The 56,096-nt window shown below is 69.3% G+C and carries 55 protein-coding genes (1 of these 55 running past the window's edge); 28 read left to right on the plus strand and 27 right to left on the minus strand.

Going from position 1 to position 56,096, the window contains the following annotated elements:
- From AB0L65_RS37015 to AB0L65_RS37030, 4 genes are all read left to right on the plus strand, one after another.
- Window positions 1–450, plus strand: a 450-nt coding sequence (locus tag AB0L65_RS37015; protein WP_364255288.1) for a hypothetical protein, incomplete at its 5' end; no start/stop codon positions are given.
- A gap of 449 nt (window positions 451–899) precedes the next feature.
- Window positions 900–2,624, plus strand: a complete 1,725-nt coding sequence (locus AB0L65_RS37020; protein WP_364255291.1) for a discoidin domain-containing protein — start codon at window positions 900–902, stop codon at window positions 2,622–2,624.
- Window positions 2,621–3,469 (plus strand): DUF1996 domain-containing protein, encoded by an 849-nt coding sequence (locus AB0L65_RS37025; protein ID WP_364255294.1) that lies wholly within the window; start codon window positions 2,621–2,623, stop codon window positions 3,467–3,469. Before AB0L65_RS37020 ends, AB0L65_RS37025 begins: the two co-directional genes overlap by 4 nt.
- A gap of 63 nt (window positions 3,470–3,532) precedes the next feature.
- On the plus strand, window positions 3,533–4,087 hold the full coding sequence (locus tag AB0L65_RS37030; RefSeq protein ID WP_364255297.1) for a DUF305 domain-containing protein: 555 nt from the start codon (window positions 3,533–3,535) through the stop codon (window positions 4,085–4,087).
- A 2-nt stretch (window positions 4,088–4,089) separates the two neighbouring features.
- Here the strand turns inward: AB0L65_RS37030 and AB0L65_RS37035 are convergent, their stop codons facing one another.
- From AB0L65_RS37035 to AB0L65_RS37065, 7 genes are all read right to left on the minus strand, one after another.
- A complete protein-coding gene (locus AB0L65_RS37035; RefSeq protein WP_364255300.1) occupies window positions 4,090–7,107 on the minus strand; it encodes an RICIN domain-containing protein in 3,018 nt (1,005 codons plus the stop codon).
- A 408-nt stretch (window positions 7,108–7,515) separates the two neighbouring features.
- Window positions 7,516–8,160, minus strand: coding sequence for a transaldolase family protein (locus tag AB0L65_RS37040; RefSeq protein WP_364255303.1), 645 nt, complete (start codon window positions 8,158–8,160; stop codon window positions 7,516–7,518).
- A 60-nt stretch (window positions 8,161–8,220) separates the two neighbouring features.
- On the minus strand, window positions 8,221–9,687 hold the full coding sequence (gene xylB / locus AB0L65_RS37045; protein ID WP_364255306.1) for a xylulokinase: 1,467 nt from the start codon (window positions 9,685–9,687) through the stop codon (window positions 8,221–8,223).
- Between the two features lie 2 nt (window positions 9,688–9,689).
- Window positions 9,690–10,373, minus strand: a complete 684-nt coding sequence (locus tag AB0L65_RS37050) for an SIS domain-containing protein (RefSeq protein WP_364255309.1) — start codon at window positions 10,371–10,373, stop codon at window positions 9,690–9,692.
- Between the two features lie 31 nt (window positions 10,374–10,404).
- Entirely contained in the window at window positions 10,405–12,018 is a 1,614-nt protein-coding gene (locus tag AB0L65_RS37055; RefSeq protein WP_364255312.1) for a sugar ABC transporter ATP-binding protein, read from the minus strand.
- Window positions 12,018–13,022: a substrate-binding domain-containing protein gene (locus AB0L65_RS37060; protein ID WP_364255315.1), complete on the minus strand. Its 1,005-nt coding sequence runs from the start codon at window positions 13,020–13,022 to the stop codon at window positions 12,018–12,020. The genes AB0L65_RS37055 and AB0L65_RS37060 overlap by 1 nt, the downstream gene beginning before the upstream one ends.
- A 6-nt stretch (window positions 13,023–13,028) precedes the next feature.
- Complete coding sequence (locus tag AB0L65_RS37065; RefSeq protein WP_364255318.1) at window positions 13,029–14,078, minus strand: ABC transporter permease; 1,050 nt, start codon at window positions 14,076–14,078, stop codon at window positions 13,029–13,031.
- A 110-nt stretch (window positions 14,079–14,188) separates the two neighbouring features.
- On the opposite strand from AB0L65_RS37065, the gene AB0L65_RS37070 reads away from it, so the two are divergent.
- Together AB0L65_RS37070 and AB0L65_RS37075 are read left to right on the plus strand one after the other, a co-directional pair.
- On the plus strand, window positions 14,189–15,178 hold the full coding sequence (locus AB0L65_RS37070; protein WP_364255320.1) for a sugar-binding domain-containing protein: 990 nt from the start codon (window positions 14,189–14,191) through the stop codon (window positions 15,176–15,178).
- Entirely contained in the window at window positions 15,171–15,821 is a 651-nt protein-coding gene (locus tag AB0L65_RS37075) for a hypothetical protein (RefSeq protein ID WP_364255323.1), read from the plus strand. Before AB0L65_RS37070 ends, AB0L65_RS37075 begins: the two co-directional genes overlap by 8 nt.
- A gap of 119 nt (window positions 15,822–15,940) precedes the next feature.
- Here AB0L65_RS37075 and AB0L65_RS37080 read toward each other — a convergent pair whose 3' ends face one another.
- Together AB0L65_RS37080 and AB0L65_RS37085 are read right to left on the minus strand one after the other, a co-directional pair.
- Complete coding sequence (locus AB0L65_RS37080; RefSeq protein ID WP_364255326.1) at window positions 15,941–16,471, minus strand: helix-turn-helix domain-containing protein; 531 nt, start codon at window positions 16,469–16,471, stop codon at window positions 15,941–15,943.
- A 117-nt stretch (window positions 16,472–16,588) separates the two neighbouring features.
- Entirely contained in the window at window positions 16,589–16,999 is a 411-nt protein-coding gene (locus AB0L65_RS37085) for a MarR family transcriptional regulator (protein WP_364255329.1), read from the minus strand.
- A 38-nt stretch (window positions 17,000–17,037) separates the two neighbouring features.
- Between AB0L65_RS37085 and AB0L65_RS37090 the strand changes: the two genes are divergently transcribed.
- The gene (locus tag AB0L65_RS37090; protein WP_364255332.1) at window positions 17,038–17,691 is read left to right on the plus strand and encodes a hypothetical protein; all 654 of its coding nucleotides are present in this window, start codon (window positions 17,038–17,040) and stop codon (window positions 17,689–17,691) included.
- Between the two features lie 230 nt (window positions 17,692–17,921).
- On the opposite strand, the gene AB0L65_RS37095 is transcribed toward AB0L65_RS37090, so the two are convergent.
- The 10 genes from AB0L65_RS37095 to AB0L65_RS37140 form a co-directional block, all read right to left on the minus strand.
- Window positions 17,922–18,809, minus strand: a complete 888-nt coding sequence (locus AB0L65_RS37095; protein WP_364255335.1) for a carbohydrate ABC transporter permease — start codon at window positions 18,807–18,809, stop codon at window positions 17,922–17,924.
- Entirely contained in the window at window positions 18,806–19,720 is a 915-nt protein-coding gene (locus AB0L65_RS37100; protein ID WP_364255338.1) for a sugar ABC transporter permease, read from the minus strand. The genes AB0L65_RS37095 and AB0L65_RS37100 overlap by 4 nt, the downstream gene beginning before the upstream one ends.
- 82 nt (window positions 19,721–19,802) lie before the next feature.
- Entirely contained in the window at window positions 19,803–21,116 is a 1,314-nt protein-coding gene (locus tag AB0L65_RS37105) for a sugar ABC transporter substrate-binding protein (protein ID WP_364255341.1), read from the minus strand.
- A gap of 201 nt (window positions 21,117–21,317) precedes the next feature.
- Complete coding sequence (locus AB0L65_RS37110) at window positions 21,318–22,307, minus strand: hydroxyacid dehydrogenase (protein WP_364255344.1); 990 nt, start codon at window positions 22,305–22,307, stop codon at window positions 21,318–21,320.
- A 26-nt stretch (window positions 22,308–22,333) separates the two neighbouring features.
- Window positions 22,334–22,999 (minus strand): ThuA domain-containing protein, encoded by a 666-nt coding sequence (locus AB0L65_RS37115; RefSeq protein WP_364255347.1) that lies wholly within the window; start codon window positions 22,997–22,999, stop codon window positions 22,334–22,336.
- The gene (locus AB0L65_RS37120) at window positions 22,996–24,429 is read right to left on the minus strand and encodes an aldehyde dehydrogenase family protein (RefSeq protein WP_364255350.1); all 1,434 of its coding nucleotides are present in this window, start codon (window positions 24,427–24,429) and stop codon (window positions 22,996–22,998) included. The genes AB0L65_RS37115 and AB0L65_RS37120 overlap by 4 nt, the downstream gene beginning before the upstream one ends.
- An 89-nt stretch (window positions 24,430–24,518) precedes the next feature.
- The gene (locus AB0L65_RS37125; RefSeq protein WP_364255353.1) at window positions 24,519–25,748 is read right to left on the minus strand and encodes an ROK family transcriptional regulator; all 1,230 of its coding nucleotides are present in this window, start codon (window positions 25,746–25,748) and stop codon (window positions 24,519–24,521) included.
- A 133-nt stretch (window positions 25,749–25,881) separates the two neighbouring features.
- Entirely contained in the window at window positions 25,882–26,187 is a 306-nt protein-coding gene (locus AB0L65_RS37130; protein ID WP_364255356.1) for a hypothetical protein, read from the minus strand.
- Window positions 26,187–26,453, minus strand: a complete 267-nt coding sequence (locus AB0L65_RS37135) for a hypothetical protein (RefSeq protein ID WP_364255359.1) — start codon at window positions 26,451–26,453, stop codon at window positions 26,187–26,189. The genes AB0L65_RS37130 and AB0L65_RS37135 overlap by 1 nt, the downstream gene beginning before the upstream one ends.
- A 230-nt stretch (window positions 26,454–26,683) precedes the next feature.
- Window positions 26,684–26,992, minus strand: a complete 309-nt coding sequence (locus tag AB0L65_RS37140) for a hypothetical protein (RefSeq protein WP_364255362.1) — start codon at window positions 26,990–26,992, stop codon at window positions 26,684–26,686.
- Window positions 26,993–27,212: 220 nt separating this feature from the next.
- Here AB0L65_RS37140 and AB0L65_RS37145 point away from each other — a divergent pair, with 220 nt between their 5' ends.
- From AB0L65_RS37145 to AB0L65_RS37160, 4 genes are all read left to right on the plus strand, one after another.
- Complete coding sequence (locus AB0L65_RS37145) at window positions 27,213–27,602, plus strand: hypothetical protein (RefSeq protein ID WP_364255365.1); 390 nt, start codon at window positions 27,213–27,215, stop codon at window positions 27,600–27,602.
- A gap of 304 nt (window positions 27,603–27,906) precedes the next feature.
- Complete coding sequence (locus AB0L65_RS37150) at window positions 27,907–28,155, plus strand: helix-turn-helix domain-containing protein (protein ID WP_364255368.1); 249 nt, start codon at window positions 27,907–27,909, stop codon at window positions 28,153–28,155.
- Window positions 28,156–28,160: 5 nt separating this feature from the next.
- Window positions 28,161–28,586 carry a hypothetical protein gene (locus AB0L65_RS37155; RefSeq protein WP_364255371.1) on the plus strand — a complete coding sequence of 142 codons (426 nt, stop codon included), beginning with the start codon at window positions 28,161–28,163 and terminating at the stop codon, window positions 28,584–28,586.
- Window positions 28,553–29,872 (plus strand): tyrosine-type recombinase/integrase, encoded by a 1,320-nt coding sequence (locus AB0L65_RS37160; RefSeq protein ID WP_364255374.1) that lies wholly within the window; start codon window positions 28,553–28,555, stop codon window positions 29,870–29,872. Before AB0L65_RS37155 ends, AB0L65_RS37160 begins: the two co-directional genes overlap by 34 nt.
- 487 nt (window positions 29,873–30,359) lie before the next feature.
- On the opposite strand, the gene AB0L65_RS37165 is transcribed toward AB0L65_RS37160, so the two are convergent.
- The 3 genes from AB0L65_RS37165 to AB0L65_RS37175 all read right to left on the minus strand — a co-directional run bounded on the left by AB0L65_RS37165 (window position 30,360) and on the right by AB0L65_RS37175 (window position 31,773).
- On the minus strand, window positions 30,360–30,665 hold the full coding sequence (locus AB0L65_RS37165; protein WP_364255377.1) for a hypothetical protein: 306 nt from the start codon (window positions 30,663–30,665) through the stop codon (window positions 30,360–30,362).
- Window positions 30,666–30,714: 49 nt separating this feature from the next.
- A complete protein-coding gene (locus AB0L65_RS37170) occupies window positions 30,715–30,951 on the minus strand; it encodes a hypothetical protein (protein ID WP_364255380.1) in 237 nt (78 codons plus the stop codon).
- Between the two features lie 333 nt (window positions 30,952–31,284).
- Window positions 31,285–31,773 carry an ATP-binding protein gene (locus AB0L65_RS37175; protein WP_364255383.1) on the minus strand — a complete coding sequence of 163 codons (489 nt, stop codon included), beginning with the start codon at window positions 31,771–31,773 and terminating at the stop codon, window positions 31,285–31,287.
- Between the two features lie 639 nt (window positions 31,774–32,412).
- Here AB0L65_RS37175 and AB0L65_RS37180 point away from each other — a divergent pair.
- Both AB0L65_RS37180 and AB0L65_RS37185 read left to right on the plus strand, forming a co-directional pair.
- Window positions 32,413–33,231, plus strand: coding sequence for a helix-turn-helix transcriptional regulator (locus AB0L65_RS37180; protein ID WP_364255386.1), 819 nt, complete (start codon window positions 32,413–32,415; stop codon window positions 33,229–33,231).
- A complete protein-coding gene (locus tag AB0L65_RS37185; RefSeq protein ID WP_185067896.1) occupies window positions 33,222–33,434 on the plus strand; it encodes a DUF397 domain-containing protein in 213 nt (70 codons plus the stop codon). The genes AB0L65_RS37180 and AB0L65_RS37185 overlap by 10 nt, the downstream gene beginning before the upstream one ends.
- Window positions 33,435–33,514: 80 nt before the next feature.
- On the opposite strand, the gene AB0L65_RS37190 is transcribed toward AB0L65_RS37185, so the two are convergent.
- The 4 genes from AB0L65_RS37190 to AB0L65_RS37205 form a co-directional block, all read right to left on the minus strand.
- On the minus strand, window positions 33,515–33,820 hold the full coding sequence (locus AB0L65_RS37190) for a hypothetical protein (RefSeq protein ID WP_364255389.1): 306 nt from the start codon (window positions 33,818–33,820) through the stop codon (window positions 33,515–33,517).
- 699 nt (window positions 33,821–34,519) lie between these two features.
- Window positions 34,520–35,569, minus strand: a complete 1,050-nt coding sequence (locus AB0L65_RS37195; protein ID WP_364255392.1) for a hypothetical protein — start codon at window positions 35,567–35,569, stop codon at window positions 34,520–34,522.
- A gap of 39 nt (window positions 35,570–35,608) precedes the next feature.
- Complete coding sequence (locus AB0L65_RS37200; RefSeq protein WP_364255395.1) at window positions 35,609–36,223, minus strand: DUF1345 domain-containing protein; 615 nt, start codon at window positions 36,221–36,223, stop codon at window positions 35,609–35,611.
- 117 nt (window positions 36,224–36,340) lie between these two features.
- Window positions 36,341–36,769, minus strand: a complete 429-nt coding sequence (locus AB0L65_RS37205) for a DUF2267 domain-containing protein (RefSeq protein ID WP_364255851.1) — start codon at window positions 36,767–36,769, stop codon at window positions 36,341–36,343.
- A gap of 170 nt (window positions 36,770–36,939) precedes the next feature.
- On the opposite strand from AB0L65_RS37205, the gene AB0L65_RS37210 reads away from it, so the two are divergent.
- The 15 genes from AB0L65_RS37210 to AB0L65_RS37280 all read left to right on the plus strand — a co-directional run bounded on the left by AB0L65_RS37210 (window position 36,940) and on the right by AB0L65_RS37280 (window position 55,398).
- Entirely contained in the window at window positions 36,940–39,591 is a 2,652-nt protein-coding gene (locus AB0L65_RS37210) for an AAA family ATPase (RefSeq protein WP_364255398.1), read from the plus strand.
- A gap of 47 nt (window positions 39,592–39,638) precedes the next feature.
- Window positions 39,639–40,100: an Hsp20/alpha crystallin family protein gene (locus tag AB0L65_RS37215; RefSeq protein WP_364255401.1), complete on the plus strand. Its 462-nt coding sequence runs from the start codon at window positions 39,639–39,641 to the stop codon at window positions 40,098–40,100.
- A gap of 19 nt (window positions 40,101–40,119) precedes the next feature.
- Entirely contained in the window at window positions 40,120–40,593 is a 474-nt protein-coding gene (locus tag AB0L65_RS37220) for a general stress protein (protein ID WP_364255404.1), read from the plus strand.
- Between the two features lie 19 nt (window positions 40,594–40,612).
- Window positions 40,613–42,505, plus strand: coding sequence for a molecular chaperone DnaK (dnaK, locus tag AB0L65_RS37225; RefSeq protein WP_364255407.1), 1,893 nt, complete (start codon window positions 40,613–40,615; stop codon window positions 42,503–42,505).
- Window position 42,506: 1 nt separating this feature from the next.
- Window positions 42,507–43,010, plus strand: coding sequence for a nucleotide exchange factor GrpE (locus AB0L65_RS37230; RefSeq protein ID WP_364255410.1), 504 nt, complete (start codon window positions 42,507–42,509; stop codon window positions 43,008–43,010).
- Complete coding sequence (locus AB0L65_RS37235; protein ID WP_364255413.1) at window positions 43,010–43,948, plus strand: DnaJ C-terminal domain-containing protein; 939 nt, start codon at window positions 43,010–43,012, stop codon at window positions 43,946–43,948. Before AB0L65_RS37230 ends, AB0L65_RS37235 begins: the two co-directional genes overlap by 1 nt.
- Window positions 43,945–44,235 (plus strand): chaperone modulator CbpM, encoded by a 291-nt coding sequence (locus AB0L65_RS37240; protein ID WP_344985676.1) that lies wholly within the window; start codon window positions 43,945–43,947, stop codon window positions 44,233–44,235. The genes AB0L65_RS37235 and AB0L65_RS37240 overlap by 4 nt, the downstream gene beginning before the upstream one ends.
- A gap of 9 nt (window positions 44,236–44,244) precedes the next feature.
- The gene (clpB, locus tag AB0L65_RS37245) at window positions 44,245–46,863 is read left to right on the plus strand and encodes an ATP-dependent chaperone ClpB (protein WP_357753727.1); all 2,619 of its coding nucleotides are present in this window, start codon (window positions 44,245–44,247) and stop codon (window positions 46,861–46,863) included.
- A 1-nt stretch (window position 46,864) separates the two neighbouring features.
- Entirely contained in the window at window positions 46,865–47,296 is a 432-nt protein-coding gene (trxA, locus tag AB0L65_RS37250; RefSeq protein ID WP_364255417.1) for a thioredoxin, read from the plus strand.
- Window positions 47,293–48,957, plus strand: coding sequence for an FAD-dependent oxidoreductase (locus AB0L65_RS37255; RefSeq protein WP_364255420.1), 1,665 nt, complete (start codon window positions 47,293–47,295; stop codon window positions 48,955–48,957). The genes trxA and AB0L65_RS37255 overlap by 4 nt, the downstream gene beginning before the upstream one ends.
- A 5-nt stretch (window positions 48,958–48,962) precedes the next feature.
- Window positions 48,963–49,412 carry a DUF1931 family protein gene (locus AB0L65_RS37260; RefSeq protein ID WP_364255423.1) on the plus strand — a complete coding sequence of 150 codons (450 nt, stop codon included), beginning with the start codon at window positions 48,963–48,965 and terminating at the stop codon, window positions 49,410–49,412.
- A 141-nt stretch (window positions 49,413–49,553) separates the two neighbouring features.
- On the plus strand, window positions 49,554–50,405 hold the full coding sequence (gene htpX, locus AB0L65_RS37265) for a zinc metalloprotease HtpX (RefSeq protein WP_364255426.1): 852 nt from the start codon (window positions 49,554–49,556) through the stop codon (window positions 50,403–50,405).
- A 274-nt stretch (window positions 50,406–50,679) separates the two neighbouring features.
- The gene (locus AB0L65_RS37270) at window positions 50,680–51,777 is read left to right on the plus strand and encodes a hypothetical protein (protein ID WP_364255429.1); all 1,098 of its coding nucleotides are present in this window, start codon (window positions 50,680–50,682) and stop codon (window positions 51,775–51,777) included.
- Between the two features lie 386 nt (window positions 51,778–52,163).
- Window positions 52,164–52,376 carry a DUF397 domain-containing protein gene (locus tag AB0L65_RS37275; RefSeq protein ID WP_364255432.1) on the plus strand — a complete coding sequence of 71 codons (213 nt, stop codon included), beginning with the start codon at window positions 52,164–52,166 and terminating at the stop codon, window positions 52,374–52,376.
- 1,648 nt (window positions 52,377–54,024) lie between these two features.
- On the plus strand, window positions 54,025–55,398 hold the full coding sequence (locus tag AB0L65_RS37280; RefSeq protein ID WP_364255435.1) for a tyrosine-type recombinase/integrase: 1,374 nt from the start codon (window positions 54,025–54,027) through the stop codon (window positions 55,396–55,398).
- Window positions 55,399–55,652: 254 nt separating this feature from the next.
- On the opposite strand, the gene AB0L65_RS37285 is transcribed toward AB0L65_RS37280, so the two are convergent.
- Window positions 55,653–56,096, minus strand: partial view of a GNAT family N-acetyltransferase gene (locus tag AB0L65_RS37285; protein ID WP_364255438.1) — the 3' portion only. Its footprint extends 102 nt past the window's final position; the window shows 444 of its 546 coding nt (coding positions 103–546); the start codon falls outside the window, past its right edge; it ends in the stop codon at window positions 55,653–55,655.

Below are 56,096 nucleotides of genomic sequence, written 5' to 3' on the forward strand. Positions count from 1 at the left end.
AACCAGAGCAACGTCATCCTCGCCCAGACCACCGACACCACGAAGATCGCGAACTTCAACGGCATGTACACCTACGACGCGATCGCCGGCGCCACCGCGCCCGGCTGGCAGCAGGCCGCCGACTACGCACGCCAGCGCGGGCTCGTGTGGGCCCCGTCCGTCGGCCCCGGCTACCTCGACGCGGTGCCCGGCAACACCACCCCCACCCTCCCCCGGGACAACGGAGCCACCTACGACAAGGAGTGGTCCAACGCCCTGCAGACCAACCCCACCTGGGTGTCCATCACGTCCTTCAACGAGTGGCACGAGGGCAGCGTGATCGAGCCCGCGGTCGCGCGGACGGGCTACCAGAGCTACGAGGGAGCCTACGGACGCACCGGCGCCTCGGCCCAGACCGCCTATCTGGACCGCACCGCGTACTGGGTCGGCCAGTTCGTGGCATCCGGCTGACCCCGGACGCCGTCCGGTCCTGACCTGGCATGAACGAGGGCCCGCCCGGATCCGGGCGGGCCCTGACCGTGCGTGGCCCCCGGGCGCCGGCACACTACGTCTCATCCGGCGGCGGCATCGATCCCCGCACCGCCCGGCAGACTCCTGGTCGCTGCGAGAGAGCGCTCCCTCGTGGGGATGCGGCCCGGCGGCGACGGCTGTCAGGAAGGCCGTGATTCGCCGGTTTTCTCGGGTTCGGGCGAGCCGAGTGGCATCATTCCGTGGGCGAACGCATCGTCCCAGCTCAGATGCGATACGCCCGTCCCGATCCCGCGTAGAGAGCGCTCTCTCACGTGACAATCACGTTTCGCGGGTATTAACCAAGACCTTGACAGTGGTGGGAGAGGCGAGCACTCTCCATCTCAGAGAGCGCTCCCCGAACCAAGACCCCCCACCTTGACGGAGACGCCGTGAGTCCACCCCTCAGTCCGAGTCTGCGACGCGTCGGGACACTCGTCGCCCTCATGATCACGCTGTCGCTGACGGCGGTCCTGCCCGCGGCCGCCGTCGCGGACCCGCTCCTGTCCCAGGGCAAGACCGCCACCGCCTCCTCCACCGAGAACGTGGCCTTCCCCGCCTCGGCGGCCGTCGACGGCGACCCCGGCACCCGCTGGTCCAGCGCCTTCTCCGACCCCCAGTGGATCCAGGTCGACCTCGGCGCCACCGCGTCCATCAGCCAGGTGCAGCTGAGCTGGGAGGCCGCGTACGCCACCGCCTTCCAGGTGCAGGTGTCGGCCGACGCGAACACCTGGACCACCGTCCACTCCACGACCACCGGCACCGGCGGCGACCAGACGCTGAACGTGTCCGGCAACGGCAGGTACGTCCGCGTCCACGGCACCCAGCGCGCCACCCAGTACGGCTACAGCCTCTGGGAGTTCAAGGTCTACGGGACCGCGGGCGGCTCGGGCGGCGGCGAGAGGCTGCTGTCGTACAACAAGCCCGGCGTGGCCTCCAGCTCCCAGAACGACGGGAACTGCTGGGAGTGCACCCCGGCCAGGGCGTTCGACCTCGATCCCGCCAGCAGGTGGGCCACCAGCGCCACCACCGGCTGGGTCGACCCCGGCTGGATCTACGTGGATCTGGGCGCGACCGCGCAGATCAGCAGGGTCGTCCTGCAGTGGGACCCGGCCTACGCCACGTCGTACCAGATCCAGGTGTCGCCCGACGCGAACACCTGGACGACCGTCTACAGCACCACCACCGCCACCGGCTTCAAGCAGACGCTGAACGTCAGCGGCTCGGGCCGGTACGTCCGGATGTACGGCACGAAGCGGGCCGGCCCCTACGGCTACAGCCTGTGGGAGTTCCAGGTGTACGGCACCGGCGGCAACCCCGTCGATCCGCCCGCCCCGCCGAAGGACCCGGCCAACCCGCAGGCCCTGGTGTGGAGCGACGAGTTCAACGGCTCGGCCGGCAGCAAGCCCGACGCCGCCAAGTGGCGCGCCGACCCGGGCACCGGGCCGAACAACGAGCTGGAGTACTACACCAACCACGACAACGCCTCCATGGACGGCCAGGGACACCTGGTCATGGAAGCGCGCAAGCAGGCCACGCCGGGCACGACCTGCCCGACGGACCCGCTGACCGGCAGCGGCACCTGCCAGTACACCTCGGCCAGGATGAACACCGGCACGAAGTTCCACTTCACGTACGGCCGGGTCGAGGCCAGGATCAAGGTGCCCAAGGGCAACGGGTTCTGGCCGGCGTTCTGGATGATGGGGGCCGACTTCCTGACCGGGCGGCCGTGGCCGTACAACGGCGAGGTCGACATCATGGAGGTCCTCGGCAAGGACGTGAAGACGTCCTACTCGACCGTGCACGCGCCCGCGTACAACGGCGGCGGGGGCATCGGCTCGCCGTACACCCTGCCGAACGGCGCGGACTTCTCCGACGACTTCCACGTCTGGGCCGCGAACTGGGACAGCAAGGGCATCGTGTACACGCTCGACGGCAGGACCGTGTTCACGCTGAGCAAGGACCAGGTCGAGCAGACGCGCGGCCCGTGGATCTTCGACCACCCGTTCTACATCATCCTCAACCTGGCGATCGGCGGTGACTGGCCGGGGCCACCCGACGCCGCCACCCCGTTCCCCTCCCGCATGCTCGTCGACTACGTGAGGGTCTACCAATGACAACCAGGAAAACCACACTGCTCGCGCTGTTATCCCTGCTGATCGGCATGATCGCCGTCGCGCCGCGCCCGGCCGAGGCCCGGGTGATCCGGGTGGCGGAGTTCCTCGCCGACTGCCCGTTCAGCCACCGGCTGCCGGACGACCCGATCGTCTTCCCGGGGCTGCCCGGCGCCTCGCACATGCACAGCTTCTTCGGCAGTCGCGTCACGAACGCCTACACACAGCTCTCCGACCTGCAGAACGGCGCCACGAACTGCAACCCGGCCGTCGACAAGTCCTCGTACTGGGTGCCGACCCTCTACCGGGACGGCGCTCCGGTCGAGCCGGCCATCGTCACCTTCTACTACCTGGGCGAAGGGGTGCGGGACGACATCATCGCCACGACGCAGCCGCTGCCGCTGGGGCTGCGGATCGTGGCGGGCAACGCCAAGGCGACCGGCCCCGACGGCTCGTCGAACGCCCGGTGGTCGTGCCTGCACGCCGGACAGGTGCCTCCGTCGAAGGACTTCGTCAACTGCCCGTCGGGGACGATGCTGGAGTCGTACCTGGACTTCCCGCAGTGCTGGAACGGGCGTGACCTTGACTCGGCCGACCACAAGAGCCACATGGCCTATCCGGTGGCCGGCGCCTGTCCCGGCACGCATCCCGTGCCGGTGCCGAAGCTGCGGCAGGTGATCCGGTACCCGGTGAGCGGCGACCCGTCGCACTTCCGGCTGGCGTCGGGGGGCGGGTTCACGATGCACGGCGACTTCTTCAACGCCTGGCCGGCCGCGGAGATGGAGCGACGGGTGCGTGACTGCATCCGTCCGATCGTCAAGTGCGGCGCCGACGGGCGCCCGGTGTAGGTGAGGCCTCCGCTGCCCGGGCGGACCTTCCGGTCCGCCCGGGCCCGATCAGGTGGGACGCCGGTGCTACGGGTTTTCGTGTTCCTGCTGTTGTCCGTCCTGCTGCTCGGGTGCGCCCCGGCTCCGGAGCAGCCCGACAGGGGGTTCCCGGACAAGGGGTTCCCCGGCAAGGGGTTCAACGCCACCGACGTGGCCTGGCTGCAGCTCGCCGACGCCCTGCACGCCCGCGCGCTGCCGCTGCTCGGGCTCGTTCGCGGGCGCTCCGGCAGCCGGGCGCTCGCAGACCTGGCCGCCCGGCTCGGCAGGAAGCACGAGAACGAACGTGCCCGGCTGCGCGCCCTGCTCGCCCGGACGCGCGTCACCGGCGAGAACCCCCACGCCCAGCACGACATGCCGGGCATGCCCACGGCCGACGACGTCCGTACGCTGACGGCCCTGCGGGACGACGCCTTCGACCGGCGGTTCGTCGCGTTGTTCCGGGCGTATCTGGACCAGCTCGTGCTGGTGGCCAAGGGGGAGCAGAGCTCGGGCGGCGCGCCCGAGGCACGCGAGCTGGCGGCCGCTATGGAGCGCGACCACACCGCCGACCTCGCCGAGCTGGAAAGGGCCGTGGCTTGAGATCACGCGGGCACCAGCTGCCACTGCTGGTTGGTCCCGCCGTTGGCCGGCCACTGCACGACGCGGGCTCCGTCGTCCGTCGCGAAGCCGTAGACGTCGGCGAGCAGCCCGGTGGCGCGGCCGGCGATGGTGAAGTAGCCTTCGGCGTTCGGTCTGACGTACCACTGCTGGTTGGTGCCGCCGTTGGCGGACCACTGCTGCAGTTGCAGGCCCGCGGTCGTGTCGCCGCCGTTGACGTCGAGCACTTTCCCGGTGGGTACGTAGGTCAGGGTGTAGGCGTTGCCGGAGCTGGATGTGATTTTCCAGGTGGCGTCTCCGGCCTGCTGAACGACTCCGGCGCCGTCGGCGTTCGAGTTCCCGGCGACGGCCAGCGGCTTGCCGCTGTTGTGGTTGACGATCCGGTAGGCGGTGCCGGACACCGGGGCGTTGGTCGTGACGAACCGGTCGATCGTGGCCCAGGCGTGAGCCGATTGCGGGTTCTTGGTGCCCGTCGCGCGCACCCGGATCGTGTGGGCGCCGGAGGCCAGGCGCGGGCTGGTCCAGACCGCCACGTCGCCCTTCCTGGTGGCCGAGTACTCATCGACCAGGACCTCGGGAGCGTTGTCCACGGTGACACCCGCGATGCCGTGGTCGGGGGCGGTGACCGCGCGGAGCGTGATGCCGGTGCCGGTGAAGTTCAACGTGGCGGTGGCGCCGGTCGTGTCGCTGTAGGAATTGGTCCCGGCGTAGGGGCCGGTTTCGTCGGAGGCGTGGCCCCAGTCACCGCTGTAGGAGACCGCCGGATCGCCGTCGTCGACGGTGGTGGCGTTCCCGCCGAGCGTGAAGTATTCGACGTTGTCGCTGAACGTGGTGCTGCCCGACTTCGTGGTGGTGAGGGTGAGGTAGATCCTGCTGCCGTTGGAAGGCGCCGTGAACGAGATCGGCTGGGTGGTTCGCGAGCCCAGCGGGATCGTCAGGTTCGTGTTTCCGGAGGCGATGACGGTTCCGGTGGGTTGGTCGAGCCGTGCCGTCCAGCCGAAGCCGACGGAGGTGCCGGTGAAGTCGTCGTTGAAGACGGTGACGTTGCGGTTGACGGTGGCGCCGTAGGCGTAGTCGTCGACGACTTCCGGCAGCGGGAAGGACCCGGAGGCATCGGAGATGCCGGAGTCCGACCAGTAGGGCAGGTCGATGGCCGCGATGGGGTTGAAGGCCGCCTGGATCCGCTGGATCTGGGCGTTGCTCCACGGATCGGGGAGGTTGTCCGTGCCGTAGATGGGGCGGCCGCCCTCTTCCGGCACGAAGTCGGTGGTCTTCACCCCGGGCACGACGCTTGCCCAGCCGGACAGCAGGGTGTAGGGCCGCAGATCGCTGGCGTCCTTGCCGCGCTTGGCGGCGGTGAGGGTGGCGAACCATTCGAAGCCCTGCTTGGTGTTGCACTTGGGCCAGATGAATTCGCCCTCGCCGTCAGGACGGCCCGCCACGGCGGTGACGGTCTCGTTGTAGGCGCCGAGGCCGCCGTTGTAGTGCGGGAAGACGGCGAAGTTCGGATAGTTCATGTTGGGGTAGCGGTCGGGGGACTCGCCGTCCACGCTGACGGGCCTGGTGCCGTCACTGCCGTTGACGGCGGCGTAGAGGTCCTGCTCGAACTGCTCGGTGTCCCCGCTGAGGCTCGGCTCGTTGCTCTGACTCCAGCGGATGACGGACGGGTGGTTGCGGTCGCGCAGGACCAGGGCGCGGGCGTGGCCGACCATGTTGTCGTGGCCGGCCTGGAAGTCCTCGCCGCCGTTGGAACCGCGGATCGCGGTCTCGCCGATGATCATGAGGCCCATCTCGTCGGCGACGTCCAGCATGTAGGGGGTGCCGGGCTCCTGGTGGATCCGCACGACGTTGTAGTTGAGCCGCTGGTAGTTGTCGACCGCCTGGGGCCAGCCGCCGTTGGTCGCGGTCGGCGGCAGGAACCCGGGCAGGGTGCCGTAGGCATCGCCCTTGCCGCCGTTGTCGATGCGGTCGTAGTCGGCGCCCTGAAGGCTGTCGCCGCGCAGGTTCACGCGGACCCCGTTGAGGTAGTAGTACTCGCCGTTCTGGCTGCTCTCGCGGAATCCGAAGCGGTAGGCGGCGTCGCTGGAACGGCCGTCGTCGGTGGTGGCGTGGATCGCCAGGCGGTGCAACTGGGCGCGGTAGCCCGACCGGTACGGGACGTTCGGCCACCAGTAGGAACCGGTGCCGAGGTTCCAGGCGATCGGCCCGGCCGTGACCTTGGCCGTCGAATGCGCGGCCACCGTGACCGTCCGGCTGGGCAGCGCGGGATAGGAGAAGGAACCGCCGTTGTCGGAGGACAGCGAACCGGAAAGGGTGACCGTCCGGGAACTGCCGGTGGCATTCGTCACCCAGACGTCGTAGCCGAAGTTCCGGTCGGCCACCGAGGTGCGGACGAAGGTGTCGCTGACGTACACCGCCGGGTAGACGCGTAAGTGCGCGGACCGGAAGATGCCCTGCGGAACCGCCTCGGACCATTCCGCCGCGTTGGGAACGAGGTATTTGCCGTTGGCCGGGTTCTTCAGCGCTCCTCGGCCCTTCACCGCGACACTGATGGTGTGGGTGGTGCCGGGGGCGGCGTAGGCGCCGATGTCGAAGTTCGACGGGGTGAACGAGGTGGTCTGGGTGGCGACGACGGTGCCGTCCACCGAGAGCGTCGCCTGGTGGTTCACCGCGCCGAACTCGATCCAGGTCGACTGGGGCCGGCCGGTGTCGGGCACGGTGATCGTGCGCGAGTAGACCGCCTCGTTCACGTCCGTGAAGCCCTGCTTGTACCAGCCGCCACCGGGCACGGTGATCGTGGTCGCCGCGCGGCCCGCGGGTGTGAAACTCCAGGTCCCGGCCAGATCCACTGAGGCCAGGGGCGTGTTGCCGGCCGCGAAGGCCGGAGCCGCCGCGGCGATCTGCGCCGCTGCCGGAGCCGCCGCGGCAGAGGACTGGGGACTTGCGACAATGCCGGCAACCAAGATCATACTGGTCGCCAGCGCGATTGAGCGTCCGCGCATGCACTGACTCCTACGGGTTGGGGGGAGAACACGGCACCGCCGACCGATGGGTGCGGCAGCGCGTGTTGGTGGAGGAGGGGTGCTCCGCGGCCAGGAGTGCCACGGTCGCAGGCCGAAGGAGAATTACTCCGATCTGTGTGGATCTATATCGCGACGGCTGTTGCCGGCAAGGCGTATGTGAGCGTTAACATTCCTTGCCCGGCAGTTCCCGCACGTGCTGGACGATCTCGTCGTTTCATCGGCATGAGATCTCTCCTCGCCTTTGTGCTCACGGATGACACGCGCCGGTCTCCGCGGATCCAACGAGCCTCTTGTGCCCCTGGAAGTCCACAGTTGCGTAGATAGACTCACTCGTCAAGGTGGATGCCGAACGCGCTGTCCGGATGGAGGATCATGCGCGTGGTGTGATCAGTTCTGGCCCGATGCGATGGTCTCGAACTGCGCGGCCGCGACGAGGGTGGGCTCGTCGGACAGCAGTGCTTCGCACAGCGGGGCGCTCAGCGCGAAGTCGGGTACGCCCGCGGCGGCCAGCGTCGCGACGTCTTCCCGGCTGCGCAGGCTCGCCGCCAGCACCCGTGTGCCCGAGCCTGACAGGATCCGTTGCATCTGGATCGTCTCGGCCACCCCGTCTCGGCCCCGGTCCGTCATGCGGCCAACGTACGGAGCGATGAAAGCCGCCCCCGCGGCGCCCGCGAGCAGCGCCTGCGTCGCGTGATGGACAGCGGTGACCAGAACCGGCACGTCCTCGTCCGCCAGGACACGCGCGGCGCTCAGTCCCTCCCGCGTGGCGGGGATCTTCACGATCGCCTGCGGCCCGAGTTCGTGGATCGCCCTCCCTGCGGCGAGGATCTCTCCGACGGTCGTACCGAGGGTCTGCATGAAGACCCGCTTCGCACCCGCGGCCGTGGCCCAGGCGAAGACGGCCGGAAGGTCGGCCTGGGACAGCCCGGCGCGGGCGAGCAGCGCCGGATTGGTGGTGACACCCGTGAACAGACCGGTGGCCAGCAGGGGTTCGACGGCCGAGCGTGCCGCGGAGTCGACGTAGAGGGTCATGGGTCCATTCCTTTGCACGAATATGTCGACGGACGAACGCGCCTGTGGCAGGGCCGGCCGTCAGGAGTTGTACGCCCTCACCTGTTCGGCGAGCCGCAGGTAGCGCTCCATCAGCGCGGCCGAGCCACCGGGCCGGGGGGTCACGGTCGCCGCGGGCGGCGGACACCACGCGTCGCGCACGTCCTTGATGTCGGAACCGGAGAGCACCGCGGCCGCCTGGACGCAGGCACCCCGGGCGCTCGCCTCGGGAGCGTCCCGGGTGACCACCGGGCGGCCGAGCACGTCGGCGAGCACCTGCCGGTAGGCGAGGGATCGCGCGCCGCCACCGGCGGCCACGACCTCGCCCGGCGTGGGCACTCCGGCGGCGTTGATGGCCTGGTGCCCGCGCACCAGCCCGAAGATCACGCCTTCGAACGCGCTGAGCGCCACGTCCTCACGTGTCGAGGCGGTCGTGAGACCGGCCATCACCCCCTGCGCGTTCGGCAGGTCCGGGCTGCGTTCGCCGTCCAGATAGGCGACCAGCGTCGGCCGTGCCCGCGCGGGGTCGGCGGCCAGCGCGAGGTCGCCCAGCGTTCGGACGTCCACCCCCAGCAGACGGGCGAAGGTGTCGGTGACCTTGGTCGAGTTCAGCGTGCACACCAGCGGCAGGTAGCCCCCCGCCGCGTCCGCGACGCCGTCCACCCAGCCGGTGGGATCGAAGACCGGGTCGGCGCTCACCGACAGCACCACCCCGGAGGTGCCGAGGCTGTAGGCCACGTCGCCGGTCCGCAGGCCCAGACCGACGGCGCCCAGATGCTGGTCGCCGCCGCCCGGGCCGACCGGCACGCCGGGCCGCAGCCCGAGTTCGGCCGCGACTTCGGGCAGCACCCCGCCCGCCTGCTCGGCCGGGCCGAGCACCCGGGGGACCGCCGCGTCCCAGTCGACCGCCGGCGACACCAGCTCGGCGAGCAGGCCGGTCAGCCACCGGCGCTCGAACGCCGCGTAGTAGCCGGTCCCCGAGGCGTCGGACCGGTCGGTGACGCGCTCGCCGGTGAGCCGGTAGGTCAGCCAGTCGTGCGGCACCAGGACGGTGGCGAGGCGCCGCAGGTTCTCGGGCTCGTGCTCGGCGAGCCAGGCCAGCTTGGTGACGGTGAGTGCGGCGGTCGGGGTCAGGCCGGTCGCGCGTACCCAGTTCCGGGCCCCGTAGCGTGCCACCAGTCCGGCCGCCTGTGGGGCGGACGTCGTGTCGTTCCACAACTTGGCGGGCCGCAGGACCCGGCCGGCGGCGTCGAGGGCCACCAGGCCGTGGCACTGGGCCGTCACGCTGACGGCGTCGATGGACCCCGGCCGTACGTTCGCGTCCTGGCAGGCCAGCTCGAGGGCGGTGGCCAGGGCGCGCCACCAGGCCGCAGGATCCTGTTCGCTGCGCGGCGGGTGCGTCACGGGATGCGGGGCGCGGCCGGTGCCGAGCAGCGCACCTCCGTCGGCATCGCGAAGCTCCACGGTGCAGGACTGCGTCGAGCTGTCGACGCCTGCGACGACGGGCATGGTCAGACCGTGCCCCTCGGAACGTCCCCGGGAACGGTCGTCGCCTCGGCGCCGGTGTCGAAGGTCAGTGCGGGCAGCGGCTCGGGAGCGTCGTCGATCTGCCCCACGGCCCCGGACGGGTGGCTGTGCAGCATCTCCTCCCATCCGTAGCCGCGCAGCCTCATCAGCACGTACGCGAGCGCGTCGCCCCACACCGCCGTGACGAGCGTCGACCCCATGGCGATCACCTCGCCCGGGTCGACGCCGGGCGGGCTCTCCAGCTTGACCACCAGGTCGGCGCGCTTCCCGAGCTCGGAGTCGGCGACCGCGGTCAGGGCGATCACCTGGGCGCCGCGTTCCCGTATGCGCGAGGCCAGGTCGTTGATCTCCGTGGACCCGCCGCCCCGCGAGATCGCGATCAGGATGTCGCCCGCCGTGACTGCCCCCATCGTGCCGTGCAGGGCGTCGGCGGCCTGGATGAACAGCGCCGGGGTGCCGCAGACGGACAGCAGGTGGGCCATCCGCCGGGCCACCGCCCCCGAGGTTCCTGCCCCGGTGACGAACACCTTGCCCTGGCAGTCGTAGAGCAGGCGGGCCGTCTCCACAAAGCTGTCGTCCAGTTGGTCGGCGACGGACAGCACGCCGCCCGCTTCTCGCCGTACGGCGTCGCGGCCCTCGGACAGCACATCATTCGCAGCGGCGGCCATCACTGTTCTCTGTTGCCTTTCTTGTATGCGGTCATGCCGCCCCCCACGCGACCTGCCTGAGTTCGACCAGCGAGAGCTCGGAGGCGAGCCGGCTCTCGCCGTCACATCGCCCGTGCGAGAAGGTCACGACATCATCGGACACGTCGAGGATCTCCTCCTCCTCGCTGGACACGACCACGACGGTCATGCCCTGCTCGGAGGCGAGGTGGCGGAGCAGGCGATGGATCTCGTTCTTCACGCCGATGTCCACGCCCTTGGTCGGCTCGTCCAGGAGCAGCAGGCGGGGCTCCTGCGCCAGCGCGCGTGCCAGGAGGACCTTCTGCTGGTTGCCGCCGGACAGGCTGACGACCGGGGCTGTCCGGTCGCCGCGCACCTGAAGCCGGTCCATGTACCGGGTGGCGCTCCTCGCCATGGCACGGCGGTCCAGCACGCCGTACTTGGTGAATCCGTGCAGCACCGGCAGGACGACGTTCGTCGCGGAGTCGAGGCCCGGGACGATCCCGTCGACCTTGCGCTCCTCGGTGAGGTAGACGACGCCTGCCCGTCGCGCCTGTGACGGATTCCGTGGCCGGTACGGTTTCCCGAACAGCTCGAGCCGCCCGGCGTCGGGCCTTTCCAGCCCGACCAGAGCGCGCAGGAACTCCGTGCGCCCCGACCCGATCAGGCCGTACACGCCGAGGACTCGTCCCGGGTAGGCGTCGAGGGAGACGTCGGAGAGGCCGGGCGCCCGAAGGCCGCGCACCCGGAGGCTCTGCGTGGCCCCGTCGGGCAGCGGCGAGACGGGGCGTCGGCCCTGGGGCCGCCCGTCCGCCAGCTCACCGAGTTCCTCCGCGGAGAGCTGGTCGAACTGCCCGGCCTCGGCCAGGTGCACGGCGGCCTCCTCTCCCGCGATCGCGCGGATGACGTCGGCCCGGTCGATCCGCTCGACCGGCCCCGCGATCCGGACCTGCCCGTTCACCAGGGCCACCACCGAGTCGGCCACCGCGTACAGCTCGTCGAGCTTGTGGTCGACGAGCAGTACACCCAGGCCCGACTCCCTGGTCAGGGTCCTGATCAGTTCGAGCAGGCGGTCGACCTGCTCGCCCTCCAGGCTGGTCGTCGGTTCATCCAGCAGCAGGAAGCGGGCGTCGCGCTCGGTGGCGACCGCGATCTCCAGGAGCTGGCGAGTGGCCACCGGGTAGTGGCCGAGCGGCCGGTCCACGTCGACCCGCAGGCCGAAGCGACCGACCAGGTCGCGGGCCGCCCGGCGCATGCCCTCGCCGTCGAGCGTTCCCGCGCCGCGCCGGCGCTCGCGGCCCAGGAACACGTTCTGGGTGATGGTGAGATTCGGCAGGAGCGACAGCTCCTGGTAGACCGTGGAGATCCCGGCCTTCAGGGCGGCCGCCGGACCGGTCAGCTGGATCGGGTCGCCGTTGACGCTGATCGTGCCCTCGTCCGGCTTGATCGCCCCGGACAGGACCCTGAGCAGGGTGGACTTGCCGGCGCCGTTGTGCCCGACCAGCCCGACGACCTCGCCGGGGCGAACGGCGACGCTGACGCCGGAGAGCACGGGGACACCGGAGTACCGCTTGACGATCTCCTCGGCCCGGAGCCCCTCTCCCGGCCCGTGGGCCGCTCCTCCGGCCGGCGCGGTGGGCCCGCTCATCAACCGACCTCGCCCGGGGCGGGAGTCTGGCCCTTGGTGAACAGCTTGAGCAGGCGCAGGATCTGGGCCTCGGGCTTGGCACCGCCCAGCCAGGCGGAAATCTGCTCGATCACGCGCTTGCCATAGTCCTCGGGCTCCTGCGCCACGCACGCCGGGTAGCCGTCGGTCAGCGGCTCGTCGGCCGCGCAGAAGCCGTAGACCTTGACCTTCTTGCCGCTGCTCTTGACCGCCTGGAGCGCTCCATAGGAGGCGGGTCCTGTGCTGGCGAATATGACGTTCACGTCCGGGTTGCCCTGGAGGAGCTCGGCGGTGGCGGCGAGGCTGTCGTCGGGCTTGACGTTGCCGTCGACCTTGGCCACCACCTTGGCGTTGGCGTCCGCGGCGATGGCGTCCTCGAATCCCTTGTCACGGGCGACGACGGGGCCCTCGTCGGGCTCGGTGATGAAACCGATCTTGAGGGTGGCGTCGGCGCCGAGGTCCTTGAGCACCTGCTCGGCCACCTGCTTGCCGCCCGCGGCGTTGTCGGCGCCGAGGTACTGGACGAAGCTCCCGCCCTGGGCCTTCAGCGCGGCGTCGTCCACGGTGACGTTCACGGTGAACACGGGCACGCCCGCGTCGTTGGCCAGCTTCACGACCGCCGCGGCGGGCTCGGACTTCACGGGGTTGAGCGCGAGCGCGCACGGCTTCTTCTGGAGCATCGCCTGGACCTGGGCGAGCTGGGCCGCGTCGTCGTCGTTGGCGATCTGGACCTCGGTCTTGAAGCCCGCCGCCTGGCCCGCCGTCTCGAAGCCCTTCTTCATGGCCACGTAGTAGGGGTTCGTCAGGTTGGGGAGCGCGACGGCCACGTACTTGGAGGCGCCGGAGCACGCCTCGGGCCGGGGAATGCCGCCCTCCGCCTTTGCCGCGCCGGTCGCGGTGCCCGTGTCGACCACCCCGGTGCTGCACCCGGCGATTGTCAGTGCGGCGAGTGCCGCGCCGGCGGCCAGGGAAAAACGTCGCTGCATGGGGAACTACCTCCGGTTTTCGAGAGAGACAGCGCCTTCGCCGGGCGCGAGGGAATTGAGCGGTTCATGCGCTGCCCCACCCGAAGGACCGGGGCGGCTGAACAGCCGGGAGAAGTCCGAGAGCGAGAACCTGCGACGGTAGGTGTCGAGGCTCACGCCGAGCAGGATGATGACGCCGATGACGAGCGGCTGCCAGAAGCTGTCGACGCCGATGACGTTCATGCCGTTGGACACGGTCGCGATCAGCACCGCGCCGAGGAAGGCGCCGGGGATGGAGCCGATGCCGCCGAACAGGCTGACGCCGCCGACGACGGCCGCCGCGATCGAGAAGAACAGCTCGTTGCCCGAACCGGCGGTGGGGTAGCCGACCATGAGCCGGCTGGTGGTGATGAGCCCGCCGAACGCCGCGCACAGGCCGCTCACCGCGTAGACCAGCATGGTGGTGCGTCCGATGCCGATGCCGGCGAGGCGGCTGGTCTCCGTGTTGCCGCCGACGGCGTAGATGTGCACGCCTGTCGCGGTCCTGCGCAGAAAGAAGGTCAGGACACAGGCGGCCACGATGACCATGACGACCGGCATCGGGATGCCGAGCAGGGCGCCACGGCCGATGACGGCGAACATCGGGTCGGTGACCGACACCGACTTCGCCCCGGTCATGATCTGCGGGATGCTCGCGGCGATGCCGAAAGTGGAGAACGTCACGATGAACGGCGGAAGCTTCATGTAGTGGATGACCGCGCCGTTGAGCAGGCCCACCGTGACTCCTGCGAGAATGGCCACCAGCGCGGCGACCGGCCACCCGGCTCCCGCCTTCATGACGACCGCCGCCAGCATCCCAGTCATGGCGACGTTCGACCCCGTGGACAGGTCGATGCCTCCCGTCAGCAGCACGAAGGTCTGGCCCAGGGCGAGGAAGGCGATCACCGCGCCGTTGAGCAGCAGGATCTGCAGGTTGTCGACGGTCCGGAAGTTCACGGACAGCAGGCTCATGACGAGGGCGACCAGAATCAGGATTCCGAAGATCCCGACCTCGTCCGGCATCCGGCGTGATCTCACAACTGCCCCTCCCGGGTTCGCTCATATGAGCACTAAAGGCGCTCGTTTGTGTACTATAAGGTCCGTCAAAGTCCGCCAACAAGGTGGACGTGGTCGCAGTGAGGTAACGAATGAGCAATTCAGGCGCTCATATGAGCGCGCTGGCCAAGCTGGCTCCCGCCGAACGAAGGCTCATGGCGACCGTCGCGAGGCGTTTCTACATCGATGACGTCTCGAAGGTGGAGATCGCCAAGGAGCTCGGGCTTTCGCGATTCAAGGTCGCCCGGCTCCTTGAGCAGGCCAAGAGCACCGGCATCGTGACCATCACTCTAAGGGACTTCGGATATGTCGATGACGTCATGTCTGCCCAGCTCAGCATGCATATGCGGCTCCGTGAGGCGATCGTCGTGGAAACGCTCGGGACCGACGCGCAGGTGCGCAGCCAGGTCGGCGCCGCCGCCGCGACCCTGCTCACCGACACACTGCACGGGGGCGATGTCCTCGGCATGGCCTGGGGCAGGACCCTGACCGCGATGACCGAGAGCCTCACCTCGCTGCCGCCCGTCGAGGTCGTACAGCTCACCGGGGCCGTCGGCACCGACCTCGCCGAGTCGCCCGTCGAGGTCGTACGCAAGGCCTCGCTCATCGCGGGCGGCAAGGCGCACGCCATCTTCGCGCCGCTGGTCGTGGAGGACGCGGTGACCGCGGCGGCCCTCCGGCGGCAGCCCGACGTCGCGGCCGCCATGCGGTTGTTCGCCCAGGTGACCGTCGCCGTGGTCGCCGTCGGCTCGTGGGATCCGCCGATCTCGCAGCTCCGCGAGGTCATGTCCGAGGCCGACCGCGCCGAGCTCGAGACCAGGGGCGTGCAGGCGGAGGTCGCCGGGATCCTCATCGACCGCCACGGACGCCTCGTCGGGGACGACTTCGCCGAGAGGTGCCTGTCGATCAGCGCCCAGGAGCTCCGGCGGGTACCGCGCGTCATCGCCGTCGCCGCGGGCGCCGACAAGGCCGAGGCCGTGCTCGCCGTGGCGCGCTCCGGGCTGCTGTCCTCCCTGGTCACCGACCGGGCGCTCGCCGAGGTCGTGCTCAGCCGGCCTTTCGACCCTCCCACGAGTGGCTGAGCGCATGCGGATCGCAGGCTCCATGTGGTCGGTCCCCAAGGCAGCACAGGTACGTGAGGCGCACCGGCTGCGCGACGCCGGGCTCGACGTGCTCCACTGGGACACCACAGACGGCATCTTCGCCCGCGAAGGGGGGTTCTCGGCCGAGGAGGCCGCCGCGATGACCACGGAGACCGGGATGCGCGGCGAGGCTCACCTCATGGTGACCGACCCGCTCGCCTGCCTCGACGCGTGGACGGGCTTCTGCGAGCTCGTCATCGTCCACGCCGAGGCGGAGGGGTGGCGGGCGGCGCTCGACCGCATCGAACGGCGCGGTTCCCGCCCCGCGCTGGCCCTGTCCCCGGGCACCCCGGTGACGTCCGTCCCCTCGAACGAGCTGGCCGTTCTCACCATGTCGGTCGTCCCGGGCCAGGGTGGCGCCACGTTCGACGAGTCGGCCCTCGCCACCGTACGGGCGCTCCGGAAGGCCGCCTCCGGAGCTCCCCGCCTGCTGGGGCTCGACGGCGGCGTGACGCGCGAGATCGGCAGTCGCGCCCCGGCCGCGGGCGCCGACTGGCTGGTCAGCGGCACCGATCTGTTCGGCTCCCCAACCCCCCGAGCATGGCTCTCCGACGTACGGGTGGCGTCCCCTCCGGTGGTGTGACAGCCGGCGTCGGCATGGCCGGGCTCCGCGACCGCAGCGCGGGCCCGGTCGTACGAGCGGCCCGTCACGCTCACGGGACCTGCGGCGACCGCCCGGGAGAACCGGCTGACTGATAGGCGTCAGGTCCCGGCCGGTGTGGTCCGCGTCGGGTCGTCGAGGTGGAAGCGCTCGCGGATGTCGGGACGGCTGAGCAGTTTCGCCGGATAGCCGGGGCCGGGCCGGGGCGTGACGTCCTTCCAGGCGAGCGGCTCCCCGCAGCGTGAGCACACGACCTCGGCGTGGAAGTCGTGGCCGCAGGTCTCGTGCCGGGTGAGGACCGGTGGTCCCGCCTCTTCCGACAGCCAGCGGTCGCCCCACCGGGTCATCACCAGGATCACGTCGTAGAACTCGCGTCCCGACTCGGTGAGCAGGTACTCGTGACGCACGGGGAGCGTCTCGTAGACGTGCTTCTCCATCAGGCCGGCGTCGACCAGGCGGCGCAGCCGCTCCGACAACGTGTTGCGGGCGATGCCCAGCTCCCGCTGGAACTCATCGAACCGGCGGATCCCGTAGAACGCCTCGCGGAGGACGAGCGGCGTCCACCAGTCGCCGAGCAGATCCATGGTCCTGGCCACCGAGCAGGGCCAGTTCGCGAACGATGTACGCCTCATGAGGCCATCGTAGGATCCTTCATCAAGACTCAGCTGATAGTGCCTTCCTGCCGCCTGGCAGCTCGACGGGCTCCACTACCTGGTGCCGGAGGGGTGCTCTTCCCCCGGAGGTCGCGCTCACGGGCGGGGGCGGTGCGGGTCGCAGTCCGCCAGCCGCTGCATGATCGCTGCGGCCTCGACCAACGTCCGGCGCTCGTCCGGTGTGGCCACTTGGGCGAGCGCCGCTTCGAGCCACGCTTCCCGCACAGCGTGAAGCGACGCGGCGAGCCCGTGTCCCTCCGCCGTGGCCGAGATCAGGCTCTTACGGCGATCCGAGGGGTCCGGCTCGCTGGTCACCAGTCCCTGCCGCCTCAGGGCACCGACGGTCTCAGCCATCGACTGCGGCCGGACGTGCACGGCCGCGGCCGGCGCGCTGGCAGTCGTCGGCCCGTAATTGCTGATCCGGGCCAGTGTCGTGATCTGCGACCAGGTCCAATCGGCGCTCCCCGAAACGGACTCGGCGCGTAGTCGTGCGCGCAGCCGCGTCATGGCCTGGGCGAGTTCGCGCGCCGTATCACCCGGCGTCGGTGCGCAGGCTGTCGGCGGGGGAGGCGGGTCTGATCCTCATCCCGATGGGCGCGCTCTCCGCGTTCATCTCCCAGCCGATCTCCCGGCGCAATCTCGTCCGCGGACCGCTGCTGCCTTCGGCCGTGTGCATGCTGCTGGGCGGCGTGGCGGTGCTGTTCCTCACCAGCGCCAGTTCGCTGCGCGCGATCGTCGGCGTGACGGCTCTGTCCGGCCTGGCCACCGGCGGAACCTCTGTGGCGAACCAGACCGCGTTCCGTTCCGGTGTCACGGACACCGGGCTGCACGGCATGTCCTGCATCCTCATCGGCGTGGGCGTGCTGGTGCTGCTCATGTCGGTTCTCGACCGGAGGCTCACCGGTCCGGCCCTGTCCACCACGAAATTCGACAACCTTGAAGGAGATATGGCTGCCATGACCACAGCCGTCGCACCGCTGGACCCCGAACGTACCGCTCTGCTGCTGATGGATTTCCAGCCCGCGATCATCAGCGCTCTCCCCGATCACGAGGAGCTGCTCGGCCGCGCCCGAACGGCGCTCGCCTGGGCGCGCGAGCACGGGGTGAAGGTGGTCTTCGTACGGGTCGCGTTCACCGCCGAGGACTACGACGCGATCCCGCGTCACAACAAGGCCTTCGCGGCGGCCGACCAGGACTAGCGACTGTTCGTCCTGTCGGACGCCACCGCCGATCCCGACCCCGAGGTGCACGCGTGCTAGTGACCAAGGTCCTGCCGCACCAGGCGGAGATCATCGAGACCTCCGACCTGCCGCGCCTGTCGGGAAGCGGCACCCGCCCCTGACCGTCGCCCCGACCTCGTCGTCCGGCGTCGATGAGGACGGTGGCATGACGGCACCACCGCCCCCGGCCCTCTGGCGTCGGAGCGGGGCTACTTGAGGGCGCCCGTGACGAGGTCGATCCGCCAGTAGCGCTGCAGCGACAGGAAGAGGGCGATGACCGGGATCACGGACAGCAGCGTGCCGGTGATCACGAGGGAGTAGAGGGCGGCCTCGTTCGCCCCGTGGCGCAGCATGCTGTACAGGCCGACCGTGAGGGGGAACTTGTCGTCGCTCGTCACCATCACGAACGGCAGCAGGAAGTTGTTCCAGATCACGATGAACTGGAGCAGGAAGACGGTGACGAGCCCGGGCCCCATCAGCCGTAGGCCGACCGAGCGGAACAGCCGGAACTCGCTCGCCCCGTCCATCCGCCCCGCCTCCAGCACCGAGTCCGGCACCGACGCGGCCGCGTAGATCCGGCACAGGTAGATGCCGTACGGGTTGAACAGCTGGGGGAGGATGATCGAGGCGTAGCTGTTGTTGAGGCCGACCTTCGACAGCAGGAGGTACTGCGGGATCGCCAGCACGATCTGGGGGAGCAGGACGCCCGCGAGGATGCCGTTGAAGATCAGCCGGCGGCCGTGGAACTCGTACTTGGCGATCGCGTAGCCGGCGCAGGCCGAAACGGCCGAGGCGGCGAGGCCACCGACGGCGGCGTAGAGGAAGCTGTTCAGCATCCAGTGCCAGAAGACGCCGCCCGAGTACGAGGACAGCTCGCGGACGTTGTCGGCCAGGCCGCCGCTCAGTGAGGGCAGGTAGGTCTCCGTCGAGAACAGCTCGGCCGATGACTTGGTGGCCGCGATCACGATCCAGAGCGTGGGCACGACGCAGTAGAGGGCGCCGATCACCAGCGCCGCGGTGGGGAGCACGGCCATCCGGCGCCGGGCCGGGGCCGCGTGTGCGCCGCCCATCCTCCGGCCGGCCGTCACCGCGGTCACCGGTTGCCCTTCCCGGCCAGGTCGGCGCGCGACTGCACCATCCGCGCGGCGGCGAACGACACGATCAGGACGCCCAGGGCGAAGATGATCGAGGTGGCCGCGGCGTGGTAGATGTCCGCGTTGACGAACGCGTCGGTGTAGATCTTCATGAGGGGGACCCAGTCGGAGGAGATGGCGTTGGACAGGGGCTTCAGCGTGTTGGGCTCGTTGAACAGCTGGAGCGCCGCGAGCACGGAGAACAGGGTGCACATGGTGATGGCCGGGAGCACCATCGGCACCTTGATCCGCAGCGCGATCTGCGTCTCCGTGGCCCCGTCGATGCGCGCCGCCTCGTAGACCTCGGGTGGCAGCGCCCGCAGCGCGGTGTAGATGACCACCATGTTGAAGCCGACCCCGCCCCACACGCAGATGTTCGCCACGGAGAGGAACACCTGGGTGGAGCCGAAGAAGTCGAAGTGACGGCCGCCGATCGGGCTGGTCGCGGGCAGGTACATGAAGCCCCACAGGAGCGTGGCGATGACGCCCGGCACCGCGTACGGAAGAAAGATCGACAGCCGGGCGAACCTGACGAGCCGCGCCCGCGGACTGTCCAGCAGCAGGGCGAACAGCAGGGCCAGGCCCACGGTGGCCGGGATCACAATCGCGCCCACGGCGATCATCCGCAGCGTGCTCGTCCACAGGGCCGAGTCGCCCAGGACGCTGCGGTAGTTGCTCAGCCCGGCGAACACCACCGTGCTGGTCGAGCCCAGCAGCCCTCCCGTGACCTTGCGGGCCTGGAAGCTGAGCACGAGGGCGTAGATGCCCGGCGCCAGCACGAACAGCAGGAAGAGCAGCACCGCCGGCAGGGCCAGCAGATACGGGAGCCGGGTCGGCCTGGCCGCCCGCCTCGGGTTGGCAGCAGTAGTCACCATGTCGTCGATCGCCTTACCCGGGCCCTGCCGGCGGAGGAGATGGATGGAGCTGGGCCGGTCGTGCCGACCGGCCCAGCGGCTGTCAGTTGAGGGTGAAGCCGAGCTTCTTCATGTCGGCGACGGTCGCGTCCTGCATCTGGTCGAGCGCCGCGCCGAACGGCTTGCCCGCCTGCAGCGCGGCCCCGAACGAGTCCGTGTAGCTCCTGAACGTCACGGTGACGTCCGGGCCCCACATCGAGAACGAGCGGGCGGACGGCGCAGCCTGCTTGATCACGTCGTAGTAGTCGGCCTGGTTCGGGAGGAACGGCGGGGCCTGCTTCAGCGGGGGGAGCGATCGGCCGGAGGTGGCGGCCGGGTAGATGTTGATGTGTTCGATCTGCGCCGTCAGCGCGGCGTCGTCGGTGTTGAGCCACGCGGCGAACTTCGCGGCCTCTGCCGGGTGGGCGGAGTCCGTCGTGACCGTCGTGGCGGAGCCGCCCCAGATGCCGGTGGTGGCGTCGCCCGCCGTCCACGCCGGGAGCGGGGCGACCGCCCACTTGCCCTTGGTGGCTGGGGCGATCCCGCCGAGCTGGGCCGGGGCCCATGCGCCGGAGATCCAGGTGGCCAGGGTCCCGTCGTTCATCTGCTTGTTCCACTGAGGAGAGAAGGAAGGATTTTTCTGGATAACGCCGCTTTTGACCAGATTCTCCCAGTAGGTGGCGACCTTCTTCGAGGCGGCCCCGTTGATGTCGACGTGCCACGACGTGCCGCTCGTCGTCCACCAGTCCGCTCCGGCCTGCTGGACGAGGCCGGTGAACCAGCCGGGGTTGCCCGCGTCGAAGTTCGTCATGTACGCCTTCGGCGCCTTCTTGTGCAGGTCGGCCGCGGCCTTGGCGTACTCGTCCCACGTGGTGGGGACGCTGATGCCGTACTTCTTGAACACGTCGGTCCGGTAGAACAGCATGAGCGGCGCGACGTCCTGCGGGATGCCGTAGACCTTGCCCTCGAAGCGGGTCGACTTCAGCGTGACGTCGTCGAACTTGCTCACGACGTCCTTGGTGAGGTCGGTGATGTCGCGGACCACGCCGGCGGAGACCAGGGCGGGCAGTGACTGATACTCGACCTTGACGAGGTCGGGGCCGTTCTTGGCCTGGTGCGCCGTGATCGTCTTGCTGACGAGCTCGTCACCGCCCGCCGGGTTGGCCAGCGTCACGTGGATGTCGGGGTGGGCCTGGTTCCAGAGGCTCACCACCTTGTCCATGTTGGGGTCCCAGTCCCAGAACGTCAGGTTCACCGGGCCGGCGGCCGCCGAGGCCGACCCGGGGGCCGGGGCCGTGCCGCTCCCGCCGCCGCAGCCTGCGGCGAGCAGGACGCCCGCCAGCATCACTCCCGTGAACCCTGTATGGCTAGCTTTCATCGCCATTCCTTTGCTTGCATGTGCTCCGGACCGTGGACCCTGAAGGTCCTGGGACAAGGACCGGGGATGCCGTCGTCTCGAGGAGAGGATTCGCCCTGAGAGGCGCGAGGTCAGCGCCAGGGGCTTTATCTAAGACTTAAGGTAAGTCTCTAATCTGTGGCGCGTCAACACATCGGAAACATTTGATACGCGCACGTTTCCTCAGGCTATGACCGACAAGGCCGCAGGATCGACGGCATGGCGCAGGGGCGTGCCGGCGAGGACCCTGGCCACCTCGTCCACGGCCTGTGAGCCCAACCGTACGAGTTCGGTGCCGAGGGAGCCCGCGACATGCGGCGTGAGGATGACGTTCGGCAGCTCCCACAGGGGCGAGCCCGGGGGAGTGATCTCCGGCTCCGTGACGTCGAGGATCGCCCATATCCGCCCCCGGCGAAGCTCGGCCACGAGCGCGTCCTGGTCGACGAGCGACCCGCGCGCCGTGTTGATCAGCGTCGCCCCCGGGCGCATGGCGGCGAGGTGCGCCGCGGTCACCATGCCGCGCGTCCGCTGCGTGGCGGGCGCGTGCAACGAGACGACGTCGGACGCGCGGAACAGCTCGTCCAGGGCGACCCGCCGGGCCCCCAGCGCCACCGCCCCGGCCTCGTCCAGGTACGGATCGCTGATCAGCACCTCCAGGTCGAACGGCCTGAGCAGCTCGGCCACCCGGCGGCCGATCCTCGACGCCCCGACCAGGCCGACGGTCTTGCCGTAGTTGCCGATGCCGGGGAACTCCTCGATCAGGTCAAGCAGGCCGACGGCCGCCCGCCCCGCGCGGTACTCCCTGGCCAGCGCCGGCACGGCCTTGTTGGCCAGCAGGATCACGGCCAGGGTGTACTCCGCGACAGGCACCGCGTTGGCGTCGGCCGCCGAGCTCACGGCGATCCCCCGGTCGAACACGGCCGGGGTGACGTGGGCCTTGACGCTGCCGGCGGCGTGGACCACGGCGACGAGATGCGGCGCGCACGCCAGTGCCTCCTCGTCGAGCACCGGGCTGCCCCAGCCCGTCAGCAGGACCCGGGCGCGGGCGAGGCGTTCGCGCTCCTCGGCCGTGGCGAAGCCGGTGAGCGGCGGCCCGGGATCGCCCCCGGCCACCGCGCGGAGCCGGTCCCCGCACTCTCCCGCGAACAGCCGGGCCGGCAGGCGGGGGGACATGGCGAGGACCACGCCCGGGCCGGCGTTCACCTGGCGGCCCACACCAGGCCGCGCTCGGTGAGCGTGCGTACGGTGGGTGCCGTCAGGTCGGCGGGCCGGTGGCCGATGGCGGAGAAGAAGACCTTCCCCGCGCCCCAGCGGCGGGTCCAGACCACGGGCATGTCGACGGGCTCGCCCCCATGGCCGCCGTTCTCCGGCTCGATGCGGGTGCGGGCCAGCACCGTGCTCAGGGAGTCGGTGAGCATCCAGTACTGCTCGGTGGTGACGTCGAAGTCTCCCAGCCCCGCGACGATCGGATGGACGGCCTGCTCGGGGGCGATGGTCACCCGGTAGTCGAGGAAGTCCGGCGGGTGGTGCAGGAACAGGCCGCCGACCATGCGGAGGTAGTCGAGGCTTTCGTTGAACGTGCCCACGACGCCGCCGTGCCACCCGGCGAACCCGGTGCCGGCGTGGACCGCGGACACCAGGCCGGCCGACTGCTCCTCGGTCAGGCTCCCCATCGACCAGCACTGGACGATCAGATCGGTCGCCGCCAGCAGGTCCCGGTCCTGGTAGACGTCCAGGTCCTCGCTGATGCTGATCGCGAAGCCCGCCTCTGTCAGGGCCGGCAGGAACAACTCCGTCGTCTCGACCGGGGAGTGCCCTTCCCAGCCGCCGCGGACGATGAGCGCGCTGCGTCCGGCGGCGCTCACGCCTGGCCCGCCGGGTCGGCGGTCCACGCCGGGAGGGCGATCGGCGTCCGCTGCACGCCGATCCACTGGCGGCGGGTGAAGCCGGGCATCTGGTTCTCGGCGCCGTGCCGGGCGTGCGCGTCGTTCACGTGCACCTCGCCCGCCCGCAACCGCTCCGCGACCCGCATGCCGCGCATGAGGTCGGCCGTGAAGACGGAGTTCATCAGCATCGGGTAGCCGTTCGTCAGGGCGATGGCCTCCTCCTCGTCGTCCACCACGGTGATGGGGATGACAGGTCCGAAGATCTCCTCGGTGAACGCCGGCATCTCCGGTGTGACCCCGGTCAGCACGGTCGGCCGGTAGAAGAGGCCGTCGTACGTGCCGCCCGTGACGAGCTCGGCCCCCATCGCGACCGAGGGCTCCACGATCTCGCGATGCACCCGGTCCCGCTGCGCGGTGCTGATCAGGGGCCCGAGCTCGACCTCGCCGCTCATCGGGTCGCCCACCCGCAGGGCTTCGACCCGCCGGGTCACGGCCGCGATGTACGCCTCGGCGACGTCCCGAACGACGATGTGGCGGCTGGAGCTGATGCACGTCTGCCCCTGGAACTCCAGGGAGGCGATCATCGCGTGCGACGCGGCCAGGTCCACGTCGGCGTCGTCGAGGACGAGGAACGCGTTGTCGCCGCCGAGCTCCACGCGGACCGGGCGCAGGTCGGGCGCCGCCGCGGCGGCGATGGCCAGGCCCACCGAACGCGAGCCGGTGAAGTCCATCAGGTCGAGACCCGTGTGGGTGGCGAGTGGCCAGCCGGCCTCGGGGCCGTCGCCGGTCACCACGTTGAACACGCCGGGCGGCAGGCCCGCGTGGTCGGCCGCCTCGGCGAGGACCTGTCCGCCGATGATCGGCGACAGCTCGGCGGGCTTGAGCACGATCGTGTTGCCGAAGGCCAGCCCGGGCGCCACCGCGCGCATCGCCAGGTTGAGGGGGTAGTTCCACGGCGTGATCACGCCGATGACGCCGAGCGGCACCACCCGCGACAGCGACAGCTTCCCGGCCTTGTACGGCGGAAGGATCTCGCCCGCGTTCTCGGTCGCCTGGACGGCGGAGATGTCGAGCTGGCGGATGCCCGTCGACACCTCGTCCTCGCCCTTGGCCCGCACGCCACCCGTCTCCCGCATGCTCAGCGTGACGAGCTCCTCGTAGTGCGCGCGCAGGTAGTCGGCCATCTTCTTCAGGTACGAGGCCCGTTCGGGGGCGGCGAGGTCGGCCCATCCCGGCTGGGCCGCGCGCGCCGCGGCGACCGCCAGCTCGACGTCGCGCTGGTCCCCGAGAGCGTAGCCGCCGATGCGGGCGCCGGTGGCCTTCTCCTCCACGTCGCCCACCTTGCCGGACGCCGACGGCCGCCAGGCTCCGTCGATGTAGAGGCGGCTGTCGGCCGGACGAGACGTCATCTGCACTCCGAGGGATCTCCGGTGGCGCACGGCGCCACGGTCATGGGTACTTAGTCCATGACTTAAGTTAAGTCCCTACGGCGATTCGGTCAATGGGGCTGTAGGTCACGGGCTCCTTTGGGCGGGAAGCCGCCGTTGGCGAGGACTTGCATCACCGGCAGCGTGGCCGCCCCCATGGCCACCGCCTCAGGGCCGAGCTCGCCGAGCTTGATGCGCACCTTGCCACGGAGGTAGGGGAGCGCGTGCCGGCCGGCCGTGTCGCGGATGGCGGGCAAGATCGCCGGCCCCAGCGTCGCGCCCGCCCAGCCGGCCAGCACCACGAGATCGGGACTGAGCAGGTTCACCAGATTCGCGATGCCGATGCCCAGATATTTCGCGATCCGGTCGAGGATCTCGGCCTCTGGCCCGGGCGCCGCCCCCCGGGCCACCAGCTCGGCCAGGCGCGTCTCGGTGTCTGCGGACTCGAACGCCCGGGCCTCGGACAGGGTCTGGTAGTCCTCGAGGATCGCCTCCGCGCCGACGTACGCCTCCAGGCACCCCCGCGAGCCGCACCGGCACGGTCGGCCGTCGACGTTGATGACCGTGTGGCCCCACTCGCTGGTCATGCTGGTGGCGTCGCGGAGGGGATCGGCCGCCGTCGTGAACGCGGCCCCCACTCCCACGCCGATCAGCGCGACGACCGCCCGGCTCGACCCGCGCCCCGCGCCCCGCCACATCTCGGCCTTGCCCAGCGTGCGGGCGCAGTTGTCGACGTACAGGGGGACGCTGACGTCACGGCGCAGCAGGTCGCCGAGAGGCGCGGCGGACCAGCCGAGGGTGGGTGCGTAGACCAGCTCGTGGGCGGTCGCCGCCACTCCGGGAACGCCGACGCCGACGCCGAGCAGCTCGGCCGGGTCCAGCCCCACCTCGGAGGTGACCTGATCGATCCCGGCCATGACCAGCCGGGCCACCGCCTCCGGCTCCAGGCCGGTGCCGGCGACGGGATAGGTCGCCGTCGTGATCGTGTCCAGCGTGAAGTCGAAAAGGCCGATCTGAACGTGGGTCTCGCCTATGTCCACGCCGACGACCCGGCCGAAGTCGCCGCGGACGCGGATCAGGGTGCGCGGCCGCCCGCCGTCGGAGCCGACCAGCCCGGCTTCCTCGACGACGCCGTCGTTGATCAGGTCCGAGACGACGTTGCTCACGGTCGCCGAGCTCAGCCCCGACTCCTTGATCAGGTCTTGGCGGCTGAGTGGCCCCTGGACGTACAGGGACGACAGCAGCGTCGAGCGGTTGTGGCGACGCAGGTCGCGTGTTGTCTGCTGCACCGCTCGTTTCACACTGTGGATTCTGCCAGAACGTAGACGGATTAGGCTCGGGCGGGCGGGCTCACCGTGGCCGGGGCACCAAGCGGATCGACCGCTTACGGAGAGCTCCGGCAACAGAGCAACTGATCTTCGCTCCGGACAGGCCCTACCCGACGAGAGACTCGGACACGGCCCATAGCCTTCCGACGTTCTCCCGATCCAGGGCATACGGCGCCACACCGGCGATGGCACCGGCTCGTTCGGTGACCGTCCTGGCCTGTGCGCAGTCCTCGAAGTAGCGGCCGGTGATGCCCTCGACGGTCGGTGAGGCGGCCAGCAGCACCGAGGTCGCGGCGCCCTGCTCGACGGTCTTCCCCGGGGGCAGCGCCAGTCCGGTCGTGTCGATGAAGCCGGTCAGCTGCTCGAGGTCCACGTGCCGGGCCAGCGACGTGCCCGCGATGTTGCCCGGCATCAGCGCGTTGGCGGTGATGCCGTCTCCGGCCCACCGCTCGTGAGCCGATCCGACAGCGGAGGCCGCTCATGTGGCTGGCCGCCGTTCAGGCACCAGCGGACGTCATCGATCGTGAGGTAGGCGACCCGGGCGCGCGGTTGCGCCGTGCGCAGCGCGCCGTAGGCGGCTCGGGCGTAGGTGGACAGGTACGGCGGAACCCCCAGGCCGGAGGGTTCGACGGTGTAGCAGTCCAAGATCAGCAGGGTGGTACGCGATGTCGTGCTCATGTGCACTCCAATCGTCAGCGTGCCCGTGTGGGGTGGGGCTCGACTGCTCCTGGTCCTCGCTCACGGGTAGGTCTTCCCGCTCTTGCGTGGTCGGGTTGCCGGTATGCGGTGTGGGTAAGGAGTATCGCCAGTGCAAGCTGGCCAGCATGACGCTGTTCATCGGAGGTCCTTGGCCTTGGTGAGTTGAGAGTGTGGCATCGGCACCTGCGTGGAGCTGTCCTTGTCTCGTCTCATTGGGTTGCATTCCTCGTACCAGGGCCGGAGCGCTTCTCCACGATGATGCGAGGTTGCGTGGGCAGCTGAAGGCCCGGCGGGGTTCGCCACTGCTTCTGCGCGGCATCGCTCATGAGACGCAGTAACTGCTCGGGGTGCTTGGCCGCGACGAGGATGCCGCCTTCGGCGGAGAAACCCCGGTAGAAGGCGAGCAGGCCACGATCGACGCGGGAGTACATCAGGAGCCAGTCGGGGAAACGTCGTTGGTGCTGACGAACGTATTCGGTCCCGAAAGCGTCGGCAGCCGCGTCGCTCTCGCTGCTCACGAGATCTCTCCAGCCAGGAGGGCGGCGGGGCACTCAGGGATGCGCTGCTGAGGGAGCAACGCCCGCCCGGGCGACGGTGCGAAGCCGGGCGGTAGGACACAGCCGGCCATGGGATCGCCCAGAACCCGATACATCCGGCGAGGTCCACGGAAGTTACGACGCCCATGCAACATGCGCCAGTTGTCGAGCAGGTGGGTTCGGCCGCATCCTGGCCGGATGCGTGACCCTGCTGCGGCCCGGCGGCGTCGCGGCGATCACGGTCCGGCCCTACCGCGTACGCGGCGAGTTGGTTGACCTGCCCGGCCACGTCCACCGCCTGGCCGAGGAGGCCGGGCTGGTGTTCGTGGATCGGATCGTGTGCCTCCTGTGTGGGCTCGGCGAGGGCCGGTTGCTGAATCGGGCGTCGTTCTTCCAGCTCCATGAAGCGCGCAAGGGGTGGGCACGCGGCATGCCGATTCACGCCGTCGCCCATGAGGATCTGCTCGTGTTCCGCCGGTCCGAGATACCGGCGGGTTCACGGAAACTGAAGGATCTTCAGCAGGAACCCAAGGGTTCGTCGGCCGAGCTCGATCCTGGCTCTGCACTGGCAACCGTCCACGAGCCGGAGTAGCCCCGCGTAGCCCCCGGTTCCTGGCCCGGATTCGGGCCGGGCGCTGGGGCGCGGGCGTGGACCTGCGGATTTCGCTTGACGCGGGCCATGGAGGTGGGCGTCGATACCGCCTGCCGCCCGCCCGCCCCGGTACCGGACCCTGAGCCGGGGGCTGTGGCCGCCCGTCGATGAACGGCGGTCACACCCCCGCGCCCGGGGCCGGGCGGGGCCCGGGGTGGGGGCGTAGCGCCCATCACAGCCCGCCGGGAACGCGCGGTCCACGCGACTCGCATGTCCTGTTCATCAATGCTCATGGAGGTGATGCATGACCAGCACAACCCCAATCGGCTACCCGGCACAGGTGACGCCGGAGGTGATCAGTCTGCTCGCGGCCGGGCGGCTGCTCGGCATGGGCCGCACCAAGGCATACCGCCTCGCGAAGGCAGGTGAGTTTCCGTGCCGGGTGCTGCGCATCGGTGGCCGGTACGCGGTGCCGGTGCGCGGGCTGCGGGCGCTACTCGACCACACGAACGAGGGCGGCAGCGAGAGCCGCCCCGCATGCGAGGAAGGATGACCACGATGGCGAAAGACCCGGATAAGGCGGCGAGCAAGGAGCTCAAAGTCGCCAAGGGCACCACGTTCAAGATCTGCAGCTGCATCGACCCCGAGACCGGCAAGAACATCAGCAAGACCTGCCCCAAACTGCGCCGCCCGCACGGAGACGGCCGACAGCGATGGAGCACCACTCACGGCACGTGGGCCTATCAGCTGGAGTTGCCCGCACACGCCGACGGCAAGCGGCGTAGCCCGCTGCGCCGCAGCGGATTCGCCACCCTGGAGGACGCCGAGGCCGAACTGGACCACGCCCGCGGCCTGCTCGCCCTCGACAACGATCCCGCCGTGCGGAGGCAGATCACCAAGCTGATGCTGTCGGTCCTCAAGGACACCAAAACCTGCCCGACACCGAAGAGGTGCGGCGCAAGGTCCGCACCCGCCAAGACCTGAACCGGCACATCACCGTGGCCGAATGGCTGGGGGAGTTCCTGGGGCGCAAGCGCGCGATCGAGGAGACGACGAAACGTTCCTACGAGGCCCATGTCCGCCTCTACCTCAACCCCTACCTGGGCGATATCCGGCTGGACCGGCTCCGGGTCTCCGACATCGCGGGCATGTTCGATGCGATCGAGGAGTTCAACGACATCATCGCCGCCGAGCGAGCCAGCGGCGACCCTGCCCGCGTGGCATCGGTCCGCTATCGGCGTCCGGTCGGCCCGACCACCCTGCATCGCATCCGCGCCACCTTGCGGCACGCGCTGAACGTCGCGATCTGCCAGGACCGGTTGCTGGACTTCAACCCGGCCGCCGTCGTTGAACTGGCTCCCGCCGTACGCCCCAAGCCCGTCATCTGGACCGACGAGAAGGTCACCCAGTGGCGCAAGGACCACGCCAAGCACGCCGACCGGCTCAAGCGAGCTCGCGAAGGCAAGCGAGTCGACCCGATCGCCGCCTACATCGGCGCTCCGCGTCCGTCGCCGGTGATGGTGTGGACCCCCGAACAGACGTCGGCGTTTCTCACCTACGCCCGCCGGGATCGGCTGTTCGCGTTGTATCGGCTGATTGCGGTACGCGGCCTGCGGCGCGGTGAGGGGGTCGGGGTGCGGTGGCCGGACGTCATCTTCGAGCAGTCGCGGATCGGCGTGCATTGGCAGATCACCCAGCTCGGCTGGGATCCGATCCAGGGCACCCCGAAGACCGATGCCAGTGACCGGGAGATCGCGGTGGATGCCGAGACGATGGCCATCCTGAAAGAGCACAAGAAACGTCAGGCCCGGGAACGGCTCGCGGTCGGCGGAGACTGGGCCGAGTCCGGATTCGTGTTCACCGATGAGCTGGGCCGGCCGCTGCACCCACAGCACGTGACCGACCGCTTCTACTGGCTGTGCTATGAAGCTGGTCTGCCGCCGATCCGGTTGCATGACCTGCGCCACGGAGCGGCCACCGCCATGCTCGCCGCCGGGGTGGACATCAAGATTGTGCAGGAAACGCTCGGGCACACCTCGTCGGCGTTCACCCGCGACACCTACACCAGCGTCTACCCCGAAGCCGCCGCCGCGGCAGCCGAGGCGACCGCCGCACTGCTCGCCGCCCAACCTTCCCCGGCACCGTCGTCGGCCTCGCCGGGACGCCGCACCGCCCGGCCCGGAACAGACCCCAAGCCGAGGGCGAACGACACGTCTGGGAAGGTTGAGGGCTCGGTGATCCACCTGCCACGGGCAAGGCGGCCACAGTGACGTCCGGGAGGGGGACCTTCGGGGAGTAGATGTGGCCGGGGAGACAGGTCGGCCGTGGTTCGCTCGGCCGATCTGCCTCCGTGATCTTCCGCACCTGGCCTCTCTATAGGGAGGGGTCCTGCAGGTAAGGGAGGGATGATGCGGCCCCAGGGATGTGGTGCATCCGCGTCTTATCCACAGGGCCTGAGCCCGACAGCAGCACGCAAAAAGAGGGCGTTGCTGCCGGACGTCTTGGTCACGTCGCGGGGGTTCGGCGGCGGCGATCTCAGAAGGCGAGGGATCATCTTCCGATGCGCTCCTGCGAACTGCGGATCGTGCTGATCGTTGCTGAGGGGGCGGCTGACCGAGGCCTTCGTGCGACCCCTTTGAAGGGTGACCGTGGGTGCCAGGCGCTTTCGCAACCGGGCACGTAGGCACCCTGAAGGGATGCAACCCCGCTGCTAACGGGCGTTCTTGGGATGCCGGGGGTCGGCATCGGGCGTCGTGGTCATGTGGTGCCCGACGGTGTTGCGGCCAGGACGTGGCAGATGCGTTTGGCGGCTGTGGCGGGGTCGGTGACGTCGTTGATGGGCTCGGGCCATGACCACCAAAACAGCCATTGGTCGTCCATCGGGGCGGCGGAGATGATCTCCGACAGGGTGGTGGCTTGGGGGTTGATCACCCGTAGGCACGGTAGCCGTTCGTCCGGGGTGAGCAGGCGGGCGTGCAGGCCGAGATCGTGCAGTAGTTTCTGCAGGTTGGTGAGGTGGGTGACGGCTTGCGCGGCTATGGCGGGGGTAACAGGCTCGGGCATGGTTGGCTCCAAAGGATCGACGGGGGCTGGGAGAGGGGTGGCCTGTTGTTCACGGGGCGGGCGGGTACGGTGGCTGGGGGTGTTCCGGGTGGGCCTGGTTGTGGCTGGCGGCTCGCCGGGTGCGGTAGATCGACCGCAGAGCGGCGGAGAGGTAGCCGATCAGCAGGGCAATGACCAGGACCAGAGAGACCGGCTTGGTCATGCTGGCAGGGGCCAGCAAAGCGAAGACGATGTCGCCGGCGGTTAGGAACACAGCCAACACAATGATCGTCTTCTGGCGAGACATGACAAGGGACTCCATTGGTGAGGAAACTGCGGGGCGGCTACTGGGCTTGAGGGAGGTCGCTGTCGAAACCGCGAGCGGGATGAGCAGCCGGCCAGAGATGCCGGCGGGGTCAGCGCAGAGCAGCCTTATGGCCCTCGGCCCGAGGTCGCGCCTCGCGACGATCACTGCGCCCGGTCAGCGCAGGGACCGGTGGTGACCCAGCCGACGAAACCCGAGGAGAAGGCACCGGGACAAGCAGGACCAGGTGGTGACACTGCACGCAGTGCTCCGGTTCTTCGGTGACAGCAAGCATCCAGGGCGGGATGGGACGGTGATGGGCCCCGGAAGAGCCGGTTAGACGGAGGCGCGGAAGAGTTCTTCGAGCTCTGCCGGGGTAGGGCTGAGGTCGAGGTGGCACCACACGACACGGTGCCCGCTTGCGTGCAGCTGGTGGCTTCCCCACCGCCCGCGCGACAGGCGGTCCACGATCGCTAGCCCCCGCCCCTGCATCGCGTACAGGTTCGACGCTTGCATCGGGATACACGAGGGTGTCGAACAGGCCGACCCAGGATCGGTCACGACCAACCGCAGGAAATCCCGCCCCTGGGACAGTTTGACCTCGATCCCGTCGAGGTCGCTGCCGGGGCCGATTTCGAGAGCAACATGCTTGACGGCGTTGGTAACCAACTCGGATGCCACCAAGACCAAGATTTCCCGGGCTGGATGCTCGGCGCCTGCCCAGGCAGTGACCGCTTCCCGTGCCAGATACGGCGCCCGCTCATCGCGCGCCAGTTGGATAACGCCGAGTTCATGACATTCGGTCATTACGGATATGTAGATCACCGGATTTGCCTCGCTACTTCTCGATCTCCAACTGCGTCCTTCATGCAACGAATGTGAGCATCGTTATCGTCGGCCTCCGCCCACGCTCCAGGCAGAGATTCGGCGCTTGAAACGTGGTGCTCACCAAAGCTGTGCGGGCGGTTCCAGATCGACTGCCGCGAGCCGCAACGCGTCTGGGCTCTGGACTTATCGTGAGCTCGATACCGCCAGAGGTGGCTCATGGCCTCAGCATCGGCGGCGGCGTGGTCGGAAGCATGGGCGATCAGCTCGTGGATGGTCCCTCGCGGCAGGCCGATGACGTCGTGGTTCGTATCGGTCCGAACGGCGGCGACCTGACCGGCCCGACATAGGGCCAGGCCATTCACCGGACCCCATACCTGCCGGACATGAATGCGAATTCACGTAAGCCGCCACCCTGCCGCTTTTGTTCACTTTGTGGCTCTTGTATGCCACGCCGTCTCCGAGATCATCTGTAGGATAGAGGCTTCCGCGCCTCTTGACTCCCAGTGATATCTCCATAGCTTTGCGTCTCGGCAGTAATTTGTGGGACAGTTTTCACCGCCATTCATCCGACAGGTTGTCGCATTCCTGGGTGTCGGATGCGCGGTCGGTGTGGCAATAATCATGGGGAGGTGGAGCATGCCCGCGGCACGCAAACTTGATCCGAACGCGAGCAGGACGGCGGCCTTCGGCGCCGAACTGCGGCGCATGCGTGAAGAGGCGCAGCTCACCCAAGCAGAGCTCGGCCGCCGCGCCGGATACTCATCCAGTCAGATAGGAGCGGTCGAGGTCGGCAAGCGCTCGCCCACCGAACAGTTCCTCAGCGAGTGCGAGAAGGCGCTCGGTTCCGGACTGCGTGAAGTGTGGGCATCGCTGTCACACCATCGCGACACGGCTCCCACCTGGTTCGCCCCCTGGCTTCAGGAGGAAGAACAGGCTCAGTCCCTGCGCACCTGGGAGCCTCTGGTGGTCCCGGGGCTGCTGCAGACGGTCGACTACGCTCGTGCCTTGCTGGAAAGCGAGTCCGGCTACGACAGCGAACGCATCGATGCCCTCGTCGCCACTCGCCTGGCCAGGCAGAAGATCTTGACCCGCACCCATCCTCCTCGCTACCTGGTGGTGCTGGATGAAGGGGTGCTCAGCCGGCCCATCGGCGGCCCCGGAGTCATGCGGGAACAGCTGGAGCGATTGCTGGAAGCGGCGCGAGTCCCGCACATTACCGTGCAGATCTGTCCGCTGGGCGCCAATCCCGGCTTGAGCGGAGGTATCGTCATCGCGCAAGCGCCCAACGGTGTCCGTCACACGGTCTATCTGGAGACCGCTGCCGAGCCCGTCGTGACGAGCTACGCCGAGGTGGTTGAGCTGGTTACCATGAAGCTGGACGCCATCAGGGCGGATGCTCTCCCCCAGAGGGCGTCGGTCGAATTCATCAGGAAGATGGTGGAGAAATGGACCTGACGGCCGAGCTGGAGACAGCGGCCTGGCGCAAGGCGACATGCTCGACCGGAAACGGCGGAAACTGTATCGAAGTCGCACCACTGTCCGGCGGCCGTGTCGGCATTCGCGACACCGAAGCGCCTGACCAGGCCCCCTTCGTCGTTCGACCCGAGGTATGGGCCGCATTCATTGACGGTGCGAAAAAGGGCGAATTCGACTTCTAATCCCCTACCGCGACAACGACGAGGGGCCTCGGCGCCGGCCGAGGTCCCTCGTCATGTCTGAACGACTCAACCGGACTGGCCTACGGCCGATTGAACCACACCGGCTCGGCGCACGTCCGTACCCCCTTGTCGCGCAAGGTCGTGCACACGAAGATCTTCTCAGCGCCGGACGCTCCTCCTTGGACAATCGTGAGGATCATCAGGGCCAGAATGCCGACACCCAGGGCCAGCAGCGCGAACGACACCAGGTAGAGGATCCCGTGCTCGGCGGCGGTCAGCATGGCGAGCAGCCGTCTGTTCTCCGACCTCTGGGCGACCTTGTGTACCGTGACGTCGGCCGGAGACGAAGGTCCGGGCGCACCTGATGTGTCCGGTGGGTTGTTCATGGGCAGTACCTGTGATCGTGCTGTGTGTGCTGGCGACCGTCGTACAGGGTGCCCATACCCCCGGTCCGGCGCGCGCGAATCTCCCGGTCCGGTGCGGTGCCAGCCATCATCTGCCCAGCTCGGACACCCCGCTCGCGGCGCGGTAGACGGCCAGTGTCTCCTCGGGGGTGCGCGCCCAGCCGGGCGATGTCGCTGGATCGGCGGCGCGGGCGACGGCCGCCATCGCAGCCAGCGCAAGGACGTCTGCAGTCGTCGTCTATCGGATCCACCGATCCGACGCTATCGCCCGTGTAGGGAACGCTTGCGGGAGCTCCGCCGACGCCAGAGCTGGGCCTGATCCGTGTTCCGTCGGCGGGCTCGACAGGAACCGTCATCGAGATCACCGCCCACTCAGGAAGGGTACGAATTTCCGGACTGAGCGGTGCTGCGGTGTCCATCGCACAGACTGATGGAAGGCGACTAAGCCCTTGGGCCGTGGCTGCACCTACGATGTGCCCCCCGGTGAGGACGATGAGCCACAGCATGGCACCGTGGCCCGCAGCCACCGCCCCTGCCGCCCGAACCGGCCTGCAGCCTCGTTCGCGATCCCATGCGCCATTCATCCCTTCGCGCGGTGGGCGGCCTTTACCCCCTCGACGGCCCCATGCGCTCTGGTCGCGGGCACCCACTCCGGCCCAGGCGGCGACTTCGGCCGAGTGGTCAGACGTTCTGTTGTTCTGCGAGCCGGTCGCGCTGACGCTGGCCGTAGGCCGCTTTGCGAACGGTCCCGTCGTCCTCGAGCCCGGAGCCGAAGGCGCCGCCCACCATCGCGCTGGAGGTCAGGAACCAGGCCAGCGCCAGGTAGTCGGTGACGCCCCATCGATGGTTCAGCGTCTCCGAGAGCAGGGCAGGTACCAGCACAAGCGCGCCGACCCCGGTGAGAACCACGAACAGCACCGCGTAAAGGCAGAGCACGCCCAGTGTGATGGTGATCAGGGTGACGGTGTTGTAGAGGTGGGCACGGGCCTTGGGCACCCTGCCGTCGGGACGCTCCCACAACTCGTGGTCGACGATGATCCATGCGGCGAGAGCGAGGATGGACAGCACCATGATCAGCGACTGCCGCCAGGTGTCCAGCGCGGTGGAGAGCTTCCAGGCGGTGTCGTTGATCACGCCGAACGCGGCGGTGGCGAACACGCCCGCCAGCGCCCGTGACAACGAGGTGAACAGCCGCCATGGGCGGTTGGCCCGCACCATGCCGGCGAGTAGGCGCGCCCGCCCGCGCAGGCCGGGCATGACGTAGCGATCGGGGACGACCCGGCCGGGCTCGGTGTCTCCTTCCACCCTACGGCCGATCGCAGGGAGGCGGTCACAGCCGGTGGGCGGGAGGACGAGCAGGCCGACGACGTTCACCACGGCCTCCAAGGTCCGGCCGACCAGGTGAAAGGTGCCGAGGGCGGGCAACGACAGCAGGGCGACGCGGTCGCCGGTGCTGACCTCCGCGCTCACCGCGTCCAGGCCCAGCCGGCGAGGGAGGTCGGTGAGGAATATCCCGACGTCCCAGCCGGACTCGGGCAGGTGCGGACGGACAGCGGTGAGCATGGCTGAGATGTCGACCTGCTCTTCCGCCGCCAGGGGAGCGGTGTACGCGCACACCTGCCAGTCGAAGCCCGGGCCGAGCCGCTCCCGCAACCGGCCGGGCAGGTCGCGCGCCACCCTCACAGCCAGCTCGGTGGGCAGGTCAGGATCGGCGACCAGGGCGATACGCATGTCCAGGCCCTACCCCGAGCGGATCGCCCTGACCAGGAGTTACTGGCCCAGGCCGGTGACGAGATTGATGGCCACGGCCAGGATGCCGGTGCTGAAGAAGTAGGACAGCAGGGCGTGCGCGAGGGCGACCTTGCGGATATGCGTGCTGACCACACGGTTGTCGGTGACACCGAAGGTCACGCCGATCGTGAACGCGAGGTAGGCGAAGTCGCTGTACGCCGGCGGATCCTCCTGCCCGAAGTCGATGCCGCCGTCCTCGTCCACGTAGTAGAGCCTGGCGTACTTGAAGGCGAACACCGTGTTCACCAGGCCCCACGACACGACGACCGTCACCATGCTCAGGATGACCAGGGCCGTCGTCAGCGGGGTGTGACTGGCGGTGCGGACCAGGGCGAGCGCGACCGCCCCCAGGCTGGCCACCGCGCCGATCAGAACGCCGGTGTCGGTGGAGCGAGCGTCGCCCTCCTCTTGGGCCAACCGCTTGGTGTCATGGTGATCCTTGGGCCAGCTGATCAGCCACACCCAGACCAGGCCCACCGTCGCGGCCACACCCCAGCCGAGCAGCGGCGACAACTCCGGGACCCCCAGCCGCCAGGCACCGGCCGCCATGACGACCCCGGCCCCCAGCGATGTCAGCACGCGCCTCACCGACATGACGCGCTTCCCCGCGCGTCCCCTGGACCCAGACCTCACCGCTCCAACATCCCATCGAGCCCCCGCAGCCAAGGTACCCCGGCCGATGTAGTCGCCAATCGGAGTTCAGGCTGGCGATCAGGGCAGGATCGAGGCCAGGTCCTTCGGCATGGTGGACTTCACGTCCTCCCACTCACCGTCGGTAATGTGCCTCTTGAGTGCTTGCAAAACCTTTTTGACCAGGTCCTCCTCGCTCTCCTGGAGGTCGAAGGCCAGTTCGCCGCAGACGCGGTGGAGGAACTCCTCGCGATCGGCCTTGACCGGCACGGTGCTCGGCCGCCAGCCGTCGTAGTAGACCCCGCGGATCAGCAGCGGCAACTGGGCGGCGAGGTGGGCGCTCTCGTCCACGGTCAGCCGGTCGCGCAGGGCGTGCAGCACGGCGCGCAGGGCGGCGTAGGACTGGTTGCGGTGCTCGGGAGTCCAGCCGTGCGCCTCCTCGATCTCTCGCAGCACGCGGTTCGTTTTGTCGACCGTACGGTTGAACGGCGCATAACCGGTCTCCGCCATCTCCTTCACCCCTTCCTTACATCCTTGGGCATGCCTCGGCTCAAGGCTCGGCGCGGCGGACGGGAGGTCACATCCCCCAGCCGGGTAGTGGTCCCCCGCGGGTGTGAAAGATCTTGGCGGGCTTGGGATTCACCGTTCCCCGTCGTGGCAGGCGGCCATGGGGGGACAGCATGCGGGGACGCGATCGGGAGTGGCGTCAGGTCGATGGCCTGCTGCGGGTGTTGCTGCGAGGTGCGGGCGGGACGCTGCTGGTGGACGGAGAACCCGGATCGGGGAAGAGCCGGCTGCTGGCCGAAGCCGTCGCCGAGGCCTCTGAACGCGGCATCGGGGTTGTCCACGGCAGGGTGGAGGAGCTGGGCGAGGTCGCCCCGTGCGGCATGTTGCTGGAGGCCCTCGATCTGCGCTCTGAGCCGGAAGCGGGCGACACCGCCGCCCGTTTCGGTCCGCCGGTCCTGGAGCGGCTGCGGGCAGGGTTCGAGCAGCTGGCCACGTCACCGGTGCTGGCCGCGCTCGACGACCTGCAACGGGCGGACCCGGTGACGCTGAGGACGTTGCACAGCCTGCACGACCGGCTGGCCAACTGGCCCATCGGCTGGATGATGAGCCGCTCGACAGTGCTGGACGGGGGCCAGGCCGTGTCGCTGTTCGACATCCTGGAGCGGGAGGGGGCCGACAGGGTGACGCTCGCGCCGCTGTCACCGGACGCGGTCGCGGCGCTGACGCAGGACACGCTCGGGCGGTCGCCGGACCCGGCGACGCGGGCGCTGGCGGCGGCCGCCGGAGGCAATCCGCTGCTGATCACCGAGCTGTTCGCGGGGCTGCGCGAGGAAGGGCTGCTGGGGGACGCGGCGCGGGCCCACATGCCCGACCGGCTGCGGATGGTGGTGCGGCGCTGGATCGACACGCTGAGCGCGGAGGCCAGGAGCCTGATGGAGACGATCGCAGTGCTGGGCCGTTCGTTGTCGCTGGAGCACGCCGCGTCGCTGCTGGACACCACGCCCGCCGCGCTGCTCCCGATGACGGAGGAGGCCACGGCCGCGGGCATCCTCCTCGTGAGCGAGCACGGCCTCGCCTTCCGTCACGAACTCGTCGGGAACGTCGTCGCCGCGGGCATCCCCTCATCGGTGCGGCAGACCCTGCTCGACCAGTCCGGCGTTCTCATGGGCTCTGAGCGGCCGGGGTCGGCTGGCCTGCTCACCGGCCCGGCCTTCTCCGACATAGACGCGGCGGTCGCCAGTGGCCGGCTGGACGAGGCCGAGCAGATGGTGCGTGGCCGCCTCGCCGAGCACGGCTCCGTGTACGGGGTGGCCGAACTGCGCTGCCTGCTCGCGGACACCATGTACCTGACGGGCCGGGGTGAGGAGGCGATCCGCGAGGCCGAGACGGTGCTGGCGGTGCCGGGCCTCCCCCGCCACGTACGCGAGCGGGCGACCCTCGTGCATCTGTACGCCACGGTGCGCCTGCGGGAGGACGCCGGCTCGCGGTCGTTCGCGCAGGAGGTCATCGACGGAACGGATCGATACGGTCCCGCGGCCAGGACCGCCGCGCTGGTCGCCCTGGCCACCGCCGAGCGGCACGAGGGCAGGCTCACGGCCGCGCTGGCCCTGGCGGAGAGCGCCGGACGGCTGGCCGCCGCCGAGGCGCCCGAGGACCGCCGCTACGAGGCCTGCCTGGCCACCGTCGCCGTGCTCGTCGACATCCACCGGCTGGACGAGGCACGGACGATGCTCCGCCAGGCACGCAAGGACATGTTCGGCCACGGTCATCTGGCCTGGGCGGCGGACGCCGCGGCGCTGGAGGCCCGCCTGGAGCTGCTCGCGGGCCGTTTCGATGACGCGGTCACCCAGGCGAATAGGGCCCTGGACCTGGCCGGTGCGCTCATCACGCCGCTTTCGGCTGCGGCGGCCCGCGCCGTGCTCGCCGCAGTCGCGCTGCGGCGCGGCGACCTGCAGGGGGTGGCGCATCACGTCGCGGAACAGCCCGGGGGCACGGCCGAGGCTCGTTTCCGGCACGCCTTGCTGTCCGCGCAGCTCGCGGAGGCACGAGACGGGCCGCGCAGCGCTATGCCCCTGCTCGCAGAGCTGCCCCGCCCGCTGCTGCTCAGCATGGAGCCCGCCGCCGGCCCCTGGATGGTCCGGCTCGCCCTGGCCGCCGGCGACCGGGCGGCGGCCGAGCACGTAGTGGCCGCCGTCGAGGCCCTCGGCCGGGCCAACCATGAGTTTCCCACGCTTGCCGCCGCCGCGGCGCATGCCAGGGGCCTGCTCGACGGGGATCGCGACGCGCTGGCCCTGGCCGCCGGGCGGACCGAGGACGTGTGGGCGCGGGCCTCCGCCGAGGAGGATCTCGGCATGCTGCTCTCCACCGCCGGGCAGCGCGTGGCGGCGGCCGAGAGCCTGGACCGCGCCTTGGCCCTGTATCACGACATCGGCGCCCTGCGGGACTCCGCGCGCATCCGCCAGAGACTGCGCGGAATGGGGGTACGCCACCGCCACTGGAGCTACGCCGAACGCCCGGTCTCCGGCTGGGACAGCCTGACCGAGACCGAGCACGCCATCTCGTTGCTTGCGGCGGACGGATGGACCAACCCGCAGATAGCCGAACAGATGTTCATCAGTGTGCACACGGTCGCGTTCCACCTGAGGCACGTCTTCCGCAAGCTGAGCATCAGATCCCGGGTCGAGCTCGCGCGGCTCGCGGCGGAGCAGTCGAGGGACGCCTCGCCCGGCGGCGGCCGCGGCGCACGGGTCGCACGGAGTCGCGGCGATGACTACTCGGCTGGGGGATGTGCCCGCGAGACGCCTGGGCCAGGTTCGGAAATGTAGGTCGTCATATTTTTCGGCCTATTCAGGAACCCATCCAGGAGGTCCAGATGGCGCTGCTCGCAGTACGTCGCAGGGGCGGCGAGATGTTCCCCGCCCGCGAGATCGAAGACACCTACGACAGGCTCGGACAGCTCATGAACGCGGCTCTGGGCGAGGCTCTGGGCGCTCTTCCCGGCGATGGCGGCATGGGGGCTTGGGTGCCCATGGCGGACGTGTCGGAGACTGAAGACTCCTACATCGTGGAGATCGATGTCCCCGGAGCGCGCAAGGACCAGATCGACGTCCAGCTGTCCGAGCGCGAGCTGATCGTCACCGGGCAGGTCGAGGAGCAGGAGCGTCAGCGCCGGCACCGCAAGATGCGCAGGACCGGCCAGTTCGAGCTGCGCACGACGCTCCCGGGAGACGTCGACGCCGACCGCGTGGAGGCTCACCTGTCCGACGGTGTGCTGACCATCACCGTGCCCAAGGCGCAGGCCGCCAAGCCCAAGCACATCGAGGTTTCCGCCTGAGGCGGGGAGAGGAGGAGTCGTGCCCGTCGCGTCGTCAGGCCCCGCCACCACCAACCGGGAACCGATCGGGAGCTACCGCAGCTACGAGGAGGCGCAGAAAGTCGTCGACTACCTGGCCGACCATGGATTCCCCGTGCAGGGGACATTGATCGTCGGCGCCGGGCTGCGCTCGGTGGAGCGGGTTATCGCGCGGATGACTCTTCTGCGCGCGGCCGCATGGGGCGCGGCCGCCGGAGCCTGGTTCGGGCTGCTCATCGGTCTGTTCCTGGCGATTTTCTCGGTCACGGCCGCGGCAGCGTTGCCTCTGGTGCTCTGGGGGCTGGTGTGGGGCGCGGTGGCGGGATCGATCTTCGGGCTGGTCTCGCACGCCGTCCAGGGCGGCCGGCGGGACTTCGTCTCCGAGAGCACCCTCGTGGCCGACAAGTACGAGGTTCTCGTCGATTCGGAACACGTGGCCAGGGCCCATGAGCTGCTCCGGGCGATGAGTGGATAGCAGTACGAGGGAGCGAGTAATGGCGAAAGCAGTCGGCATCGATCTCGGCACCACGAACTCGGTGATCGCCGCCACGGTGGACGGCCATCCCACGGTGTTGCCCAACGCGGAGGGTTCGCGGACGACGCCGTCCGTGGTGGCCTTCACCGATCAGGGCGAACGGCTGGTAGGCCAGATGGCCCGCCGCCAGGCCATATTGAACCCGAAGGGAACGATCTATTCGTCGAAACGATTCATCGGCCGCCGCTTCGACGAGGTCAAGAGCGAGATCCACGCGGTCTCCTTCGACGTGGTCGAGGGACCCCAGGGAGCTGTGCGCTTCCAGGTCGGCGACAAGCAGTACGCGCCGGAGGAGGTCTCCGGCCTCGTCCTGCGGAAGCTGGCCGCCGATGCGGCGAAATACCTCGGTGAGAAGGTGACCGAGGCGGTCATCACCGTTCCGGCGTACTTCAATGACGCCCAGCGCCAGGCGACCAAGGATGCGGGGCGGATCGCGGGGCTCGAGGTCCTGCGGATCATCAACGAGCCGACGGCGGCGGCGCTCGCGTACGGGCTGGACAAGAAGACGAACGAGACCGTGCTGGTGTTCGACCTGGGCGGCGGCACCTTCGACGTCAGCATCCTGGATATCGGCGAAGGCGTGGTCGAGGTCCGCGCGACCTCCGGCGATGGCCACCTCGGCGGCGACGACTTCGACCGCAGGATCGTCGACCACCTGGCCGACGAGTTCCAGCGGGACCAGGGCATCGACCTGCGCAACGACCCGCAGGCCCTGCAGCGGCTCTTCGAGGCGGCCGAGAAGGCCAAGGTGGAGCTCTCGGAGGTCACCCAGACCACGATCAGCCTGCCGTTCATCACGGCGGACGCCTCGGGGCCGAAGCACCTCAACACCACGCTCATGCGCTCCACGTTCGAGCAGATCACCGCCGACTTGGTCGAGCGTTGCATCGCCCCCGTCAAGCAGGCGATGGAGGACGCGAAGCTCAGGCCCGTGGACGTCGACGAGGTGATCCTCGTCGGCGGGGCGACCCGGATGCCCGCCGTGCAGAATCTCGTGCGCCGGCTCACCGAGGGCAAGGAGCCCAACATGACGGTGAACCCGGACGAGGTCGTCGCGATCGGCGCGGCTGTCCAGGCGGGGATCATCAAGGGCGAGGTGCAGGACGTCGTCCTGCTCGATGTCACGCCTCTGTCGCTGGGCGTCGAGACGCTCGGCGGGCTCATGACCAAGGTGATCGAGCGCAACACGACCATTCCCGCGCGCCGTACCGAGGTCTTCAGCACGGCCGAGGACAACCAGAACGCCGTCGACATCGTCATCCTGCAGGGCGAGCGTGAGCGCGCCGCCGACAACCGGGTGCTCGGGCGCTTCCGGCTGGAGAACATCCGGCCCGCGCCGCGGGGGGTGCCGCAGATCGAGGTCACCTTCGACATCGACGCCAACGGCATACTCAACGTCTCGGCACGGGACAAGGACACCGGCGCCGAGCAGCGGATCACCATCAGCGAGAGCTCCAACCTGGACAAGTCGGAGATCGAGCGGATGGTCGCCGACGCCGAGCGGCACCGTACGGAGGACGTCAGGCTCCGCGAGACCATAGACGCGCGCAACGAGCTGGACTCGGTCGCGTACCAGGTGGAGCGCCGGATGGAGGAGCTGGGCGACGCGGTTCCCGTGCACGAGAAGGCGAGGGCCGGGCAGCTCGTGGAGGAGGCCCGGCAGGCGATCAAGGAAGAGGCGCCGATCGACCGGCTGCGCACACTCAGCGGCGAGCTGCAGCAGGTCTATCACAGCCTCGGAGCCGCCGCGGGCGGCGGGCCCAGCGTGCCGCCGCAGGACAGGACGGAAGGTGCCCCTGGCGGTGAGGAGGACGTGATCGACGCCGAGTTCACGACGTCGGAGCCCGAGTGACATGAACGAGCACACACCCCAGGCCCAGGCCGGCGCGCAGGGTGAGGAAGCCATCTCGCCCGCGGAGACCGACGCGAAGCTCGCGGAGCTGGAGGACCGCTGGCTGCGTGCCGTCGCCGACCTGGACAACCTGCGCAAGCGCATCTCCCGCGACGCCGAGCGGATCAGGGCGGAGGAACGGGCGAGGGTGGCGGCCGAGTGGCTGCCCATCCTGGACAACCTGGAGCTCGCGCTGAGCCACGCGGGCGACGGCGGCGCGGACGCGGTACTCGACGGGATACGGGCCGTGCGTGACCAGGCTGTCGCCCTCCTGGCCAAGCTCGGCTACCCCCGCCATGACGAGGCGGGCGTGCCCTTCGATCCCGCCCGCCACGAGGCGGTGGCCACCGTCGAGCGGGCCGATGCCGACCCGGGCACTGTGGTGGAGGTGCTCCGTCCCGGCTACGGCGATGCCGAGCGGCAGCTCAGGCCGGCGATCGTGGCCGTCGCGAAGAAGGTGGAGTGATGGCCCCACGGCGCGACTACTACGAGGTGCTCGGCGTGGGCAGGAACGCCGACGCCGACGAGATCCAGCGGGCCTACCGCAAGCTCGTGCGCGCCTATCACCCTGATGTCAACAAGGATCCCGGCGCCGAGGACAAGTTCAAGGAGATCTCGGAGGCGTACTCCGTGCTCTCCGATCCCGAGACGCGCCGCCGCTACGACGCGTTCGGGCACGATTTCCGCCAGGTGCCGCCCGATGTGGACCCCGCCGAGTGGGCCCGCGCCCGTGCGGGCGCCGGCGCGCGGGCCGGCGCGGGCGGCCAGTGGCGCCAGGCCCGGCCCGGGGACTTCGACTTCGGCGAGGGAGTCGACCTGGAGGACCTGCTCGGCGGCATGTTCGGGGGCCGGGGCAGACGGCACTGGGGCCCCGTGCCCGGTGCCGACCAGGAGGCGGAGCTGACGCTTTCCGTTGAGGAGGCCTACCACGGCGGGCGGCGCACCATCACGCTACCCGGCGGGAGGCGACTGGAGGTCAACATCCCACCCGGGGTCACCAACGGTCAGCGGATCAGGCTGGCCGGCCAGGGCGGGCATGGAAGCGACGGAGCGCCGGCCGGCGACCTCCTCCTGATCACGCGAATCGCCCCCCATCCCCGCTACCGCGTGGAGGGCCGCGACATCCACGCCTCGCTGCCTCTCGCTCCGTGGGAGGCGGCGCTGGGCGCCACGGTCGCGGTGGACACCCCGGGCGGCGAGGCGAAGGTGAAGGTGCCGCCGGGCACGTCCTCGGGCCGCCGCCTGCGGTTGAAGGGCCGCGGTATGCCAAATCCGCGCGGAGCGCCCGGCGCCTTCTTCGCCGAGGTCCGGATCATGGTGCCGGCCAGGCTCACGGACGAGGAGCGGCGCCTGTTCGAGCAGCTCGCCGCCGTCTCTCACTTCGACCCGAGGGGGCGTTCATGACGTACGCGATCGTCCGCCCGATCCGGCTCGACCTGGACTCCTACGCGCGGGCCACGGGCCTGCACCCGCAGGCCGTGCGCCGGCTGGTGACGCTCGGCCTGCTGGAGCCGACCAGGAACGCCAGGGGGGAGTTGTGCTTCGCCCCCTCCCAGGTGGCGACCGCGGCCCGGATCCAGCGGCTGCACGAGGGACTGTCCATCAACTACGCCGCGATCGGCGTGGTGATCGATCTCCTCGACCGGATCGAGGAGCTGGAGGCCGCCCTGCGCGGCCTCTCACGACGTTAGGGGGCTGGAGTGGACCCGAACAGGATGACGCAGAAGTCGCAGGAAGCCCTGCACGACGCCCAGACCAAGGCCCTGCGCTTCGGCCACACCGAGGTCGACGGCGAGCATCTCCTGATGGCCCTGCTCGACCAGCCGGAAGGTCTGGCACCCAGGCTGGTGGAGCAGGCCGGAGCCGATCCGCGGCGCCTGCACGCCGACCTGGAGGCCGAGTTGTCGCGGCGGCCCAAGGTCAGCGGGCCGGGCGCGGCGCCGGGCCAGGTGTTCGTCACCCAGCGCCTGTCGCGGCTGCTCGACGCCGCCGACCGGGAGGCGAGCCGGCTGAAGGACGAGTACATCTCTGTTGAGCACCTGCTGCTGGCCCTGATCGAGGAAGGACCCACGACCGTGTCCGGTCGGCTGCTGCACGAGCAGGGGCTGACCAGGGACCGGTTCCTGGAGGCGCTCACCTCCGTACGCGGTCACCAGCGCGTCACCTCGGCCATGCCCGAGGTCGCGTACGAGGCGCTGGAGAAGTACGGACGCGACCTGGTCGCCGATGCTCGGGCGGACAAGCTCGACCCGGTGATCGGCCGGGACACGGAGATCCGGCGGGTGATCCAGATCCTCTCCCGCAAGACCAAGAACAACCCGGTGCTGATCGGCGATCCCGGCGTCGGCAAGACGGCCGTCGTCGAAGGGCTCGCCCAGCGCATCGCCAACGGCGACGTCCCCGAGGGGCTGCACGACAAGACCGTCTTCAACCTGGACATGGGCGCGCTCGTGGCGGGCGCCAAGTACCGCGGGGAGTTCGAGGAACGCCTCAAGGCCGTGCTGAACGAGGTGAAGGCGGCGGAGGGCCGAATCCTGCTGTTCGTGGACGAGATGCACACGGTGGTGGGAGCCGGGGCGACCGAGGGAGCCATGGACGCGGGCAACATGCTCAAGCCGATGCTGGCCCGCGGCGAGCTGCACATGATCGGCGCGACCACGGTCGAGGAGTATCGCCTGCACATCGAGAAGGACGCCGCCCTGGAGCGCAGGTTCCAGCCGGTGCTGATCGACGAGCCCTCGGTCGAGGACACCATCTCGATCCTGCGTGGCCTGCGCGAGCGGCTGGAGGTCTTTCACGGCGTGAAGATCCAGGACAGCGCTCTCGTCGCCGCGGTGACGCTGAGCCACCGCTACATCTCCGACCGGTTCCTGCCCGACAAGGCGATCGACCTGGTCGACGAGGCGTGCGCGATGATCAGGACCGAGATCGACTCCATGCCGGCCGAGCTGGACGCCCTGACCAGGCGGGTGCGGCGGCTGGAGATCGAGGAGGCCGCCCTGGAGAAGGAGGAGGACCCGGCCAGCCGGGCCAGGCTCGCCGAGTTGCGCACGGAGCTCTCCGCCCTGCGTTCCGAGGCCGACGCGATGCGGGCGCAGTGGGAGGCCGAGCGCTCGGCCCTGCGCAAGGTCCAGAGCCTGCGGCAGGAGATCGAGCACGTACGGCGGGAGGCCGAGCAGGCCGAACGCGACTACGACCTCAACCGTGCCGCCGAGCTTCGCCACGGCAAGCTCCCCGAGCTGGAGCGCCGACTGCGCGCCGAGGAGGAGCGGCTGAGCAGCCGGCAGCACGGGCAGCGGCTGCTGCGCGAGGTGGTGACCGAGAACGAGATCGCGGACATCGTCTCGCGCTGGACCGGCATTCCCGTGTCCCGGCTGCAGGAGGCCGAGCGGGACAAGCTGCTCAAGCTCGACCAGATCCTGCACGAGCGGGTCGTCGGGCAGGAGGAGGCCGTTCGACTGGTGGCCGACGCCATCATCCGCGCCCGCTCCGGCATCAAGGATCCCCGTCGCCCCATCGGGTCCTTCCTCTTCCTCGGGCCGACCGGGGTCGGCAAGACCGAGCTGGCCAGGTCACTCGCGGCGGCCCTGTTCGACACCGAGGACAACATGGTCCGCATCGACATGAGCGAGTACCAGGAACGCCACACGGTCAGCCGCCTCGTCGGCGCCCCTCCCGGGTACGTCGGCTACGAGGAGGGCGGGCAGCTCACGGAGGCGGTGCGGCGCAAGCCGTACTCGGTGGTGTTGTTCGACGAGATCGAGAAGGCCCACGCGGACGTCTTCAACACGCTGCTGCAGGTCCTCGACGACGGCCGGCTGACCGACGCGCAGGGCCGCACGGTCAACTTCCGCAACGCCGTGATCATCATGACCTCGAACATCGGCTCGCACCACCTGCTCGACGGGATCACCCCCGACGGCGAGATCAAGCCCGAGGCCCACGACGGGGTGATGGCGGAACTGCGCCGGCACTTCCGCCCCGAGTTCCTCAACAGGATCGACGACGTCGTGCTGTTCAAGCCGCTGACCGAGGCGGAGATCGAGCGGATCGTCGAGCTGATGTTCAACGACATCAGGCAGCGCCTGGCCGAGCGGCGGCTCACGCTGGAGGTCACCGAGGACGCGCGCAAGCTCATCGCCAACCAGGGGTACGACCCCGTCTACGGCGCCAGGCCGCTGCGCCGCTTCATCGCCCGCGAGGTCGAGACCAGGATCGGCCGCGCACTGCTGGCCGGCGACGTCCCCGACGGCTCGACCATCACGGTCGGCGCCGACAAGGGGGAACTCAACGTCACCTTCCACTCGCCGAGGAGCTGACATGCACACCGTCGTGACCTGCGTGAACTGCGGGAGGCAGAACAGGGTTCCGGCCGCGGCCGAGGGCCGGCCCCGCTGCGGGAACTGTCACCAGCCGCTGCCGTGGATCGCCGACGCCGGCGACGACACCTTCGCGGAGGTCGCGGAACGGGTGCACCTCCCCGTACTCGTCGACTTCTGGGCGCAGTGGTGCGCGCCGTGCCGGGCGGTCACGCCCGCGCTCGAACAACTCGCCCACGAGATGGCCGGACGGGTGAAGCTCGTCAAGGTCGATGTGGACCGGGCCCCGGCCCTCTCGCAGCGCTTCACGATCACGGCCGTCCCGACGCTCATGATGCTCAACGAGGGCCGCGTCGTGGCTCAACGCGCGGGCGGGGCCCCGCCCGCCCAGCTCCGCGAATGGGTCGAGGGGACGTTGAGGACACGGTCATGATGGAGTCGGCGGCCTCCCTGTCCGAGACACCGGACCTGCATGGGGCCTATCCCCGTCTGGACGAGCGGCGCGTCGCCGAGCTGTCGAAATGCGGCGAGCGCAGATCCGTGTCGCCCGGCGACGTGCTCTACCGGGAGGGTGAGCCGGCCAGGGAGTTCATCGTGATCCTGCGGGGCAAGGTGGCCACGGTCGAGGGGTACGGCGGCGAGGAGGAGCGGACGATCGCCGTCCACGGCCCCGGACGCTTTCTCGGCGAGCTCGGCCTCCTCACCGGCCAGGCCGGATTCCTGACCGCCGTCGTGCGGGAGCCCGGCGAGATCCTGGCTGTTCCGGCCGACCAGGTGCGCACGATGGTGGCCGGTGACCCGGCGTTCGGAGACCTCGTCCTGCGGGCCTACCTGACCCGCCGCACCATGCTGATCGGGATGGACGCCGGGTTCCGCATCATCGGCTCCCGCTATTCTCCCGACGCCCGCCGGTTGCGCGAGTTCGCCGCCCGCAACAGGCTCCCGCACCGGTGGATCGACCTGGAGGAGGACGAGGAGGCGGAGGCGCTGCTGCGCCAGCTCGGCATCTCCCCGCAGGACACGCCGATCGTGATCTGGCGCGGAGACCAGGTGCTGCGCAACCCGACCACCGCCACGCTGGCCAAGACCATCGGCCTGCCCGCCCCGCGGCCCGGCGACGGCGTGTGCGACCTGATCGTCGTGGGCGCGGGCCCCGCCGGCCTGGCCGCGAGCGTGTACGGAGCCTCGGAGGGCCTGATCACGGTCGTGCTCGACGCGGTCGCCGCGGGCGGCCAGGCGAGCACCTCCTCCCGCATCGACAACTACCTCGGCTTCCCGTCGGGCATCTCGGGCGCCGAGCTCGCTGAGCGGGCCGTCATCCAGGCGGCCAAGTTCGGAGCCCGGCTGACCGTACCGGCCGAGGCGAGCGGACTGGAGGCCGACGACGGCCACTACAGCGTGCTCGTCGAGGGCGGGCCCGCCGTGCAGGGCCACGCCGTGCTCATCGCCACCGGTGCCCGCTACCGCAAACTCGACGTTCCCGACCTGGAGAAGTACGAAGGCTGCGGCGTCTACTACGCGGCGACGCCGTTCGAGCTGCGCATGTGCCGCCAGGCGCCGGTGGTCATCGTCGGCGGCGGCAACTCCGCGGGCCAGGCGGCACTATACCTGGCCAGGAACGCCTCGTCGGTGCGCATGCTCGTCCGCGGCGGCGACCTCAGCGAGAGCATGTCCCGCTATCTCACCGACGCGATCGGCCGGACGCCCGGCATCGAATTCATGTTCCATACCGAGGTACGCGAACTCCTCGGCGACGGCTCCCTGCGGGCCGTCCGCGCCCAGAACAACCAGACGGGGCAGTTCATCGAGATCGAGACCAACGCGATGTTCGTGTTCATCGGCGCGGATCCGCACACCGGCTGGCTGGCGGGCGCCGTCGCGCTGGACGACCGGGGCTTCGTCATCACGGGAAACGGCTCGTCGCACTGGGAGGCCCTTCCCCTGGAGGCCGGGCGGCCGGGCGTGTTCGCCGTAGGGGACGTTCGCAGCGGGTCGGTCAAACGCGTCGCGTCCGCGGTGGGGGAGGGTGCGATGGCCGTACGCCTGCTGCACGAAAGGTTCACCATGACAGGGCATCGACAGCAAGGACGGTGATCCAGATGCCAGTGATCGCGGTTTCCAGGTTCGAGCACTTCTTCCGCGCCGCCGCGGGACTAGACGTGGACAAATCCGATCTCAAGCGCTACAGCGACTTCATCAACCGGAAGCTGTACGACATGCTCGTCGTCGCCGAGGCCGCCGCGAAGTCGAACCGGCGCGACATCATCCAGCCCTGGGATCTGCCCATCACCAAAGGACTGCAGGAGAGCATGCACGACTTCCGGGACCTGGACGAGGAACTGGACCTGGCATCGATCCTGGCGGACCTCGCGGCGCTGCCTCCGCTGGATCTGTCGCTCGGCGAAGAAGCCGAGGCCCGGCTACCGGCCGTGGCGGGTGGGCTCTCCGTGGCGCTCGCCAGGGCGATCAGAACCATAGAGCCTGACCGCAAGAACCCGGGGAGCAAGGAGTGGACACGCACAATCCGTGTCTTCGACCTACTGCTATGACGAGATTCGGCGCGTTGCTGGTGCCTCTGCTCGCCACGCGATCGGATGGTGGCTGCTCGGGCACAGGCAGGCCTGGCCCACCCCACAGGGACGATGAGCTCGAGCGTGACGCAGTAGGTGTGTTCGAGAAAGGAGGATGCCATGCGTCACAACGGCTTGCGTACCGCAGTGCTGCTCGGCGCCCTGTCCGCTCTGATCATCCTGGTGGGGTGGTGGCTCGGTGGCAGCACCGGAATCCAGATCGCCGTCCTGGTCGCGCTCGTCAGCAACGGTGTCGCCTACTTCTTCTCCGACAAGATCGCGCTGTCGGCGATGCATGCCCAGCCTGTCGACCCCGCTGACTGGCCCGCGCTGCACCAGATGGTCCGCGAACTGTCGGAGGAGGCGCGCCAGCCCATGCCCCGGCTGTACGTTTCGCCGGTTCTGCAGCCGAACGCGTTCGCCACCGGCCGCAATCCGCGTCATGCCGCGGTCTGTGTGACCCATGGGATCACCCAGTTGCTGAACGAACGCGAGCTGCGCGCGGTCCTTGGGCACGAACTGTCGCACGTCTACAACCGCGACATTCTGATCTCCTCCGTGGCGGGGGCCCTGGCCACGATGGTCACCTACCTGGCCTACCTGGCCGAGTTCTTCGGCGGGGGAGACGATGACGAGGGTCCCGGCTTCCTCGGGACCCTCCTGATGATGATCCTCGGGCCGGTGGCGGCCGCGATGATCCAGATGGCCATCTCCCGGGCGCGGGAGTATCAGGCCGATGAGTCCGGCGCCCGGCTGACCCGTGACCCGATCGGGCTGGCCAGTGCGCTACGGAAGATCGATGCGGGCACCCGGCAACTGCCGCTGCCGGAGACCGGCCGGCTCTCCTCGACCTCGCACCTCATGATCGCCAACCCGTTCCGTGGCGGGGGCATCGGGAGGCTCTTCTCCACTCACCCACCGATCGCCGACCGGATCGCACGGCTGGAGGCCATGGCCGGTTACCGCCGCTGATCAGGGATCGGGGCCGGCGGGTAATTCCTCAGGGTGAGGGCAAGGGCAAAATTCTGCTCGAAACGGAGCGCCCGCTACCCGACGCGGGCAGCCTCACGATAAGAGGTGAAAGACGACCCGGAAGCCGCCAGGCGGGGCCACCACGTCTGGGGGTGCGATGATGGCACTTTCCGCCGCGAGGCGATGGCTGGACCGGTGGGGTGACCGAGTCCCCGGCTTGGGTCGATGGCGGCGTGGGCTACGCCGCTGGGTGCGGCGTGAGAGGCAGTTGCTGATGCCGACGGTGACGGTCACCGTCGGCTGCCTGGTGGCTTGGTGGATCTCCACCGAACTGATCGGCTCACCTCAGCCGGTGCTCGCTCCCACCGGCGTGCTGCTGTCGGTGACGGCGACCGCCTACAGCACCGTGGTCCAGGCCGTCCAGCAGACCATCGCGGTGCTGGTCGGACTGGCGGCTGCAATCGGCTTCGTGCAGGCGTTCGGCACCAGCGCCACCACCATGGCCGTCCTGGTCGCGGTCGCGCTGGTAGTCAGCAGAACCGTCGGCATACCGTGGCAGAACACACAGGCGCCCATCACCGCCCTACTCGTGTTCGCCCTGGGCCGCGAGTACGGCATGGTGCGGCTGCTCGACATTGTCATCGGCGCGCTCGTCGGAGCCACGCTCATACTGATGATCCCGCCCCGTCACGTGGGCCGGGCCGCTAAGGACCTGGCCGACCTGGCCGATGATCTCGCCGATCTTTGCTCCGAGCTGGCCGAAGGCGTCAGGCAATCTTGGACCGCGCACCAGGCGCAGAAATGGCTGGCCCGCGCCAGACGCATGTCCGTCAGGCTGCGTTCGGCCCACGAGAGCGCTGAACGAGCCACTGAGTCCCTGCGTTTCACCCTGCGTCGGGCGCGAACCCGCCAGCGCTTGCGCCGCATCATGCAGGCTGTCCTATGCCTGGAGCACGCCTGCCTTCAACTGCGCGGCGTCGCCCGTGCCCTCGCCGACCTGGCTGCCGGGGTTCGCGGCCTGCCAGGACAGCGCGAGACCGGCAGTTTTCCCCAGGTCTTCGCCGACCTGCTGGATGCGATCGGGAAGGCCTACGCCTGTTTTGAGCAACTGCTGGTCGCCCCTGGCAGCGGCGAGGACCTGGTCCGCCTGCGCGCCGCCGTAGCGGAAGGCGAGCGCCTCGAACGCGCTGCCCGCAAGCAGATGGCAAAGATCGATCCGCATTCACCCCTCTGGACGTTGTACGGCGCGCTGCTCGACGACTGCGTCCAACTGCGACATGAGGTCGATCCCGACGACGGGCCACATCGCAAGGCCATCCCCCCACGCGCCCGTGACCAAGCGGCCCGGCTCTCGTCACGTCGGCGACACTGACTTCCGCAGTCCAGCAGGTTCACCGGGGGTGTTGTCGGTCTGTACGCCGCGGCGCTTGACCTGAGTGATGGATCAAGTGTGACAGCTTGGCATGCGCAGCGCGGCCTCGTGTGACAGGTGGTGGCGCTGATCCATGAACTGCCCGACCAGCACCAGATCGACGCCTGCGGCGTGCCGCCACGGCCGCGCTGACCGCCATCGGCAAGTGGTTGGTGCTCTCGCTGCTGGCGGCACTGATGGTGCAGATGGCGGCCGGCATGTTCGCGTGCCGGGCAGCGTCCAGAAAGCCGGGCAACAGGCGCTCGGTCATGTACGAGTATTGAAGCGGTACAGGATGCTCTCCCCCAGAGGGCGTCGGTCGAATTCATCAGGAAGATGGTGGAGAAATGGACCTGACGGCCGAGCTGGAGACGGCGGCCTGGCGCAAGGCGACTCGCTCGACCGGAAACGGCGGAGACTGCATCGGAGTCGCACCACTGTCCGACGGCCGTGTCGGCATTCGCGACACCGAAGCGCCTGGCCAGGCTCCCTTCGTCGTTCGGCCCGAGGCATGGGCCGCATTCATAGACGGTGCGAAAAAGGGCGAGTTCGACTTCTGACCCCCTACCGACGCTAGCGAAGAGTGGGTTCGGTTGGGTGCCGAGGCCCTCCTCCCAGCCTGAACCACTTGACCGGAACGGCCTATGATCGTGTGCGCTCAGCCGAGCCCCGGACGCTCCGCACCAAGTCTCATGGGCCCCGCCCCGAGAACGAAGCAGCAACCGCAGGGGCCGCGGGCAGGCCGAAGATGATGCTTCGCAGAAGAGCAAACGAGCAGTTCCGTACTGCATAGGAGGCCAGAACGGCAGCCGCTGTGAAGTCGTGCGAATCCTGCCGAAGGCGGCTTGACCAGTGTTTGGACGGGTCTGCGATCAATTCGGGCGCGTCCCGCCCGCCGCCCCTTCCACTGGGTCCTTCTGTTGGGTGTCGTTTGGGTTTGGCTTTACGGCGCGGCCCGAGGTGGCCGATCGTCGATAGCGCAAACCGGGACAGTTCGCTCTCGTGATCGGCCCGTCGATGTGCCGGACGCGTGCCGAAGAGCATGTGACGAGCATGGACTCGGCCATCTTCGCCTCGCAAAAGACGGTCGAGAATCGAGAAAGTGCAGGTCAGATGGGGTGTGGAGTGGTAGGGCGCCCGGGGCTCGAACCCGGAACCTACGGATTAAAAGTCCGTAGCTTTGTTCCTGCATGTCAGAGCGTGCCGTGTTCTGTCGCACGGGGTTCAGAAGTGCCAGCACAAATGCATTGAATCTGGATGTTCCTTCATGAAGTGCTGGCGGCGATTTATCCGTGAATGTCATGGATTCGAAAGCGTGAGCCGCTGTTGGTTGCTCGGGCTGCCCGGTGTGGAGTCCGATGCCGGATTTGACTCAAGGTTGGCCTATCGCGCTGTCCTAACTCGGCCGTTGTGGCCGGTATTTAAATAAGTGACAGGGATGAGTTCGCTCGCCGGATTGGGGGATCCGATGGTGACTGTACAGCTCAGCCACTTCGCCGAATCTCGATGCTGTGCCTTCCCCACCAGTGGAGATCGCCGTCACGTGATCAGGGCGTAGCCCTCCGCGCGAGGCCGGCGTCCTGCGACCGAGGCAAGCAGCAGCACGCCCCAGGCTCGGCCGGGGCGTGGGCCGGGACATGTGACCAGCGGATATCGCTTGACATGGGCAATGGAGGTGGGCGTCGATACCGACCGTCCCCGGGCCATCCGGTGGCCCCGAACATCCCCGCTGCGGGCCCCATAACGGGCCTGTGCGGGCCGACCGGGACCGCCCTTCGGCCCGGGGCACGGCAATCCCCACTCCGGGCCGTCGGACGGCGGCCGCGCGGTGATGGGCCGGGTACGCGATGCCGCCGGTGGCGTCCTGCCCCGGTCATACCGGCGCCGGCGGCTATCGGAGGGGGCCGGCGGGGGTCGCGGGGATGGGGGAGCGCCGGAGGAAGCGCGGCGTCGAGCGGTCGGCGACGCGAGGTCAGCGAACTAGGGAAAGGCGCGACAGCGACGATGAACGGAACCACCTTCAAGACGTGTTCCTGCCGGGACGAGGCGACCGGCAAGAAACTGGGCAAGGCCTGCCCGAAGCTGCGCCGCCCGGGCGGCGGGGAGTGGTGGAGCAGCACCCATGGCCGGTGGGCCTACCAGCTGGAGCTGCCCGCGCACGCCGACGGCCGGCGGCGTAACCCGCTGCGAAGGCGTGGTTTTGCCTCGTTGGAGGAGGTCGAGGCTGAGCTGGAGCACGCTCGCGCGCTGCTGGCGCTGGATGAGGACCCGCATATCCAGCGGAAGGTCACCGAGCTGCTGCTGTCGGTGCTTAAGGACAGCAAGGCGTTGCCGCCGGTGGAGGAGGTACGGCGCAAGGTCCGCACCCGCCAAGACCTCAACCCCACCGTCACGGTCGCCGAATGGATGCAAGAGTTCCTGCGGCGCAAGCGGAAGATCGATGCCACTACGCGCCGCTCGTATGAGGCGCACATCCGCCTGTACTTCAGTCCGTATCTGGGTGACATCCGGCTGGATCGGCTGCGCGTGTCCGATGTGGCGGGGATGTTCGATGCGATCGAGGAGTTCAACGACGTCATCACCACCGCCCGCACAAGCGGCGACGTGGAGCAGCGGGCGCGGGTGCGGTACCGGCGGCCGGTCGGCCCGGCCACCATGCACCGCATCCGCGCCACCCTGCGGCACGCGCTCAATATCGCCATCAAGCAGGACCGGCTGATCGACTTCAACCCCGCCGCGGTCGTCGAACTCCCCGACGCCGACCGCCCCAAAGCACTGGTCTGGACCGACGAACGGGTCACCGACTGGAACCGCGAACTACACGACCGGCTCGATGTCGAGCAGCAGCGGCGCGGGGCCCGGCTCAGCCGCGCCAGCATGATCAACGTGTACGCGTCCGTCCCGCGACCATCGCCCGTGATGGTCTGGACACCCTCCCACACCTACACCTTCCTCGCCCAGGCGGCCACCCACCGGCTGTTCGCGCTCTATCGGCTGATCGCCCTACGTGGGCTACGCCGCGGCGAGGCGGTCGGGCTGCGCTGGAAGGACGTCGACCTGTCCGCCGGGACCGCCGGGGTGCACTGGCAGATCACCCAACTGGGCTGGGAGCCGGTACAGGGCAGACCGAAGACCGAGGCCAGCGACCGCACCATCGCCCTCGACGAAGACACCGTCAGCGCGCTGCGCGGACACCGCAAGCGCCAAGCCGCCGAACGCTTGGCCGCGGGCGAAGCCTGGACCAACAGCGGATTCGTCTTCACCGACGAGATCGGCCATCCGCTGCATCCACAACAGGTCAGCGACCACTTCTACCAACTGGCCTTCCAGGTGGGACTGCCACCAGTGCGGCTGCACGACCTCCGCCATGGCGCCGCCTCCCTCATGCTCGCCGCCGGGGTCGATCTCAAGGTCGTGCAGGAGACCCTCGGCCACGTCTCCTCCACATTCACCCGCGACACCTACACCAGCGTCTACCCGGAGGTGGCCCGGGCCGCCGCAGAATCCACTGCCGCCCTGGTCAACACCGCAGCGGCCAGCGCCCAGACGGCTCGGCTGATCACCCTGCCGACCCAAACCTGAGACACCATCACCTGAACCACTGAACCCAGCAGGCCCGCCGATCCTCCGGCGGGCCTGTCTCTTGTCCTCAAGATTCTCTACGACTGTCCAACGGCGTCCGCTGCCATCCCTCCGGCCCTGGTCGGCGGCGTGTTCGCCAAGATCCCGGTCCACTAGTGTCTACGGCTGTTCGGGGTCGTTGTTTACAACCGCGTTAGCAAGGTCACCTAACAAGGTGCTCTCCGGGGAGTAGATCGCGGCCGGTGCTCACGTTTCTACCTCGGGTCGAGCTCGCGCGTCATCCAGATCGTGTTGCCGTGTTCGGCGTCCTCGGTGATGCGGTCGCTCCGGTGGAAATCGAGCTTCTCGAGGACGCGGAACGAGGGTGCGTTCCATTCCCGCACGGTCGCCCAGAGTCGTCGACGTCCTGTTCGAGTGGCGGCTTCCATGACCGCACGGGCGGCTTCTGTCGCGTAACCATGGCCGTGAGCTCGTTGTGCCAGCTCGTACGCGATCTCAGGTTCGTCGAAAGATCCCTGGCCGACAGTCAATCCGCAATACCCAATGAACTCACCGGTGTCTCGCAGCTCGATCGGCAGCAACCCGAGCCCCGGATCCGCCTCCAGCGGATTGTCGAGGAGCCAGCCATGGATGTCCTCGACCGTCGGGCGTCCCTCGGCGTCGATCCGCCGTACCGGCGGCACTCGCGGATCCCGCTC

It is taken from the genome of Nonomuraea sp. NPDC052116, from assembly GCF_040680035.1.
In the GTDB taxonomy this organism is placed as follows: Bacteria; Actinomycetota; Actinomycetes; order Streptosporangiales; family Streptosporangiaceae; genus Nonomuraea; species Nonomuraea angiospora_A.

What these genes read in the sequence shown, in the direction of transcription:
- AB0L65_RS37025 (WP_364255294.1), top strand. Translation starts at nt 2,621, where the DNA reads ATGACAACCAGGAAAACCACACTGCTCGCGCTGTTATCCCTGCTGATC.
- AB0L65_RS37035 (WP_364255300.1), bottom strand. Translation starts at nt 7,107, where the DNA reads ATGCGCGGACGCTCAATCGCGCTGGCGACCAGTATGATCTTGGTTGCC.
- AB0L65_RS37040 (WP_364255303.1), bottom strand. Translation starts at nt 8,160, where the DNA reads ATGACCCTCTACGTCGACTCCGCGGCACGCTCGGCCGTCGAACCCCTG.
- xylB (WP_364255306.1), bottom strand. Translation starts at nt 9,687, where the DNA reads ATGCCCGTCGTCGCAGGCGTCGACAGCTCGACGCAGTCCTGCACCGTG.
- AB0L65_RS37050 (WP_364255309.1), bottom strand. Translation starts at nt 10,373, where the DNA reads ATGGCCGCCGCTGCGAATGATGTGCTGTCCGAGGGCCGCGACGCCGTA.
- AB0L65_RS37055 (WP_364255312.1), bottom strand. Translation starts at nt 12,018, where the DNA reads ATGAGCGGGCCCACCGCGCCGGCCGGAGGAGCGGCCCACGGGCCGGGA.
- AB0L65_RS37060 (WP_364255315.1), bottom strand. Translation starts at nt 13,022, where the DNA reads ATGCAGCGACGTTTTTCCCTGGCCGCCGGCGCGGCACTCGCCGCACTG.
- AB0L65_RS37070 (WP_364255320.1), top strand. Translation starts at nt 14,189, where the DNA reads ATGAGCAATTCAGGCGCTCATATGAGCGCGCTGGCCAAGCTGGCTCCC.
- AB0L65_RS37080 (WP_364255326.1), bottom strand. Translation starts at nt 16,471, where the DNA reads ATGAGGCGTACATCGTTCGCGAACTGGCCCTGCTCGGTGGCCAGGACC.
- AB0L65_RS37085 (WP_364255329.1), bottom strand. Translation starts at nt 16,999, where the DNA reads ATGACGCGGCTGCGCGCACGACTACGCGCCGAGTCCGTTTCGGGGAGC.
- AB0L65_RS37100 (WP_364255338.1), bottom strand. Translation starts at nt 19,720, where the DNA reads ATGGTGACTACTGCTGCCAACCCGAGGCGGGCGGCCAGGCCGACCCGG.
- AB0L65_RS37105 (WP_364255341.1), bottom strand. Translation starts at nt 21,116, where the DNA reads ATGAAAGCTAGCCATACAGGGTTCACGGGAGTGATGCTGGCGGGCGTC.
- AB0L65_RS37110 (WP_364255344.1), bottom strand. Translation starts at nt 22,307, where the DNA reads ATGTCCCCCCGCCTGCCGGCCCGGCTGTTCGCGGGAGAGTGCGGGGAC.
- AB0L65_RS37120 (WP_364255350.1), bottom strand. Translation starts at nt 24,429, where the DNA reads ATGACGTCTCGTCCGGCCGACAGCCGCCTCTACATCGACGGAGCCTGG.
- AB0L65_RS37130 (WP_364255356.1), bottom strand. Translation starts at nt 26,187, where the DNA reads ATGCCGGGCAACATCGCGGGCACGTCGCTGGCCCGGCACGTGGACCTC.
- AB0L65_RS37135 (WP_364255359.1), bottom strand. Translation starts at nt 26,453, where the DNA reads ATGAGCACGACATCGCGTACCACCCTGCTGATCTTGGACTGCTACACC.
- AB0L65_RS37150 (WP_364255368.1), top strand. Translation starts at nt 27,907, where the DNA reads ATGACCAGCACAACCCCAATCGGCTACCCGGCACAGGTGACGCCGGAG.
- AB0L65_RS37155 (WP_364255371.1), top strand. Translation starts at nt 28,161, where the DNA reads ATGGCGAAAGACCCGGATAAGGCGGCGAGCAAGGAGCTCAAAGTCGCC.
- AB0L65_RS37165 (WP_364255377.1), bottom strand. Translation starts at nt 30,665, where the DNA reads ATGCCCGAGCCTGTTACCCCCGCCATAGCCGCGCAAGCCGTCACCCAC.
- AB0L65_RS37170 (WP_364255380.1), bottom strand. Translation starts at nt 30,951, where the DNA reads ATGTCTCGCCAGAAGACGATCATTGTGTTGGCTGTGTTCCTAACCGCC.
- AB0L65_RS37180 (WP_364255386.1), top strand. Translation starts at nt 32,413, where the DNA reads ATGCCCGCGGCACGCAAACTTGATCCGAACGCGAGCAGGACGGCGGCC.
- AB0L65_RS37185 (WP_185067896.1), top strand. Translation starts at nt 33,222, where the DNA reads ATGGACCTGACGGCCGAGCTGGAGACAGCGGCCTGGCGCAAGGCGACA.
- AB0L65_RS37190 (WP_364255389.1), bottom strand. Translation starts at nt 33,820, where the DNA reads ATGAACAACCCACCGGACACATCAGGTGCGCCCGGACCTTCGTCTCCG.
- AB0L65_RS37195 (WP_364255392.1), bottom strand. Translation starts at nt 35,569, where the DNA reads ATGCGTATCGCCCTGGTCGCCGATCCTGACCTGCCCACCGAGCTGGCT.
- AB0L65_RS37200 (WP_364255395.1), bottom strand. Translation starts at nt 36,223, where the DNA reads ATGTCGGTGAGGCGCGTGCTGACATCGCTGGGGGCCGGGGTCGTCATG.
- AB0L65_RS37205 (WP_364255851.1), bottom strand. Translation starts at nt 36,769, where the DNA reads ATGGCGGAGACCGGTTATGCGCCGTTCAACCGTACGGTCGACAAAACG.
- AB0L65_RS37210 (WP_364255398.1), top strand. Translation starts at nt 36,940, where the DNA reads ATGCGGGGACGCGATCGGGAGTGGCGTCAGGTCGATGGCCTGCTGCGG.
- AB0L65_RS37215 (WP_364255401.1), top strand. Translation starts at nt 39,639, where the DNA reads ATGGCGCTGCTCGCAGTACGTCGCAGGGGCGGCGAGATGTTCCCCGCC.
- dnaK (WP_364255407.1), top strand. Translation starts at nt 40,613, where the DNA reads ATGGCGAAAGCAGTCGGCATCGATCTCGGCACCACGAACTCGGTGATC.
- AB0L65_RS37230 (WP_364255410.1), top strand. Translation starts at nt 42,507, where the DNA reads ATGAACGAGCACACACCCCAGGCCCAGGCCGGCGCGCAGGGTGAGGAA.
- AB0L65_RS37235 (WP_364255413.1), top strand. Translation starts at nt 43,010, where the DNA reads ATGGCCCCACGGCGCGACTACTACGAGGTGCTCGGCGTGGGCAGGAAC.
- AB0L65_RS37240 (WP_344985676.1), top strand. Translation starts at nt 43,945, where the DNA reads ATGACGTACGCGATCGTCCGCCCGATCCGGCTCGACCTGGACTCCTAC.
- trxA (WP_364255417.1), top strand. Translation starts at nt 46,865, where the DNA reads ATGCACACCGTCGTGACCTGCGTGAACTGCGGGAGGCAGAACAGGGTT.
- AB0L65_RS37255 (WP_364255420.1), top strand. Translation starts at nt 47,293, where the DNA reads ATGATGGAGTCGGCGGCCTCCCTGTCCGAGACACCGGACCTGCATGGG.
- AB0L65_RS37260 (WP_364255423.1), top strand. Translation starts at nt 48,963, where the DNA reads ATGCCAGTGATCGCGGTTTCCAGGTTCGAGCACTTCTTCCGCGCCGCC.
- htpX (WP_364255426.1), top strand. Translation starts at nt 49,554, where the DNA reads ATGCGTCACAACGGCTTGCGTACCGCAGTGCTGCTCGGCGCCCTGTCC.
- AB0L65_RS37270 (WP_364255429.1), top strand. Translation starts at nt 50,680, where the DNA reads ATGCCGACGGTGACGGTCACCGTCGGCTGCCTGGTGGCTTGGTGGATC.
- AB0L65_RS37275 (WP_364255432.1), top strand. Translation starts at nt 52,164, where the DNA reads ATGGACCTGACGGCCGAGCTGGAGACGGCGGCCTGGCGCAAGGCGACT.